Genomic DNA, 54353 nt, shown 5'->3' on the forward strand with positions numbered 1-54353 from the left:
CGTGTTCGGCCAGGTCGGCATCGACATGATCGCCGGCCCGTCGGAGATCCTGGTGGTCTGCGACGGTCAGACCGACCCGGACTGGATCGCCATGGACCTGTTCTCCCAGGCCGAGCACGACGAAGACGCCCAGGCGATCCTGGTCAGCCCGGATGCCGAGTTCCTGGATAAAGTCGCGGCAAGCATCGCCAAGCTGCTGCCAACGATGGAGCGCGCGGAAATCATCAACACCTCGATCAATGGCCGTGGAGCCCTGATCAAGGTCCGTGACATGCAGCAAGCCATTGAAGTGGCCAACCGCATTGCCCCCGAGCACCTGGAGCTGTCCGTGGCCGACCCGCAAGCCTGGCTGCCGCAGATCCGCCACGCCGGGGCGATCTTCATGGGCCGCCACACCAGCGAAGCGCTGGGGGATTACTGCGCCGGGCCGAACCACGTGCTGCCGACTTCCGGCACCGCGCGTTTCTCGTCGCCGCTGGGGGTGTATGACTTCCAGAAACGTTCGTCGATCATCTTCTGCTCCGAGCAGGGCGCCTCTGAACTGGGCCGCACCGCCTCGGTGCTGGCCCGTGGCGAGTCGCTGACCGCCCACGCCCGCAGCGCCGAATACCGCATCGTCGACGACCAAGATCAGGGGCAATGAACATGAGCAAATTCTGGAGTCCGTTCGTCAAGAACCTGGTGCCCTACGTGCCGGGCGAACAACCCAAGCTGACCAAGCTGGTCAAGCTCAACACCAATGAAAACCCCTATGGCCCGTCGCCCAGGGCCCTGGCGGCGATGCAGGCCGAACTCAACGACAACCTGCGTCTGTACCCGGACCCCAACAGTGACCTGCTCAAGCAGGCGGTAGCCAGTTACTACGGGGTGCAGGGTAACCAGGTGTTCCTCGGCAACGGTTCCGACGAAGTCCTGGCGCACATTTTTCACGGCCTGCTGCAGCAGGAAAAACCGCTGCTGTTCCCGGACATCAGCTACAGCTTCTACCCGGTGTATTGCGGCCTGTACGGCATCGAGCACGAAGCGGTGCCGCTGGACGAGCAGTTCCAGATCCGCGTGGCCGACTACGCCAGGCCCAACGGCGGGATCATCTTCCCCAACCCGAATGCGCCCACCGGCTGCCTGTTGGCCCTGGATGCGGTGGAGCAGATCCTCAAGGCCAGCCCGGATTCCGTGGTGGTGGTGGATGAGGCCTACATCGACTTCGGCGGCCAGACCGCCATCAGCCTGGTGGATCGCTACCCGAACCTGCTGGTGACCCAGACCCTGTCCAAGTCGCGCTCCCTGGCCGGCTTGCGAGTGGGCCTGGCGGTAGGGCACCCGGATCTGATCGAGGCCCTGGAGCGGGTCAAGAACAGCTTCAACTCCTACCCGCTGGATCGCCTGGCGATCGTCGGAGCGGCGGCGGCCTTCGAGGACCGCGAGTACTTTGCCAAGACCTGCCAGCAAGTGATCGACAGTCGCGAATGGGTGGTGGCGCAGTTGCAGGCCAAGGGCTTCGAAGTGCTGCCGTCGGCGGCCAACTTCATCTTTGCCCGCCACCCGCGGCACGACGCAGCCGGCCTGGCGGCCAAGCTGCGCGAGCAAGGGGTGATAGTGCGCCACTTCAAGCAGCAGCGGATCGCTCAGTTCCTGCGGATCAGCATCGGCACACAGGAACAGAACCAGGCGCTGATCGACGGCCTGGGCGAGCTGTAGTCCAGGCGCCTGGCTTCCGAGGCGGCCGTACCTTTATTCGTGGTGCGGCTCGCCGAGGAAGGTCAGGGAGCTGAACAGGCCGCGTGACGCCACATCCGGGTTGTCCTTGAGCGCTACCTCCAGCTCTGCGGCAATCACGTTCAGGCCTTCGTTCCTCACCAGCACTTGGGCACGTCCCTGGGCATCGGTCTCGGTGCTCAGGGTGCTCGGTGCATTGCGGTAATCGCCAATCAACTTCACCCCGGCCACGGGCTGCCCATCCAGCAGCACCCGCACCGGCAGGTTCTTGCCCGGGCCGACGGTCAGCGGGTCGACTTCCGGCAGGATCACCAGCTTGAGCTGTTCCAGCTTGGGCAGCTTCGCTCCCGGTTGATAGATCGCCAGGCTGTACTTGTAGGTGTGAGTCGAGGCGATGGCCCCCGGGACCTTGCTGCGACCCTGGTTGACCCAGCGCTTGTCCGCGGTTTGCGACCAGGGGCCGTTGTCCAGTGCCACGGCCAGCACCGCCGGCGGCTTGAGCGGTTGCAGGCGTGCGTGGTCCGCCAGGCGTTGCACGGTCACCGGAATCATTCTGGCCGCGCCGTCATAGGCCCAGGCACCGCTGATTTTCTTGGCCTTGAAGGCGTCGTCTTCGGCGCCGTGGCCGTAGATCACTTCGATATTGCCGCGTCGTTGTTCGGTCCACAGGCCGTGGGCCGAGGCCTGGGTGGCGCCCAGTGTGGCGAGCAGGCCCAGCAGGGCAATGGATTTGAGGCTGTGCATGGCGGCTCTCTTCTACAGGTTGAGTGTGAGGCTGAGGGTGAAATTGCGCGGTTCGCCGGGATTGACCCAGTAGTTGCTGTAGGAGCGTTCGTAGTACTTCTCGTCGAACAGGTTGTTCAGGTTCAGGCCCAGGGTCAGGTTGTCGCTGGCCTTGTAGTGGGCCAGCAGGTCCAGGGTGCGGTAGGCGGGCAGCTCGAAGCGGCCTCCGGCCTCGCCCGAGCGGTCGCCGACATAGGTCAGGGCTGCGCCGATGTCCGAGCCCTTGAGCCGGCCGTCCTGGAATTCATAGACCCCCAGCAGGCTGGCGCTGTGCTTGGCCACGCCGAGAATGCGGCTGCCGGCGGGGATTGCCGGGTCGCCCTTGGTGACTTGCGCATCAATCAGCGCATAGGCGCCTATCACGCGCACCGCGTCGGTCAACTGGCCGCTGAACTGCAGGTCGAAGCCCTGGCTGCGGGCCTTGCCCACGGCGCGGCTGGCGTCGGTGCCGGGGTCCAGGGCCAGGACGTTTTCCTTGTCGATATGGAAGGCGGCGAGGGTGGCGCTCAAGCGTTCGTCGAACAGCTCGCTCTTGATCCCCACTTCATAGCCGACGCCTTCCTCGGGCTTGAAGGTCTTGCCGCCCGCATCCAGCCCATTGTTGGGCTTGAACGAGGTGGAGGCGTTGGCGAACAGCCCCACCTGCGGGGTCAGTTGGTAGAGCAGGCCGGCGCGCTGGGTCAGGGCATCGTGGTTCTGGCGGCTGCGCTTGCCGGTGGTGTGGTCGTCGATCTTTTGCTCGAAGTGTTCAAAGCGGGCGCCGACCATGCCTCGCAGGCGGTCAGTGAAGATGATCTGGTCCTGCAGGTTGAGGGCCTGGCTTTCGACATGCTCGAAAAAGTCCGTGCCAGAGCGTTTGCCGTTGGGCTTGGCCTGACCGTAGATCGGGTCGTAGATATCGATGGCATAGGCGCCGCCGGCAATGCTGGTGACCCGCTCGTTCTTGCGGTAGTTCTCGTATTCGCTGCCGATCAGCAGTTCATGCTGCCAACTGCCGAGGTCGAACAGGCCGCGCAGTTCCAGCTGGGTGATGCTGTCATGCCAGTTGTTGTCCCGCTCGCGGTAGCGCCGGTTGACCGTGTGCCGGTCGGCGTTCAGCGGTCGGGTTTCGGAGGCGAAGCCCCAGAGCTTGCCTTCCTTGTAGTGGCTGGCCAGACGCAGTTTCCAGCTGTCATTGAGGTGGTGTTCCAGGGTGGCCTGAAGCATGTTGTTGTGGTTGTCGATGTTGCCGTCATCGGGTTCGCCGAGGAAGGTCGAGCGGGAGACGCCGCTCCAGCGATTGTTCGGGGCCACGATGCCGCGGTCGAAGGTCGAGCTGTGGCGCACCCATTCGCTTTCCAGCAGCAGGCTGGTGTCCGGGTTCAACTGCCAGCTGAAGGAAGGCGCGACGAACACCCGGCGGCTGTCCACGTGGTCGCGAAAGCTGTGGTTGTCCTCCACGGCCAGGTTGACCCGGGACAGCAGGTTACCCTGGGCATCCAGCGGGGTGTTGAGGTCCAGGGCGGTGCGGTAGCGGTCCCAGCTGCCAGCACTGGTCTGCAAGGTCGCGAAGGCTTCGGGCTGGGGTTTCTTGGTGACGATATTCACCGTGCCGCCGGGGTCGCCACGGCCGTAGAGGCTGGCGGCCGGCCCCTTGAGCACTTCGATGCGCTCGACAGTGGCGGCGTCCGGGGTACTGGGATAGCCGCGGTTGGCGCTGAAGCCGTCCTTGTAGAACTCCGAGGTGGTGAAGCCGCGCACGCTGTATTCATACAGGGTCAGCCCGCCGAAGTTGTTCTGCTTGGAAACCCCGCCGGCAAACTCCAGGGCGCGTTCGACGTTGTTGCTGCCCAGGTCCTTGAGCACGCTGGCGGGGATCACGCTGATGGATTGGGGAATGTCGCGGATCGCCGTATCGGTCTTCGTCGCGCTGGCCGAGCGTGTGGCCCGGTAGCCCTTGACCGGGCCCGTGGCGGATTCGTATTCGGTGCTGATACGGGTGGTTTCAAGTTCCAGCGGCTCAGGTTCTTTGGCCAGCAGCGGATCTGCCAGCAGGCCCAGGGTCAGGCCTGCCAAGGGGAGGATTCTTCGGGACGTCATGGGGCTGTTCCAATAGCGATATTGAAACAATATAACATGACTGATGAGAATGTATGCTGTTAGCCCGGCATGGCCGGGCCCAGCTTCACTCTTCTTCTTTGACGGGCGCGGGCGGTGGTCGCAGGCCGATTTCTGCCGTCAGCTTGAGTTCCTTGCCGTTGCGCATGACCAGGATCGAGACTTTGTCCGTCGGTTTGATCCGCGCCACCTGGTTCATCGAACGCCGGCCGTCGCCGGCAGGTTCGCCATCGATACTGAGGATCACGTCACCCAGTTGCATCCCGGCTTTCTGCGCCGGGCCGTCGCGGAAGATCCCCGCCACCACGATTCCCGGGCGCCCGGCCAGGCCGAAGGACTCTGCCAGCTCCTGGGTCAAGGGTTGCACTTCGATCCCCAGCCAGCCGCGGATGACCTGGCCGTGCTCGATGATCGACTTCATCACTTCCATGGCCAGCTTGATCGGGATCGCAAAACCGATGCCCTGTGAGCCACCGGACTTGGAGAAGATCGCAGTGTTGATCCCGGTCAGGTTGCCGTTGGCGTCCACCAGGGCGCCACCGGAGTTGCCCGGGTTAATCGCGGCGTCGGTCTGGATGAAGTCTTCGTAGTTGTTCAGGCCCAGCTGGTTGCGCCCGGTGGCACTGATGATGCCCATGGTCACGGTCTGGCCGACCCCGAACGGGTTGCCGATGGCCAGCGCGACGTCGCCGACGCGGACGTTTTCCGAACGGCCGACGGTGATCGAAGGCAGGTTCTTCAAGTCGATCTTGAGCACCGCCAGGTCGGTTTCCGGATCGCTGCCGATCACCCGGGCCAGGGTCTCGCGGCCGTCCTTGAGTGCCACCACGATCTGCTCGGCACCGGAGGTCACATGGTTGTTGGTCAGCAGGTAGCCCTCGGGGCTCATGATCACCCCCGAGCCCAGGCTCGATTCCATGCGCTGCTGCTTGGGCAGGTTGTCGCCGAAGAAGCGCCTGAACTGCGGGTCTTCAAAGAGCGGGTGAGCCGGCTTGTTGATGACCTTGGTGGTGTACAGGTTGACCACCGCGGGCGCGGCGATCACCACGGCGTCGGCGTAGGACACCGGCCCCTGTTGCGTGCTGGTGGTTTGCGGGGCTTGCTGCAGATTGACGTCGAGGCTGGGCAGGCCCACCCATTGCGGGTAGCGCTGGATAATCAACAACGCGATAAGCACGCCGGCCAGTAGCGGCCAGCCAAAAAAACGCAGAGCCTTGAGCATTGAGCAAGTCCTGGGTGGTTACGAAGGGCTGCGCACGGCCCATAATGTCGCGCATTATACGAGGCCGCGCGTGCCTCTGAACGGGATATTTAGGAGTCTTTTATGGCCGTTGCCCTGAGCACACTGGTGGAAGAAGCGGACCGCTACCTGGGCAGTTCACGTATTGCCGATTACTGCCCCAATGGCCTGCAGGTCGAAGGGCGCCCGCAGGTGATGCGCATCGTCAGTGGCGTGACCGCCAGCCAGGCGTTGCTGGACGCTGCGGTGGAGGCCAAGGCCGACCTGGTGCTGGTGCATCACGGCTACTTCTGGAAGGGCGAGAACCCCTGCATCACCGGCATGAAGCAGCGTAGGCTGAAAACCCTGCTCAAGCACGACATCAGCCTGCTGGCCTATCACCTGCCCCTGGACCTGCACCCGGAAGTGGGCAACAACGTGCAACTGGCCCGTCAGCTGGACATCACCGTGGAAGGCCCGCTGGACCCGGAAAACCCCAAGGTCGTCGGCCTGGTGGGTTCCCTCGGCGAGCCGATGACCGCGCGGGACTTTGCCCGCCGGGTGCAAGAGGCAATGGGGCGAGAGCCGCTGCTGATCGAAGGCAGCGAGATGATCCGTCGGGTCGGCTGGTGCACCGGTGGCGGCCAGGGCTACATCGACCAGGCGGTGCAGGCCGGCGTCGACCTGTACCTCAGTGGCGAAGCCTCGGAGCAGACCTTCCACAGTGCCCGGGAAAACGACATCAGCTTCATTGCCGCCGGCCATCACGCCACCGAGCGTTATGGCGTCCAGGCCCTGGGTGACTACCTGGCCCGGCGCTTTGCCCTGGAGCACCTGTTCATCGACTGCCCCAACCCCATCTGACCCCCGGCAGGAGCCGGCTTGCCGGTCAGCCCGAAGGTGCGCTTGAAAGCGCCTTCGCTGGCAAGCCAGCTCCTGCAGAGCGGCGCCTGGGGCTTAACGGAGCGGTATATTCATATACCGTTTCGTTCTAGTTGGCTCCCTGATTAGAAGCAGGCCGCTGTGCTAGCATGCCCCGCTCGAACACGGCCCGATGGCCGTCCATAAGAAAGCTTTCGTGAGTAGCCATGGTCGACAAACTGACGCATCTGAAACAGCTGGAGGCGGAAAGCATCCACATCATCCGCGAGGTGGCCGCCGAGTTCGACAACCCGGTGATGCTGTACTCCATCGGTAAAGACTCCGCCGTGATGTTGCATCTGGCTCGCAAGGCGTTCTTCCCCGGCAAGCTGCCGTTCCCGGTGATGCACGTCGATACCCAGTGGAAATTCCAGGAAATGTACAAGTTCCGCGACCGTATGGTCGAAGAGCTGGGCCTGGACCTGATCACCCACGTCAACCCGGATGGCGTGGCCCAGGGCATCAACCCTTTCACCCACGGCAGTGCCAAGCACACCGACATCATGAAGACCGAGGGCCTCAAGCAGGCTCTGGACAAACATGGTTTCGACGCCGCGTTCGGCGGTGCCCGCCGCGATGAAGAGAAGTCCCGCGCCAAGGAGCGCGTCTACTCGTTCCGCGACAGCAAGCACCGCTGGGACCCGAAGAACCAGCGCCCCGAGCTGTGGAACGTCTACAACGGCAAGGTCAACAAGGGCGAGTCGATCCGTGTGTTCCCGCTGTCCAACTGGACCGAGCTGGACATCTGGCAGTACATCTACCTCGAAGGCATCCCGATCGTGCCGCTGTACTTCGCCGCCGAGCGTGAAGTGATCGAGAAGAACGGCACCCTGATCATGATCGATGACGAGCGCATCCTCGAGCATCTGTCCGATGAAGAGAAAGCCCGCATCGTCAAAAAGAAAGTACGTTTCCGTACCCTTGGCTGCTACCCGTTGACGGGCGCGGTGGAGTCCGAGGCCGAGAGCCTGACGGACATCATCCAGGAAATGCTCCTGACGCGAACTTCCGAGCGCCAGGGCCGGGTCATCGACCACGATGGCGCCGGCTCAATGGAAGACAAGAAACGTCAAGGTTATTTCTAAGGGGCTGTCATGTCGCATCAATCTGATTTGATCAGCGAGGACATCCTCGCGTACCTGGGCCAGCACGAACGCAAGGAGCTGCTGCGCTTTTTGACCTGCGGTAACGTCGACGACGGCAAGAGCACCCTGATCGGGCGCCTGCTGCACGACTCGAAGATGATCTACGAAGACCATCTGGAAGCCATCACCCGGGACTCGAAGAAGGTCGGCACCACCGGTGACGACATCGACCTGGCGTTGCTGGTCGACGGCCTGCAGGCCGAGCGTGAGCAGGGCATCACCATCGATGTCGCCTACCGCTATTTCTCCACCGCCAAGCGCAAGTTCATCATCGCCGACACTCCCGGCCATGAGCAGTACACCCGCAACATGGCCACCGGTGCATCCACCTGTGACCTGGCGATCATCCTGGTGGACGCCCGCTACGGCGTGCAGACCCAGACCCGTCGCCACAGCTTCATCGCTTCCCTGCTGGGCATCAAGCACATCGTCGTGGCCATCAACAAGATGGACCTCAAGGACTTCGATGAAGGCGTGTTCGAATCGATCAAGGCCGACTACCTGAAGTTCGCCAAGGGCCTGAAGCTGCAGCCCACCAGCCTGCACTTCGTGCCAATGTCGGCGCTCAAGGGCGACAACGTGGTGAACAAGAGCGAGCGCTCGCCCTGGTACACCGGCCAGTCGCTGATGGAAATCCTCGAGACCGTGGAAGTGGCCGGCGACCGCAACTTCACCGACCTGCGTTTCCCGGTGCAGTATGTCAACCGTCCGAACCTGAACTTCCGTGGTTTTGCCGGCACCCTGGCCAGCGGCATCGTGCACAAGGGCGACGAGATCGTCGTATTGCCGTCGGGCAAGAGCAGCCGGGTCAAGTCCATTGTCACCTTCGAAGGTGAACTGGAGCAGGCCGGCCCGGGCCAGGCCGTGACCCTGACCATGGAAGATGAAATCGATATCTCCCGCGGCGACCTGCTGGTGCATGCCGACAACGTGCCGCCGGTCACCGACAGCTTCGAAGCCATGCTGGTATGGATGGCCGAAGAGCCGATGCTGCCGGGCAAGAAGTACGACATCAAGCGCGCCACCAGCTATGTGCCGGGCTCGATTGCCAGCATCCATCACAAGGTCGATGTGAACACCCTGGAAGAGGGCGCGGCCAGCGCGCTGCAACTGAACGAGATCGGCAAGGTCAAGATCAGCCTCGACGCGCCGATTGCCCTGGATGGTTACGAAAGCAATCGCACCACCGGTGCTTTCATCGTCATCGACCGCTTGACCAACGGCACCGTCGGCGCCGGCATGATCATCGCCCAGCCGGTGGCCCATGGCAGCGTCACCCAACACGGCAAGCTGGCTCATGTAGCCACCGAAGAGCGTGCCCAGCGTTTCGGCCAGCAACCGGCTACCGTGCTGTTCAGCGGCCTGTCGGGTGCGGGCAAGAGCACCCTGGCCTACGCGGTCGAGCGCAAGCTGTTCGACATGGGGCGCGCGGTGTATGTGCTCGATGGCCAGAACCTGCGACATGACCTGAACAAGGGCCTGCCCCAGGACCGTGCCGGGCGTACCGAGAACTGGCGGCGCGCGGCCCATGTGGCCCGTCAGTTCAACGAAGCCGGGCTGCTGACCCTGGCGGCGTTCGTGGCACCGAGTGCCGAAGGGCGCGAGCAGGCCAAGGACCTGATCGGCAAGGAGCGTCTGCTGACGGTCTACGTCCAGGCATCGCCTGCGGTGTGCGCCGAGCGTGATCCGCAGGGCCTGTACGCGGCCGGCGGGGATAACATCCCGGGCGAGTCCTTCCCCTATGACGTGCCGCTGAATGCCGATCTGGTGATCGACACCCAGTCGCTGTCGCTGGAAGAAAGCGTCAAGCAGGTGCTGGACCTGTTGCGCAGCCGCGGCGCGATCTAAGCCATAGCAAAAAGCCCGCAGCCGAGTGATCGGCTGCGGGCTTTTTTGTGCGCTTCAGATAGCGTTCGCCGGTAAGTAGGGTGCAGGACTGCAGGAGCTGGCTTGCCAGCGAAAAGGCCCTCAGGGTCTTGCCGGATACTCCCGATGCAGCGTTTCGAGCAGCGCATCCTTGTCCAGCCACTGCTGGTTGATCCAGCCCTGGAATTCCTGGCGATAGGCCGTGTCCTGCTCGTAGTTCTTGCCAAGGAACTGCGCCGGGATCTGCACCTCTTCGAAACGCACCACCACATCCTTGACCCTGCCGCACAGCAGGTCCCAGAAACCGGGGCGGCCCGCCGGGTAGTGGATGGTCACATCGATGATCGACTGCAGTTGCTCGCCCATTGCATCCAGGACAAAGGCGATGCCGCCGGCCTTGGGCTTGAGCAGGTAGCGGAACGGCGATTGCTGCTGGGCGTGCTTGGCGTCGGTAAAGCGCGTGCCCTCGACGAAGTTGAAGATGCCCACCGGGTTGTTGCGAAACTTCGCACAGGTCTTGCGCGTGGTTTCCAGGTCCTTGCCTTTCTTTTCCGGGTGCTTCTCCAGGTACGCCTTGGAGTAGCGCTTCATGAACGGAAAGCCCAGGGCCCACCAGGCCAGACCAATCACCGGCACCCAGATCAGCTCCTGCTTGAGGAAGAACTTCAGGGGGCGGATACGCCGGTTGAGCACGTACTGCAGGACCATGATGTCGACCCAGCTCTGGTGGTTGCTGGTGACCAGGTAGGAGTGCTGGTAATCAAGGCCTTCCAGGCCCTGCACGTGCCAACGGGTACGGCATACCAACTGCATCCAGGCCTTGTTGTTGCTGATCCAGGCTTCGTGGGTGTGGTTCATCAGCCACAGGCTCAAGCGCTGGGTGAGGGCGAACGGCAGGGCCTTGACCAACGCCACGCAGAACAGGAACGAGCACAGCAGGATGGTGTTCAGCGCCAACAGGAGCGAGGCGATGATTCCGCGCACCACGGCAGGTAGGAATTCCAGCATTTAGACATCCATAGGTCGGTTGGCGGCTTGAATCGCGGTAAGGGCGATGGTGTAGACGATGTCGTCCACCTGGGCGCCCCGGGGCAGGTCGTTCACCGGTTTGCGCAGGCCTTGCAGCATCGGCCCCAGGCTCACGCAATCGGCGCTGCGTTGCACCGCCTTGTGGGTGGTGTTGCCGGTGTTGAGGTCAGGGAACACGAAGACCGTGGCCTTGCCCGCGACCTGGCTGTTGGGGGCCAGTTGCCGGGCGACGTTTTCGTTGGCCGCGGCGTCGTATTGCAACGGCCCGTCGATCAGCAGCGAACGCTGGGCTTCGTGGGCCAGCAGAGTGGCTTCGCGAACTTTCTCCACTTCCTCGCCGCTGGCCGAGTCGCCGCTGGAGTAGCTGATCATCGCCACGCGCGGGGTGATACCGAAGGCGGCTGCCGAGTCGGCGCTCTGCAGGGCGATTTCCGCCAGCTCGCTGGCGCTGGGGTGCGGGTTCATCACGCAGTCGCCATACACCAGCACTTCCTCGGGGAACAGCATGAAGAACACCGAGGACACCAGGCTGCAGCCCGGCGCGGTCTTGATCAACTGCAGGGCCGGGCGGATGGTGTTGGCGGTGGAGTGGATGACCCCGGAAACCAGGCCATCGACTTCATCCAGGGCCAGCATCACCGTGCCGATCACCACCGGATCTTCCAGCTGCTGCTCGGCCATGGGAGCGTTGAGGCTCTTGCTCTTGCGCAGGGCCACCATGGGCTCCACGTAGCGTTGGCGAATCAGGTCCGGGTCGAGAATCTCCAGGCCTTCGGGCAGTTCGATGCCCTGGGCCCGGGCCACCGCGTGCACGTCCTCGGGCTTGGCCAGCAGCACGCAGCGGGCGATGCCTCGGGCCTGGCAGATGGCGGCGGCCTGCACGGTCAGCGGCTCGCTGCCTTCGGGCAGGACGATACGCTTGTTGGCCTGCTGGGCGCGCTGGATCAACTGGTAGCGGAACACCGCAGGTGACAGGCGCATTTCCCGTGGGGTGCCGCAGCGCTGGTGCAGCCAGTTGGCGTCCAGGTGACTGGCGACGAAGTCGGTGATGATTTCCGCGCGCTCGCGGTCATCGATGGGAATTTCCTTGTTCAGGCCATTGAGCTGGTTGGCGGTGTCGTAGGATCCGGTGCTCACCGAAAGCACTGGCAGGCCGGCGTTCAGGGCGCCCCGGCAGAGCTCCATGATCCGCGGGTCGGGCAGGGTGTCGCTGGTCAGCAGCAGGCCGGCCAGGGGCACACCGTTGATGGCCGCCAGGCTCACGGCGAGGATGATGTCGTCACGGTCGCCCGGGGTCACCACCAGCACGCCGGGCTTGAGCAGTTCCACGGTATTGCGCATGGTGCGGGCGCAAATGATGATCTTGGTCATGCGCCGGCTTTCGTAGTCGCCGGCGTTGAGCACCTGGGCGCCCATCAGGTCGGCCACGTCCCGGGTACGCGGGGCATTGAGCTCCGGCTGGAAGGGGATGCACCCCAGCAGGCGGAAGTCGCCGCTGCGCAGCAAGGGCGAATGTTCCTTCAAGCGCGCGGAAAACGCCTCCATGCTTTCGTCGGTGCGCACCTTGTTGAGGATCACCCCCAGCACTTTCGGGTCCCGCGGGCCGCCGAACAGCTGGGCTTGCAACTCGACCCGTCCGGACAGCTCGGTGAGCACTTCGTTTTCCGGGGCGGATACCAGGATCACCTCGGCATCCAGGCTTTTTGCCAGGTGCAGGTTGACCCGGGCGGCATAGCTGGCGCTGCGGGTCGGCACCATGCCTTCGACGATCAATACATCCTTGCCGATGGCCGCCTGCTGGTAGAGGGTGATGATTTCTTCCAGCAACTCATCCAGCTGGCCGTCGCCGAGCATCCGCTCCACATGGGCCAGGCCCAGGGGTTGTGGCGGTTTCAGGCCATGGGTGCGCGCCACCAGTTCGGTGGAACGCTCGGGGCCGGTGTCACCGGGGTGAGGTTGGGCTATGGGTTTGAAGAAGCCGACCTTGAGGCCAGCCCGTTCCAGGGTACGCACCAGCCCGAGGCTGATGGAGGTCAGACCCACTCCAAAATCGGTGGGCGCGATGAAAAAAGTTTGCATGCGAATTCTCAGAAGGTGCATGGCAAAGGCGACGGTCTTTGGCCGTCTGCCTGAAGTCAGGCGCTAAGGTTATCGTTATCCGGGGCTTGAGCACACCAGCCGCAGGCAAAGCGCTGGCCTATTTTTTTGGCTCGCAACTGCGGCTCCAGGACCCAGGCCCGGGACTGCCAGGGCGGTTGGTGGCGCAGGTGCTGGGTATGCCCGCAGGACAGTTCAGCCACCCAATGGCCTTCTTCATCCTGATGAAAACCGCAGATTGTCGAGTGATTTTTCACGTTCCGTTGGTCCGGGTTCCGTTCGCTTTCGAGCGATTGCTTCGCTAAACTTGGACGTTCTTCATTCTTATGCAAAAGGTCCCGCCCCATGCTGATCGCCGCCAATAAGGCTGTCTCCATCGACTATACCCTCACCAACGACGCTGGTGAGGTCATCGACAGCTCTGCCGGCGGCGCCCCGCTGGTTTACCTGCAAGGCGCAGGTAACATCATTCCTGGTCTGGAAAAGGCCCTGGAAGGCAAGCAAGTTGGTGACGAACTGAAAGTCTCCGTAGAACCTGAAGATGCCTACGGCGAATACGCTGCCGAATTGGTCAGCACCCTGAGCCGCAGCATGTTCGAAGGCGTCGACGAACTGGAAGTGGGCATGCAGTTCCACGCTTCCGCTCCGGACGGCCAGATGCAGATCGTGACCATCCGTGACCTGGACGGCGACGACGTTACCGTCGACGGCAACCACCCGCTGGCCGGTCAGCGCCTGAATTTCCAGGTCAAGATCGTTGCCATCCGTGACGCCAGCCAGGAAGAAATCGCTCATGGTCACGTCCATGGCGAAGGTGGCCATCACCACTGATTTTCTGCGCTAAGCTCAAGCTTACTGGAGAGGCGCCCGAGGGCGCCTTTTTAGTCCGCGGCTTTTGGCTGTACTGTCGAGAGGCTGTTTTCTGTAAGAACACAGGAATTTGGAGTTCGTCATGAGTGCTTTTCACGACCTTAAATTGAAAGCCCTGGATGGTCAGGAGCTGCCGCTCGCGCCCTTCAAGGGGCACGTCGTGCTGGTGGTCAACGTCGCCTCCAAATGTGGTCTGACACCACAATATGCGGCGCTGGAGAATCTCTACCAGCAATACAAGGCCCAGGGATTCAGCGTGCTGGGGTTGCCTTGCAACCAGTTCGCCGGGCAGGAACCGGGCACCGAGCAGGAGATCCAGGAATTTTGCAGCCTCAACTACGGGGTGACCTTTCCCTTGAGCAGCAAACTGGACGTGAACGGTCCCGAGCGCCATCAGCTGTACCGCCTGCTGGCGGGCGAAGGCGCCGAGTTTCCCGGGGACATCACCTGGAACTTCGAGAAATTCCTATTGGGCAAGGACGGCCGGGTACTGGCGCGTTTCTCGCCGCGTACCGCTCCCGATGATCCGACAGTGATCCAGGCGATTGAAAAAGCCTTGAGCTGAACCCGCGCCGGGCCCTTGTTTAACGCCGCTTCAATGCGGCGTTTTTGCATCTAAATCACTCAAATCAATAATGCTGTGCAGCGCATTGAGGGGGGAATATTATCCTCATCATAAGTGCGCCGGGGCCGGTACCCGGCGCAGTCTTGTGCGTCGAATATCGACTCAAGCCTTTTTCTCGGAGCGCAGCATGCCTGTTCAAGCCTTGTTCAAACCCTTTCAACTCGGCGCGCTGGAACTGCCGACCCGCGTGGTGATGGCACCAATGACCCGGTCGTTTTCCCCCGGTGGCGTGCCCAACTCCAAGGTCATCGAGTATTACCGCCGCCGCGCTGCTGCGGGTGTCGGCCTGATCATTACCGAGGGCACCACGGTGGGTCACCAGGCTGCCAATGGTTACCCCAATGTGCCGCAGTTCCATGGCGAGGCGGCCCTGGCCGGCTGGAAGAAGGTGGTGGATGCGGTCCACGCCGAAGGCGGCAAGATCGTCCCGCAACTCTGGCATGTGGGCAATGTGCGGCGCCTGGGCACCGAGCCGGACGCCAGCGTGCCCGGCTACGGCCCCACCGAGAAGCTCAAGGACGGCAAGGTGCTGGTGCACGGCATGACCCACCAGGACATCCAGGAGGTGATCGCAGCCTTCGCCCAGGCCGCCAAGGATGCCCAGAGCATCGGCATGGACGGCGTGGAGATCCATGGCGCCCATGGTTACCTGGTGGACCAGTTCTTCTGGGAAGGCACCAACCAGCGTACCGATGAATACGGTGGCGACCTGGCCCAGCGCTCGCGCTTCGCCATTGAGCTGATCCAGGCCGTGCGGGCTGCCGTCGGTCCGGATTTCCCGATCATCCTGCGTTTTTCCCAGTGGAAGCAGCAGGACTACAGCGCGCGCCTGGTGCAGACCCCGGAAGCTCTGGAGGCCTTCCTCAAGCCGCTGGCGGATGCCGGTGTGGATATCTTCCACTGCTCGACCCGCCGCTTCTGGGAGCCGGAGTTCGAAGGTTCCGACCTCAACCTGGCGGGCTGGACCCGCAAACTCACCGGCAAGCCCACCATCACCGTGGGCAGCGTCGGCCTGGACGGCGAGTTCCTGCAGTTCATGGTCAACACCGACAAGGTGGCGCAGCCGGCCAGCCTGGAAAACCTGCTGCAGCGTCTGAACAACGACGAGTTCGATCTGGTGGCCGTGGGCCGTGCACTGCTGGTGGATCCGGATTGGGCGCAGAAAGTCCGTGAAGGTCGCGAGCAGGACATCCTGCCGTTCAGCCGTGACGCGCTGACGACCCTGGTTTAACTGCCTGCTCCGGGCGGCGAGGGGGGCAGCCCCCTTGCCGTGCCGAGTGTCTCCACGGCGCTGCGGGGTTTGACCGTCGCTTCGATAAGCCCTTCGTAATCCTCGGCCTGCCCGTGCTCGCAGGCACTGCGCAGGCGATCTTCAAACTGCTCGATAACCGCGGCCCAGCCCTGGCGGCTGGCATGCTGGCGGGCGTTGAGGCGTACCCGGCGCAAGGTTTCCGGTTCTTCCAGCAGCCAGCTGGCAGCGTCGCAGAAGGCGCTTTCGTCGCCGGGCATGGCCAGCACGCCGTTGTAGCCATGGCGTATATGCTGGGCTGCGGCAGCCTGATCGTAGGCCACCACCGCGAGCCCCGAGGCCAGAGCCTCCAGCACCACGTTGCCGAAGGTTTCGGTGAGGCTGGGAAACAGGAACAGATCCCCGCAGGCGTAGTGGGCGGCCAGGGCTTCGCCCCGCTGGCTGCCACAGAACAGGGCCTCGGGCAGGCTTTTTTCCAGAGCCCCACGTTGCGGGCCGTCACCCACCACGATCAGCTTCATCCTGCGCTGTGGATAAGTCGCCTGCAGGCGTTCGAAGCAGCGCTTGAGCAGGCCCAGGTTCTTCTCCTGCGCCAGGCGCCCAACGTGGATCACCGCCAGGTCATCGGCGCCCAGGCCCCAGTCGGCCCGCAGCGTATCGAGCCGCTTGGCCGGGTGGAACAGTTGGCTGTCGACGCCCCGGGACAGCAGGGCCAGGCGTTCGAAATGCCGGCGCTCCAGCTCCAGGTGCTGGCTGGCGCTGGGTACCAGGGTCAGTTGCGAGCGGTTGTGGAACCAGCGCAGATAGTGGGTCAGCAGGCGGGTCAGCAAACCCAGGCCATATTGGCTGGAGTACTGCTGGAAGTTGGTGTGAAAGCCGCTGACCACGGAGATTCCCAGGCGCTTGGCGGCCCGCAGCGCAGACAGCCCCAGCGGCCCCTCGGTGGCGATATAGAGCACGTCCGGGCGCTGGCGTTTCCAGCGTCGCAGCAGCTTGTGCATCGACGACTGGCCCCATTGCAGCCCCGGGTAGCCCGGCAGCGGCCAGCCCCGGCACAGCAGCAGGGCTTCGTCGCTGGCCCGGCTCTGGTCGCAACCCTGGCGCGGGCGCACCAGCTCAACCTGATGCCCACGGGCGCGCAGGCCCTCGCAGAGGCGGCCAAGGGTATTGGCTACGCCATTGATTTCCGGTGGGAAGGTTTCAGTGATGAGGGTGATATGCAGAGCTGTCGTCATGGCCTCAGTGTCGGCTGAGGCCATGTCGCCATTGTGACCTTGCGATGATGGATTTATGACGCCCCGGCCTTATTTGGCCGGCAGGTTCTCCACCCCGCGTTCACGCACCCAGAACAGCGTGGCACCGGCCACGGCGGCCGGCATCATCAGGATATTGACCAGCGGGATCAGCAGCGCCAGGTAGACGATGCCGCCAAAGCCCAGGCTCTGCCAGCGCTTCTGGCGCAGCCAGGCGAGCATGTCCTGCCAGCTCATCTTGTGGTTGTCCGCCGGGTAGTCGATGTACTGGATAGCCATCATCCAGATACCGAACAGCAGCCACAGCGGCGCGGCAATCAGGTTGACCACCGGAATCAGCGAGAGGATGAACAGGCCGATGGCCCGGGGCAGGAAGTAGCCGAGCTTGCGCATTTCCCGCGCCAGGGTGCGGGGGATCATGGCAATCAGCTCACCCCAGCTGAAGGGCGGGAAATCATCGGTGCCGCGCACCACGGTTTCGACTTTTTCCGAGAGGAAGCCGTTGAAGGGTGCGGCGATGATGTTGGCCAGCATGGTGAAGCTGAAAAACACCATGAAGGCCACCAGCACCACGAACAGCGGCCAGATGACATAGCTGAGGAAACTCAGCCAACTGGGCAGGGACGGCATCAGCGCATCGACCCAGAGGCTGAATTGATGGCCGGCGAAATAGATCAATCCGACGAACAGCACCAGGTTGATTGCCAGGGGCAGGAGCACGAACAGGCGCAGGCCGGGGCTGAGGACCAGCTTCAGGCCTTCACGCAGGTATTGCGGGCCGGACAGGACAGGGGCGGGCATAGAGCGCTCCGAGCAGAATGAAAACGCGCCGACCTTACCGGCTTTGTCCTGGGGGCGAAAGCACGGCGAAGCGGTCGACATCAACGGTAACAAAGACCCTTTCAAATAGGCCTCCTGAGGATAGAGACCGCCTATGAGCTGGATTGTTAAACCGTATTTCCTTAATCTTCGCCCCCTCTATACGCTTCACCCATTATTTTTTGGACGGACGAGTTCAAGCCTTCCCCAAGGTTTCGCCGTCCTTTTTTATTCCAGCCGGCAATCCGGCGTTCCGCGCCAGGCTAGCCGGGCCGGTCGATAGGAGTGAGTCATGTCTGAAGTACGCCATTCGCGTGTGATTATTCTCGGTTCCGGCCCTGCCGGTTACAGCGCCGCCGTCTATGCCGCCCGTGCCAACCTGAAGCCGCTGCTGATCACCGGCATGCAGGCCGGTGGCCAGCTGACCACCACTACCGAAGTCGACAACTGGCCCGGTGACGTGCACGGCCTGACCGGCCCGGCCCTGATGGAGCGGATGCGCGAGCACGCCGAGCGTTTCGAGACTGAAATCGTCTTCGATCACATCAATGCCGTGGACTTCGCAGCCAAGCCCTACACCCTGACCGGTGACAGCGCGACCTACACCTGCGACGCCCTGATCATCGCCACCGGTGCCAGCGCTCGCTACCTGGGCCTGCCTTCGGAAGAAGCGTTCATGGGCAAGGGTGTTTCCGCCTGTGCCACCTGCGACGGCTTCTTCTATCGCAACAAGCCGGTGGCAGTGGTCGGTGGCGGTAACACCGCTGTTGAAGAAGCGCTGTACCTGGCCAACATCGCCAGCACCGTGACCCTGATCCACCGTCGCGAAACCTTCCGCGCCGAGAAGATCCTGATCGACAAGCTCAACGCCCGGGTGGCCGAAGGCAAGATCATCCTCAAGCTCAATGCCAACCTGGACGAAGTCCTGGGTGACAACATGGGCGTGACCGGTGCCCGCCTGAAGAACAACGACGGCAGCTTCGACGAGCTGAAGGTCGACGGCGTGTTCATCGCCATCGGCCACACCCCGAATACCTCGCTGTTCGAAGGCCAGCTGACCCTCAAGGACGGTTACCTGGTCGTGCAGGGCGGCCGTGACGGCAATGCCACCGCCACCAGCGTCGAGGGCATCTTTGCTGCCGGCGACGTGGCCGACCACGTTTACCGCCAGGCCATCACCTCGGCCGGCGCCGGTTGCATGGCGGCACTGGACACCGAGCGTTACCTGGACGGCCTGCAGAACGCTTCGTTCTGATTTGCCACCCATAAAAAAAACCGGCGCAAGCCGGTTTTTTTATGGGTGTTGCACGGTAGCAGCCGGCTTGCCGGCGAACAGGCCCTCGAGCCTTGCGCCGCTGTGCTGACGCCTTCGCCGGCGAGCCAGCTCCTACAGAATGCGGATCAGCGGCGGGTCAGCGGCTGGGCGGAGAACTTGACCCCGGCCAGGCCGTGAACGATCAGGGCGCGGATATTGCCGTGGTCAGTGCCTTCGGGGGTGGCCAGTACCGAGCGGTAGTGTTCGCCGAAGGCCAGCAGGGCCTCTTCGTCGCTCAGGCCTTCCAGCAGGGCCAGGCCCAAGGTCTTGCACGAACCTTCGTTCTGCCCGGCGGCGTTTTCCACGCCGCCGTTGTTGAAGGCTTGGGGCTGGTAGTCATAGCCGGCGGCGACAAAGGCCAGGGTGTCGGCAAAAGCGTGTTCACCGCTGTTCAGGCTGGCGCGCAGGGTGTTCAGGTCAGTCATTGGGGTTTTCCTTTGGCGAACGCCGCTTGCTGCTCGGCGCTGGCTTCTTTCTGGTAGAGATTTTTCCATTCGGCGTAGGGCATGCCATACACCACTTCACGAGCGTCATCGAGGCTGACCTCGATCTGGCGTTCGTCGGCCTCGGCCTTGTACCACTTGGACAGGCAGTTGCGGCAGAACCCGGCGAGGTTCATCAGGTCGATGTTCTGTACGTCCTTGCGGCTGTCCAGGTGGGCCACCAGGCGGCGAAAGGCCGCGGCTTCCAGTTCCAGGCGTTGTTGTTCAGTCATGGGGTTTCTCCGGGACAGGGGCAAGCGCCCAGGCGGGCGCTTGCCACTTGTGGCAGTTTTCTAGGCGCTGGCGCGGCTGGCCGCGAGGGTGATCGACACCGACTCGGCAAAACGCAGGGCGTGGGGTTTGTCGACTTCGACTTCGGCGTACTGCACCGAGGCGTTGCTCATCACCAGGTCCAGCAGCTCCTGGGTCAGGCGCTCCAGCAGGGCAAAGCGGTTGCCCTCGACATGGGCAATGATCGCCTTGGTGATGGTGCGGTAGTTCAGTGCGTGGTCGATGTCGTTGTCCCGCACCGCGTCCTGGGCCGCGTAGAGGATGGTCAGGTTGATCAGCACATCCTGCTTGTTGAGGATCTCTTCCTCGTTGATTCCGATGTAGGTCCGCAGGAGCAGGTCCTTGACTCGGATACGAGCCATTCCTGGCTGAAGTTGTGGCATTGCTACTTGCTCCGTCCAATCAATTGCAGGAATTCCTGGCGAGTGGTGCTCGAATCGCGGAAGGCGCCGAGCATCACCGAGGTGTGCATGGTGGAATTCTGTTTCTCGACGCCGCGCATCATCATGCACATGTGCTTGGCCTCGATCACCACCGCGACGCCGGCGGCCTGAGTCACGCTCTGTACCGCGTCGGCGATTTCCCGAGTGAGATTTTCCTGGATCTGCAGGCGCCTGGCGAACATGTCGACGATCCGCGCGATCTTCGACAGCCCCAGGACCTTGCCGGTAGGAATATAAGCCACATGGGCCTTGCCGATGAAGGGCAGCAGGTGATGTTCGCACAGGGAATACAGCTCGATGTCGGCGACTATCACCATTTCATCGCTGTCGGAAGCAAACAGCGCGCCGTTGACGATGTCCTCCAGCGACTGGCCGTAGCCGTGACACAGGTACTGCATGGCCTTGGCCGCGCGCTTGGGGGTATCGAGCAGGCCTTCGCGCTCGGGGTCTTCGCCCAGGTCCTTGAGGATCTCGCGATAGTGCTGGGGCAGGGAAAGGGTCATGCAAGGTCCTCACAGGGGCCGGCTTACTTGAGGTGCCGCCCGCCGTTGACGGTCAGGGTGGTGCCGGTGACATAGGGGTTGTCCAGCAGATAGCGCAGGCTCTGGTAAATCACTTCGCTGCCGGGTTCGATGCCCAGCGCGGATTTGGCCAGGGTCTTGGCGCGGTACGCCGCGTCGTCGTCGGGGTTGAACAATAGCAGGGCCGGGGCAATGCCGTTGACCTTGATTGTCGGGGCGTATTTCGCTGCGAAGGACAGGGTCAGGCTGTCCAGGCCGGCTTTGCTGGCGCAGTAGGCGATGTGCTTGCTGCTGCCCTTGCGAGTCACGTCGTCGCTGATGTGGATGATGTCTGCCGGGCTCGAGCGCTGCAGCAACTCGGCGCAATGCAGGTTGATCAGGTAGGGCGCCAGCATGTGCACGCCGAACATCCGGGCAAAGGCCGCTGCTTCGTCGCCAGGGCTCTCCTCCAGCCATTCCGAGGCGTTGTGGACGATGGCCCGCAGGCTCTGGGTACGGTTTTTCAGCTCGGTGATCAGGGCCAGGATCCCGGTTTCGCTGGATAGATCGGCGAACAGCAGGGTCGCGCCCTTTTCCCGCAGGGCCTCAAGGCCCGGGCGCTGGCTGCGGTAGGTGACGATCACCGGCTGCCCGTCTTGGAGCAGGCGCAGGGCGCAATGCAGGCCGACTCGCTGGCTGGCGCCGGTGATCAGGATCGGGGCAGGAGAGGTGTTCATGAAGGGCTCGCGTCGCGGGTAGTGGGAAAACTATACCAGCGAGGGAAGGCCCTGTGCCTGCAGGCAACGGGCTTGCCGGCGAATGCGATCTTGCGGGGTTTTTTCGTTGGCAAGCCAGCTCCTACGGTAGGCACGAATGTTGCGCGAGGTGTGGTAGGAGCCGGCTTGCCGGCGAATCACGGATTCTGCGTCGAGGGGGTGGCCGGTAGCGGTCGGGCCGGTGTGCTGTTGAGCCAGTTGGCCAGCAGCCGGGTGGACAGCGGAATGAAGAAATAGACCATCAGCGGGGTCAGGGCCAGGGTGCTGACAAATACCCGAGGCAGCAGGCTCAGGTCGCCGAGCAACGGGCCCAGGACAAAGTTGAACAGCAGCGACACCGGGAAGAATGCCAGCCAGATGGCCACGGCCTGCTTCCAGCGCGGCGGGCGATGGCCGGCGGCGCCGAACCAGCCGTCGATACCGCTGACCCGGTGCTCCGAAGGGTGGGCGAACAGGTCGCTGCCCCGGGCCAGCCAGGCCGTACGCGAGGCGGAGTGTTCCCAGGTATGCAGGGTGGATTCGTCGGCGAAGCGGAAGATGATCTGGAATTCGTCATCGTTGGGGGGCGGCGCAAGAACGCCGGAACCCAGGTAGCCGGGAAAGTCGGTAGCCAGTTGTTCGCCTTCGCGCAGCCAGGCGATCAGGTCCTGGTAACGGCCGTCGGCAACGCGCCGGGCAACCATCAGGGTGACGGGTGAGGTAGACATTATGTATCTCCGTAAAACCAATGCGCTGCCTGGGTAAGGCAGTCGCTTGACGAGGCACCGGGGTGGCGGGCCGCGCCTGAAGCAAGCAAGGATTATTCCTGATTGCTGCCCAGGCACCAATGACGGCGGTCGGTTTTTCTCGTGCTTGAAGCATCGCCACCTGAGGGGAGTAGAATGATCGCCACTTTGTTTCCCGGTGTTTTCTTCCCAGATGCCCGTCATGACTGAACTTGCCCCCGCCCCTCACGCCCCCGAAGCCGTTCGTCAGGACGAGTTGTTTCCGATCCGTGAGGTGGCGCGCCTGACCGGAATCAATCCGGTGACCCTGCGGGCCTGGGAACGACGCTACGGTCTGATTCAGCCGACACGCACCGAAAGTGGGCATCGCCTGTACTCCATGCACGATGTTGAGGCGGTGCGTGAGATTCTCGGGTGGATCGAACGCGGCGTGGCGGTGAGCAAAGTGGGCAAGATCCTGGCCAAGGGCCGGGCTGCCCAGGCCCAGCTCAAGGCTCCGGTGGATGGCGGCTTGCAGGGCGAATACGGCCAGTGGCGCGATCAATTGAAGCTGGCGGTCAGCGCGTTCGATGAGGAGCAGCTTGAGCGCCTCTACGGGCAGATCTTCTCCAGCTATGCCTTGCCGGTGGTGTTCCAGGACATCTTCCTGCCGTTCTGGAAGCAGTTGCTGCTGGCGCGCGAGGCTTTTGGCCAGACCAGCGAATGGCTGTTCCTGGATGGCTTCCTGCGGGCGCGGATTACCCAGCGCCTGCTGTTGCAACGCGCCACCCAGAGCCGCTATCTGCTGCTGACGGCGCTCAATGAGCAATGCCGCGAACTGGAGCTGTTGGTGGCGGCGCTGATGCTCGGGCAGGACCCGATCGGTGTGCGCCTTCTAGGCCCGGGTGTGCCGCTGGAGGAACTGACCCTGGTCTGCGAAAAGGTCGCGCCGGTAGCCCTGGTGGTGTTTTCCAATCACGCACCCTCGGCCGAGTTGCCCAAGCGCCTCAAGCGCCTGGCACTGACCCTGGATTGCCCATTGCTGCTGGCCGGGGACGCGGCGGACCTGGCCCAGGACAGCCTGGTCGGTTCGCCGGTGGCTTGCCTGGGTAACGAGGGGCGCTTGATGCAGCAGCGCCTGCGCGGGTTTCTTTGAGGCGCTAGCCTTCAGGCGTGCAGTGCCGGATGGCTGTGGCGGTGCTGCTGGAGGATGAACTGGCGCAGGCGCTCGGTTTCTTCCTGGTCGCTCTGATCCAGGCGGTAGGCGTAGAAACCGGCTTCGGTCTGGCGCTCGAAGCGCCCGTGCAGGGCAATCCGTTCATAGCCCGAGGGGCTGAACCACTGGGCGAACTGCCGCGGTGGCCGGGTACCGTTGCGGATCTCCACCAATATCCCCTTGAACGAGACCTCCCGAACCCACAGGCGGCCAGGCTGGCCCCTGGCATTTTCCAGGGCCACCGGCTGCTCCAGGGCCAGGCGCCAGGGGCGTACCATGGGCCCATCCTCGAAGATGCTCGGCACCCCCAGCCGCAGGTGCAGGGCATGGAATTCGTCTTCCACCAGCTGCAGCGGGAAGGTCATCTGCTGGTTGTCGAAACGGGCCTGGATGGTGACCTTTTCATTGGCCGCCAGGCGCGTCAGCAGGTCACGGATCTGCGCGCCGCCATTGACCATCAGGCTCGAGGTGGTATCACGCACATTGAGCTGCGGGTTGTGCTGCATGGTCTGGATGAAGTCCAGTTCATCCTGGGTGAGGAGGGCGTCACGCTGCATGATGTTGCTCGGAGGGTGGAGGACAAATCGGCGGGGAATATCCCTACGACCACGAATTCCGCGATTTATTAGTGGCCGCTGGTCGCCTTGAGGGCGGCCAGTTCAGCTTGCACTTCGGCCAGTTGCTGCTCCAGCTGGAGCAAGCGTTGCTGGGCCTTGACCTGGACGCTGACGTCTTTCTGCACGCCGATGAAATAGGTCAGCTGATCACTGTCATTGAATACCGGGGTGATCGACAGCTCATTCCAGAAGTGACTGCCGTCCTTGCGGTAGTTGCGCAGCACCTCGCGGCACGGGCGGCCTTGTCGCAGGGCCTGGCGGATCACTTCCAGGCCTGGCTGGTCACGGTCCCCGGATTGCAGGAAGCGGCAATCCTGGTACAGCACTTCGTCGGCGCTGTAGCCGGTCAGCCGCTCGAAGGCCGGGTTCACATAGATCACGATGTTGTCTTCGCCTTCCTGCTCGGCGACCACAATCCCGTCGTTGGAGGCGTTGATCATCCGTTGCAGCAGATGAGCGTTGATCATCCTGAAGTTCCGCTTTCGATCAGCAAGTGCTGGAGTGTAAGAGAGGCTGGCCCGCTGTCCACCAGCGCTTTGCAGCAGAGGTGGCGGCACAGGCGGGATTTTACTCCGTAGCTGTTAATATCCCAGCCTTTTAGTCAGCTTCAGGATCAGATTGATGAAAGTCGCCATCCTTTCCGGCTCGGTGTACGGCACGGCTGAAGAAGTCGCCCGGCATGCCGCCAAACTCCTCAACGCCGCAGGTTTCGAGGCCTGGCACAACCCGCGCGCCACTCTGGCCGAGCTTCAGGCCTTCGCCCCGCAGGCGTTTCTGGCCGTGACCTCCACCACCGGCATGGGCGAGTTGCCGGACAACCTGCTGCCGCTGTATTCGAGTATTCGCGATCAGTTGCCCGCCGCCTGGCGCGGGTTGCCCGGAGCGGTCATCGGCCTGGGAGATTCCAGCTACGGCGATACCTTCTGTGGCGGTGGCGAGCAGATGCGCGAGCTGTTCGCCGAGCTGGGCGTGCAGGAAGTGCTGCCCATGCTGCGCCTGGACGCCAGCGAGAGCGTGACCCCGGAAACCGACGCCGAGCCCTGGCTGGCCGAGCTGATCAGCGCCCTGCGGGGCTGACCGGCTGTTCCCGCAGCAGCGCCAGCCAGGCTTGCGCTGCCTTGGACAGATAAGCGCCCTGGCGCCAGATGAAGGCGATATCCCATCGCAGGTAGTCCGGCGCCTTCAAGGTCAGGCGCACCACCCCAGGCCGCACCAGGCCACGGGCCACCACACTGGGCAACAGCACCACGCCCTGGCCGGCGGCCACCAGCGCCGCCAGGAAATCCGCCTGGCCGCTGCGCCCGCCTTCCCTGGGGGTGAAGCCCACCTGCTGGCAGGCCTGCAACAGCCGGTCGTTGAGCACGAAACTGCGCTGGTACAGGAGGAACGGCGTGTCCGCCAGTTCTTCCAGGCGTACCTGGGCGTTCATCGCCAAGGGGTGATCGGCAGGCAGTAAGGCATCCAGCGGTTCATCGCAGAAGGGCTGGTAGGCGAACGCCGGGTCCTTGGGGGTCAGGCTGCCCCCCAGTTCCAGTTCGCCGTTGCGCACCGCCTGTTCGACATTCAGGCTGCCGCCTTCGAGCAACTGCACCTGGATATTCGGATAGCGCCGGCGGTATTCGGCAAAACGGCTGGCGAACAGCGCGTCACTGCCTAGCAGCGGCAGCCCCAGGCGCAGTTCCCCCCGTGCCAGCTGGCTGAGGTCGTCCAGTTCGCTGAGCAGTTCGTGGCGCAGGCGCAACATGCCTTCGGCCCGTTGCAGCACCACGTTGCCGGCGGCGGTGAGGTGGATATGCGAACCCTGGCGCTCCAGCAAGGGCGTGCCGAGGCTCTGTTCCAGCTGGGCGATCTGCTTGCTGACCGCCGACTGGCTGATGTGCAGGGTCCTGGCCGCCTGGGTGAAGCCGCCCTGGCGGATCACCTCGACAAAGCTGCGCAGTTGTTTGAAATCCATGGCGTTGATTCCAGATTGGAATGGCTTCCAGTCTAACAATTCGCTTCGGTAATGATGGGGCTTTTCATAAAATAAGCCCCTGAGAGGACCGAACCACCATGAACATTTCCACCTGCAAACGCCTGGGCCGCCTGATTCTTGAACTGGCGGTGCTGCTGGCCATCTATTTTCTCGGCTGCCAACTGGCCAGCTGGCTGCCCTGGCCGATTCCCGGTGGGGTCATGGGCCTTGCGCTGTTGCTGCTGGCCTTCGCCCTGGGCTGGGTCAAGCCGGCGGCCCTGCAGCTGGGGGCCGGCCTGTTGATGGCCGAGATGCTGCTGTTCTTCATTCCCGCACTGATGAGCCTGCTGGACTACGGCGGCCTGCTGCGCCAGGACGGCTGGCGGATACTGCTGGTAATAGGCGTCAGCACCCTGCTGGTGATGCTGGTGACAGCCTTGACCGTGGAACTGGTGTGCCGCTGGAGGATGCGCCATGAAGCTTGAAGCCATGCCGGTGTTCTGGCTGGCCCTGACCCTGGGCGCCTACCTGTTCAGCCGCTGGATCTACCGGCGCACCGGGCGCTACCTGCTGTCGCCGCTGATTCTGGTGCCGGCCCTGCTGCTGGCGGTCGCCGTGCCGCTGCACACCGCCTACGCCGAATACGCCGCCAACACCCACTGGCTGATGCTGGTACTGGGGCCGGTGACCGTGGCCTTCGCCATTCCCATCTGGCAGCAGCGGCAACTGCTGATGCGCCACTGGTCGGCATTGCTGCTGGGCATGCTGGCGGGCAGCGCGGCTTCCATTGGCAGCTCGTTCGGCCTGGCCAAGGCCCTGGCCCTGGACAGCTCGGTGACCCTGTCCCTGGTGCCGCGCTCCATCACCACGCCGTTCGCCATGCCCCTGGCCCATGACCTGGGCGGCGTACCCGAGCTGACCGCGGTATTCGTGATGTTCACCGGGGTGTTCGGGGCCATGCTCGGCGGTGTGCTGCTGCGCTGGCTGCCGCTGCGCAGCGCCCTGGCCCGCGGCGCCCTGTTTGGCGTCGGGGCCCATGGTGCAGGGGTCAGCCGGGCCCATGAAGTGGGGGGTGAAGAAGGTTCGGTGGCAGGGCTGGTGATGGTCCTGACCGGGCTTCTGAACCTGTTCGCCGCGCCTTTGCTGGCGTCGTTGCTTTGACGCGCAAGCCCCGGGCCAGGGCCTGATTCCCGGCTGACCCGCACGGCCATCAAGCTGGCTGCCAATGCAACTCCGCCAGCGGCGTGAGCTGTCTAGACTCTGGAGGTCCTCTTCCTATAAGAACCATCACCGAGGTCCTTGCCGTGAGCCTAGCCCCCGTTCAATCGACACCGAGTGTAAAAAACCAGGTCAGCGCCATCGAGTGGCAAACCCGCGTGGACCTGGCCGCCTGCTATCGCCTGGTGGCGATGCATGGCTGGGACGACCTGATTTTCACCCACATCTCCGCCAAGGTGCCGGGCACCGAAGATTTCCTGATCAACCCGTTTGGCCTGATGTTCCACGAGATCACCGCGTCGAGCCTGGTGAAGGTCGACCAGGCCGGCAACAAGCTGATGGACAGCCCCTACGAGATCAACCCGGCGGGCTACACCATTCACAGCGCGGTGCATGCGGTGCGTCACGATGTGGTTTGCGTGCTGCACACCCATACCGCGGCCGGGGTTGCGGTGTCGGCGCAGAAGCAGGGCGTGTTGCCCATCAGCCAGCAGTCGCTGTTCGTGTTGTCGAGCCTGGGTTACCACCCCTATGAAGGTGTGGCCCTGAACCCCGAGGAGAAGGTCCGGCTGCAGGCCGACCTGGGGGACAACAGTTTCCTGATGCTGCACAACCATGGCCTGCTCACCTGCGGCGCGACCATCGCCGACACCTTCCTGATGATGTTCACCTTCCAGCGCGCCTGCGAGATCCAGGTGCTGGCGCAGAACGGCGGCGCCGAGCTGATTGCCATCCCTGCGCCGATCCTGGCCGGGGCCAGGGCGATGATCGCTGGTGTCACCCGCAGCGCTCAGGGCATGGGCGGCGCTCTGGCCTGGCCGGCCCTGCTGCGCAAACTCGATCAACTCGACCCGGGTTACACACTCTGATGCCTATTGCCGAGATCCCGCTGTGCGTGTGGCGTACACGCGGACATGACCTGCTCTTTCGCGGCCAGCGCATCCGTTACTGGGTAGCCGGGCAGGGCGAGCCGCTGCTGCTGATCCATGGCTTTCCCACCGCCAGCTGGGACTGGCACTACCTGTGGCAGCCCCTGGCCCGGCATCATCAGGTGATCGCCTGCGACATGCTGGGCTTCGGTGATTCGGCCAAGCCCCTGGAGCATGTCTACAGCCTGCTGGAGCAGGCTGACCTGCAGCAGGCGCTGCTGGCCCATCTGGGTATCGCCGAGCCGGTGCATCTGCTGGCCCACGACTACGGCGACAGCGTTGCCCAGGAGTTGCTGGCCCGGCACTACGAAGAGCGGATCGATATCGCCAGTTGCGTGTTTCTCAACGGCGGCCTGTTCCCGGAAACCCATCGCCCGGTGCTGACCCAGAAGCTGCTGCTCAGCCCGCTGGGCTGGATGCTCGGGCGAACGTTCAGCCGCCAGGGCCTGGCCAAGAGTTTCCGGCAGATATTCGGCCCCCAGAACCGCCCCAGCGAGTCGGTGCTGGATGATTTCTGGAGCCTGGTGCAGAGCAACGATGGCCCGCGAATCCTGCACAAGCTGATCGGCTATATCCCTGAGCGCCGGGCCCGGCGTGAACGTTGGGTCAGTGCCATGCAGCGCGGCGAGGTGCCCCTGCGGGTGATCGATGGTGCCCTGGACCCGATTTCCGGGGCACACATGGTGGAGCGCTATCGGCAATTGATCCCACGGGCCGACACGGTGCTGCTGCCGAGCATCGGGCATTACCCGCAGATCGAAGCGCCCCTGGCGGTGCTCAAGCATTACCTGGAGTTTCGCGACAATCTGCTGTCGCCATCATCACGGTTGGCGTGTTCCTGAACCCCGCGGCCTTGAGCGGGCAAGGCGATTATCCCGCTGCCTTATTGCGCACCATTCAGGTCAAAACGTTTTTATTGTGACCAAAGGCTGGCTGCCTGACACTCGAAGCATTGTCCATTGGCCCTGCTGGAGTTCGGTATGAGTGAGTCTGTGCGCTTGGAAGATAAAGTGGTGATCGTCACCGGGGCCGGCGGTGGCCTGGGCCGGGCCCATGCACTGCTGTTCGCCCGGCACGGCGCCAAGGTGCTGGTCAACGACCTCGGCGGCTCGGCCCAGGGCGAAGGCGCCAGCGCTTCGGCCGCCGACCGCGTGGTGGCGCAGATCCGCGAGGCCGGCGGTATCGCCGAAGCCAGCCATGACTCGGTCACCGACGGTGAAAAGATCGTGCAGAACGCCCTGGATGTGTTTGGTCGGGTCGATGTGGTGGTCAACAACGCGGGGATCCTGCGGGACAAGACCTTCCACAAGATGGAGGACGCCGATTGGGACCTGGTGTATCGGGTGCATGTCGAGGGGGCCTACAAGGTCACCCGCGCCGCCTGGCCACACCTGCGCGACCAGGGGTATGGGCGGGTGATCTTCACCGCTTCCACCTCGGGCATCTATGGCAACTTCGGCCAGTCCAACTACGGCATGGCCAAGCTCGGCCTGTACGGCCTGACCCGGACCCTGGCCATCGAAGGGCGCAAGAACAACATCCTGGTCAACGCCATCGCGCCCACCGGCGGTACGCGGATGACCGAGGGGCTGATTCCGCCCCAGGTGTTCGAGCAGCTCAAGCCCGAACTGGTCAGCCCGCTGGTGGTGTACCTGGGCAGCGAGCAGTGCCAGGAAACCTCCGGCCTGTTCGAAGTGGGCGGCGGCTGGATCGGCAAGGTGCGCTGGGAGCGCAGCCTGGGCGCCGGCTTCGATCCTCGCCAGGGCTTTTCCCCGGAAGACGTGGCGGCCCACTGGCAGCAGATCTGCGACTTCGAGGGCGCGGCGCACCCCAAGGACAATATCGAGGCATTGAAGGAGATGATGCAGAATCTGCAAAAGTACGCCCTCTGAAGCGCCCCTTTGTCCATCCCCTATCGCCTGCGCCAGGATGATAGGGGCCGGCTTCTGGCCCTAAGTGCGCCGGGTTTTCAGCACTGGATGCATCACCCCGCCGGGCCCTGGCCCCGGCGGTTTTACTCCTGCAGCGTTCGTCACTATGCTCGACGGTCCGCGAACGAACAGGGAGTGCTGCATATGTATGAGTCAAAGGATCAGCCGGTATTGTCGCGGCTGCTGTTCATCCGCCGTTTATGCATGCATGGGCTGGTGGTGCTGGCGCTGATCATCTTCTCGGTGCTGCTGGGTATCAGCGGCCTGCTGTACTTCGAACAAGACATTTCCTTCCATGACGCCTTGTATGACGCGGCCATGATCCTCGGCGGCATCGGCCCCATCAACATGCCGCAAACCCCTGGTGGCAAACTGTTTTTTGCCAGCTACGGGCTTTATACCAACCTGGTCTTCGCTGCCACCCTGGGCTTGATCCTGTCCCCAGTGGCGCACCGTCTGCTGCACAAGTTTCATTACGACGAGAGCGAGGATGACGGGGCGTAGTTGCCACTTTCCTCTGGTGTTCCAGGCATAAAAAAGGCCGCTGCAAGAGCAGCGGCCGAAGCAAGACGTTAGATCAAGGAGCTACAAAATCAACGTCGGTGAACCAGGGGCAGCAGCTTGAATCACACGCCTTCAAGCGGCTGGAAATCATTCCCGGGAACAGTTCGTGCCCGGTACTTGCAAGGTCAGTGGCAAGCGGTTGTTTGCCGTGACTGCGAGTGAAGAATAAGCCCTGGCCGGGTACGGAAAAATAGCGATTCAGGACAAGGACTGTTACAGCCTGAGCAACAGTCTGAGCGTTTTTTCGCCCCGGTCATCCCCCTGCATCGACGCCCCTGATAAGCCTGCATCCAGCCGCTGGATAACCCCTTGAACGGCCCTGATGGCAAGGGCACTAATCCCTTCGAGTGACAGCGCGAATACCTCCTTGGTGCGCTTATCGACCGTGCTACCCCGGCAGTAGGGTGAGGCCTCCTGTCACTCACCGGGGAAGACGCATGACAAGAATAACAATGCGCGCCATCTTCAAACCGCAGGCGCTGGCCGTCGCGGTGGCGCTGGGCTGCTGCGCCCAGGCGCAGGCGGTGTCGTTCAACATCGGGGAAATCGAAGGGCAGTTCGACTCGTCGCTATCGGTTGGTGCCAGCTGGGGCATGCGCAATGCCGACCGCGCCTTCGTCGGAACGGTCAATGGCGGTACCGCCCAGTCGTCCACCGGCGACGATGGCCGCCTGAACTTCAAGAAGGGCGAAACCTTCTCGAAGATCTTCAAGGGCCTGCATGACCTGGAACTCAAGTACGGCGACACCGGGGTCTTCGTTCGCGGCAAGTACTGGTACGACTTCGAGCTCAAGGACGAAGACCGCGAGTTCAAGCCCATCAGCGACCACAACCGCAAGGAGGGCGCCAAGTCCTCGGGGGCGCAGATCCTCGATGCCTTCGTCTACCACAACTATTCCATTGCCGACCTGCCGGGTACCGTGCGTGCCGGCAAGCAGGTGGTCAGCTGGGGCGAGAGCACCTTCATCGGCAACTCCATCAACAGCATCAACCCTGTGGATGTCTCGGCCTTTCGCCGCCCCGGCGCCGAAATCAAGGAAGGCCTGGTACCGGTGAACATGCTGTTCGCCTCCCAGGGCCTGACCAACCAGCTGACCGTGGAAGGCTTCTATCAGCTGGAGTGGGACCAGACCGTGGTGGACAACTGCGGCACCTTCTTCGGCAACGACGTGGTGGCCGATGGCTGCACCACCGGCTACACCGTCGGCAGCCCGGCCATCGCGCCGTTGCAACCGGTGGCGGCGGCCTTCGGCCAGGGCTTCCAGGTGACCCGCGAAGGGGTGATCCTGCCCCGCGGCGGTGATCGTGATGCCCGCGACTCCGGGCAGTGGGGCGCCGCCCTGCGCTGGCTCGGCGATGACACCGAGTACGGCCTGTACTTCATGAACTACCACTCCCGCAGCCCGGTGGTGAGTACCACCACGGCCAATGTCAGCGCGACGACCCTGGGCGCCATTGCCGGCGTCGCCAACGGCATCGTTCCGGGTTCTGGCAGTGGCCTGGTGCAAAGCGTGATGCTTGGCCGTGGCCAGTACTACCTCGAATACCCGGAAGACATCCGCCTGTATGGCGCCAGTTTCTCCACCACCCTGCCCACCGGCACCGCCTGGACCGGCGAGATCAGCTATCGGCCCAACGCGCCGGTGCAGGTCAACACCAACGACCTGACCCTGGCCCTGCTCAACCCTATTTCCGGGGGCGCGGCGTCGCCGATCAAGACCGCCATGGGGGCTGACAACACCGGCTACCGGCGCAAGGAAATCACTCAGATCCAGAGTTCCATGACCCAGTTCTTCGATCAGGTGCTGGGGGCCGACCGCCTGACCCTGGTGGGCGAGGCGGCAGTGGTCCATGTCGGAGGCCTGGAAGACAAGAGCAAGCTGCGCTACGGCCGGGACTCGGTGTACGGCCAATACGGCTACGGGGGCGACACCGACGGTTTCGTCACGGCCACCTCCTGGGGCTATCGCGCCCGGGCCATCCTCGACTACAGCAACGTGATCGCCGGCATCAACTTCAAGCCCAACCTTTCCTGGTCCCATGACGTCAACGGCTACGGGCCCAACGGCCTGTTCAACCAGGGCGCCAAGGCCCTGAGCGTTGGAGTGGATGCCGACTACCGCAACACCTACACCGCCAGCCTCAGCTACACCGACTTTTTTGGCGGGCGCTACAACACCCTGACCGACCGGGACTTCCTCGCGTTGAGCTTTGGCGTGAACTTCTGAACCGGCACAAGAAGGAGCATTTGAATGCGCAAGATGATTCTGCAATGCAGCGCCCTGGCACTGGGGTTGTGGGCGGCCAACCTGATGGCCGCCGTGAGCCCGGAAGAAGCCGCCAAGCTGGGAACCAGCCTGACCCCGGTGGGTGCGGAAAAAGCCGGTAATGCCGACGGCTCGATCCCGGCCTGGACCGGAGGCATTCCCAAGAATGCCGGGGCGGTGGACAGCAAGGGCTTTCTCGCCGACCCGTTCGCCAATGAAAAACCGCTGTTCATCATCACCGCGGCGACGGTGGACAAATACAAGGACAAGCTTTCGGACGGCCAGGTGGCGATGTTCAAGCGCTACCCGGACAGCTACCGGATCCCGGTCTACCCCACTCACCGCAGCGTCGGCCTGCCACCCGAGATCTACGAGTCGGCCAAGCGCAGCGCCTTGAGCGTGACCACTACCAACGACGGCAACGGCCTGGCCAACTTTACCGGCAACCGCTACTACGCCTTCCCGATTCCGAAGAACGGCATCGAGGTGCTGTGGAACCACCTGACCCGTTATCACGGCGGCAACCAGAAGCGCATCGTCACCCAGGTCACCCCGCAGACCAACGGCAGCTACACCTCGATCCGTTTCGAGGAAGAGGTGGCGGCGCCGCAACTGATCCCGGACCTGGACCCGGCCAAGGCGGCCAACGTGCAGAACTTCTTCAAGCAGTCGGTGACCGCCCCGGCGCGGCTGGCGGGCAACGTGCTGCTGGTCCACGAGACCCTGGACCAGGTCAAGGAACCGCGTTCGGCATGGATCTACAACGCGGGCCAGCGTCGCGTGCGCCGCGCCCCGCAAGTGGCCTACGACGGCCCGGGCACCGCCGCCGACGGCCTGCGCACCTCGGACAACTTCGACATGTTCTCCGGTGCTCCCGACCGTTACGACTGGAAGCTGGTGGGCAAGAAGGAGATGTACATCCCCTACAACAGCTACAAGCTGGACTCCCCGAGCCTCAAGTACGACGACATCGTCAAGGCCGGGCACATCAACCAGGACCTGACCCGCTATGAACTGCACCGGGTGTGGGAAGTGGTGGGCACGGTCAAGCCCAACCAGCGGCACATCTACGCCACTCGGCACATGTACATCGACGAGGACAGCTGGCAGGTGGCCCTGGTGGACCACTATGACGGACGCGGCCAACTGTGGCGGGTAGCCGAAGGTCATGCGCAGTACTACTACGACCACCAGGTACCGGCCTACACCCTGGAGGCCCTGTATGACCTGAACGCCGGCCGTTACCTGGCCCTGGGCATGAAGAACGAAGAGAAGCACAGCCTGGAGTTCGGCTTTGCCGCCAAGGCGGCCGACTACACCCCGGCGGCCCTGCGCGCCAGCGGAGTGCGCTAGGCGCCTCTTGGGTTGCAGTGGAGCAATGGTCGAGCCGCACGCTCTTGGGGCGTGCGGCTTTTTATGGCGGCCAGTCCTGGCAAGCGAGCTTGCTCGCCACAGTCGCGGCAATACTGCGTTCCTCTTGACTGGCAGTTATCCGACTGCCTGGTCGGTTTTTTTATGGGGGCTGATCAGCCTGCTGAATACTTCTTCAACTGGCCGGGAGGTCGGGGCTAGGGTGGGGCTACGCTGGCTAAAACTATAAAAAGGCACGCCGCAATGACCGCCATGACTCGTTGTCCAGAGCGTCCCGGGTTCATGCCCCGTTTGTCCTCCCATCATTTTTCCCGCAGCCGCCTGAGCGCGCCGTTGCTGGCCTCCGGTGCGCGGGTCAAGCTGCTTTGCGCGCCTGCCGGCAGCGGCAAGACGGCGCTGCTGGCTGAGTGCCTGCAACAGGCACCAGAGACCTACCGGGTGAGCTGGTTGCCGTTGTCCGGCGGGCGGCATAGCCCGCAGGGGCTGTGCGCTGCCCTGGCCCAGGCCCTGGGGCTGGAGCGCGATGACGAAGCCACGGTGCTGCAGCACCTGGCGCACCTGCAGGCGCCGGCCTGGATCTTTATCGATGACTATTGCCGGGTCGCGGCTGCGGACCTGGACCTGCTGCTCGATCGCCTGCTGAGCCTGGACAACCCGCAGTTGACCTGGTGGCTGGGTTGCCGTCGCCGGCCCCTGTGCAACTGGCCACGCCTGCTGCTGGACGATCAGTTGTTCGAGCTGGACGGCCCGGCACTGGCATTCAGCCAGATCGAGATCGAGCAACTGCTGCAACGGCTGCCGCAACCCCTGTGTGCGCAGACCGCCAGTCGCATTCTGCAACGCAGTGGCGGCTGGTGCGCCGGGGTGCGCATTGCCTTGCTGGAAGGCAGCGAGCTGACGATTCAGCCCTGCAAGCCGGGGCGCCCCAATACCTTGCTGGAGTACCTGGAGCACGAGCTGTTCAGCGTGCTGCCGGCGGAGCTGGCGCAAGTCTGGCAAGTACTGGCGCACCTGCCACGTTTCAACGCCGAGCTGTGCGAGCATCTGTTCGGCGTCGGGGAGGGTGCCCAGTACCTGCGGACCCTGCAGGACATGGCCTGCTTCATCGAACCCTGGGACGGTGGCGGCGACTGGCTCCAGGTGTTTCCGCCGCTGGCCCTGCTGATGCGCGACGAAGCCTGGCCGGGGGGGCGCTCCTGGCATCGCCGGGCCTGCCAGTGGTTCATTGCTCAGGAGGATTGGCAGTCGGCCTTTGAGCAGGCGCTGCGGGCCCAAGAGTATGAAGTCGCGGTCAGCCTGCTGGAGCATTTCAGTTTCGAGTTCCTGTTCCAGCAGGACAATGCGCTGCTGTTGCTGCAACTGCATGAGCGCCACGGTGGCGAACTCTTGCTGGTGTCGCCGCACCTGGTGGGGCTGCTGGTTGCGGCCATGCTGTTTGCCGGGCGCTTCGAGCAGGCCGGGCAGTGCATGGCGCAGATGGCCCGGTTCGCCCCCCAGCCCTCGGCAGCGCAGCAGCGTCAGTTGCTGGCCCGCTGGCAGGCACAGCAGGGCTGGCTGCTGCACCTGAGCGGGCGGATGGCGGCGGCGCGGCAGCATTTTATCGAGGCCCTGGATGAGCTGGCGGACAGCGCCTGGACCACCCGCCTGCTGTGCCTGTCGGGGCTGACCCAGCAGGCCCTGCTGGGTGCGGAGCTGGATGTGGCCCAGGCCCTCAATCGTGAAGCCCTGTGCCTGGCCCGGGCCCAGGATGCCCAGCTGTTCGAAGGCCTGCTGGAACTGGACCATGCCCAGTTGCTGGAGCAAAGGGGCGCGCCGCATCGGGCCCAGAGCCTGCTGGAGCAGGTCTGTGAGCGCTTGTCGATGCAGGCGCTGCGGGCGACCCCGCTGCTCGGTCGCATCGCCCTGCGTCTCGGTCGCCTGGCCTTGCGCCAGGGGCATGCAGAGCAGGCGGCCGGCTACTTTCGCAGCGGCCTCGAGGATTGCCTGCTGAGCCACGACAAGCGTGCCTTGTATGGTTTCCTCGGCCAGGCCCAACTGGCGGCCAACCAGGGTGATTATGCCCAGGCCTTCGTACGCCTGCGGGATGCGGAGCGGCTGATGCAGCAGCGGCAGATTCCCGACACGGTGTACCGGGGCGTGCTGTTGCAGGTCAGCAGCCAGCTCTGGCTGCAACAGGGGCGACCGGAGCTGGCTCAGGAGGCCTTGAGCCGCTTGCTCCGGCACTTTCGCGGCCCCCAGGCGCTACAGGCGCCACCGGCCACCCTGGAGTTGATTCCGGGGATCGAATACCTGCTGGTGCTGGCCGAGGTACACCTGGGGCGGGCCCAGGCGCCGATCGCTACCTTGCAGGGGCTGCTGGCCCGGGCCCAACGCCACGGCATGCAGGGGTTGGAGGCCGAGGTGCAACTGGCCCTGGCCGAGGTCGCCCACCTGCAAGGCAGCCCGGCGCTGGCGCAGGAAGCATTGCAGGCCGGGCAGGCACTGGTGCAGCGATGCAACCTGCCGCAGGCACTGCACGAACTGCGCCTGCGGCAACCACTCTTGCTGGCTGCGGGGGAAACGCTGCAGACGCCGTCATCGGCAGGCCCCCTGGAAAACCGCGAAAGCCTGCTCAGCCTGCGGGAATTGCAAGTGCTGCAACTGATCGCCCAGGGCTGTTCAAACCAGCAGATCGCCGAGCAATTGTTCATTTCCCTGCATACCGTGAAGACCCACGGGCGCCGGATTCACAGCAAACTGGGGGTGGAGCGGCGTACCCAGGCGGTAGCCAAGGCCCAGGCCCTGGGGCTGATGAGTTGAGCGCTAGCGGTTATTGCGGCTGATAACCCATGCGCCAGCTCACTGCAGAGCTGGCCGCCAGCAGACGTTGGGCTGCGGGCCCATGTTCATCGGCGTGGAACAGCGACGTCGGCCCTACCACGGTCAGCACCGCGGCGATTTTGCCGGTGGCATCGAACACCGGCGCCGACAGGGCATCGACACCGGGCATCAGCAAACCGTGGACATGGTGCAGCCCGCGCTGGCGAATCTGCTCGGCCAGGGCATCGTGCACCTGCTTGTCGGCCAGGGCGTGGGGGCTGCCGGTTGCCAGTTCCTGCTGGCGCAGGTCGAGGGTTTCGCGCTGTGGCAGGTAGGCGTTGAACACCAGCCCGGTGGATGAACTGAGCAATGGCAGCACCGAGCCCAGTTGAGTGACCACGGTCACCGCCCGCACCGCCGGTTCGATATGCACCACCGTCGCGCCCTGGTTGCCCCACACCGCGAGGAAGCAGGTTTCGTTCAATTCGTCCCGCAGTTCCGCCAGGGGCAGGGTCGCGACTTTCAGTACGTCCATGCTGCCCAGGGCGGCCAGGCCTACCCGCAGGGCTTCGCGGCCCAGGCCGTAGTGATTGGTGGCGCTGTTCTGTTCGGCAAAGCCGCTGGCAATCAAGGCCTGCAGGTAGCGATGCACCTTGCTTGCCGGCATCTGCACATGTTCGGCCAGGCGCGAAAGGGAAGTGGCCGGCGACAGTTCGGCCAGGGCCTTGAGGATGTCGGTACCGACCTCGGCCGAGCGGACTTTCTGTTTACCGGTGCTGTCGCTGATGCTGCGCGGCTTTTCCATGGAGGCATTGGGGTCCCGTGACAAGTGGCGGTCTTTATAGCTTGACGCTCCTGGGCAATCAAATTACGTTATGCGTAATTGGATTACGATAAAAATAACCCAGGCGTGCCGATAGCTCTTGTGAGGGAGTGGTGGGCCCCTGCCTATTCCAACTTCCAGGAGGCTCCATGAACCTCGATTCTTCGGCGTCGGCCCTCAGCTACCAATCGGGCTTCGGCAACGAATTTGCCAGCGAGGCCCTGCCAGGGGCGCTGCCCGTCGGCCAGAACTCCCCGCAAAAAGCCCCTTATGGCCTGTACGCCGAACTGTTTTCCGGCACCGCCTTCACCATGACCCGCAGCGAAGCCCGGCGTACCTGGATGTACCGCATCCAGCCCTCGGCCAAGCACCCGGCTTTCGCCAAGCTTGCGCGCCAGCTGGCAGGCGGCCCCCTGGGTGAGGTCACCCCCAACCGCCTGCGCTGGAGCCCCCTGCAGATTCCAAGCGAGCCCACCGATTTCATCGACGGCCTGGTGGCGATGGTGGCCAACTCGGCTGCGCAGAAGCCGGCGGGTATCAGCGTCTATCACTACCGTGCCAACCGCTCGATGGAGCGGGTGTTCTTCAATGCCGATGGCGAGCTGCTGCTGGTGCCGGAGCTGGGCCGCCTGCGCATCGTCACCGAACTGGGCATGCTGGACCTGGAGCCATTGGAAATCGCCGTGCTGCCTCGCGGGCTTAAATTCCGCATTGAACTGCTGGACCCGCAAGCCCGTGGCTACGTCGCCGAGAACCACGGTGCGCCGCTGCGCCTGCCGGACCTTGGGCCGATTGGCAGCAACGGCCTGGCCAACCCTCGGGACTTCCTGGCCCCCGTGGCTCATTACGAAGACCTGCGCCAGCCCACCACGCTCGTCCAGAAGTACCTCGGCGAGCTCTGGGGCTGCGAGCTCGACCACTCGCCACTGAACGTGGTGGCCTGGCACGGCAACAACGTGCCGTACAAATACGACCTGCGTCGTTTCAACACCATTGGCACCGTCAGCTTCGACCACCCGGACCCGTCGATCTTCACCGTATTGACCTCGCCCACCAGCGTGCCGGGCCTGGCCAACCTGGACTTCGTGATCTTTCCGCCACGCTGGATGGTGGCCGAGAACACCTTCCGTCCACCGTGGTTCCACCGCAACCTGATGAACGAGTTCATGGGCCTGATCCAGGGCGCCTACGATGCCAAGGCCGAAGGCTTCCTGCCCGGCGGCGCGTCGCTGCACAGTTGCATGAGCGCCCACGGCCCGGACGGCGAGACCTGCACCAAGGCGATCAACGCCCAGTTGCAGCCGGCCAAGATCGACAACACCATGGCCTTCATGTTCGAGACCAGCCAGGTGCTGCGCCCGAGCCAGTTCGCCCTGGAGTGCCCAGAGCTGCAGAACGACTACGATGCTTGCTGGGCCTCGCTGCCCGTCACCTTCAACCCGAATCGGAGATAACCCATGACCTTGCCCACCATCACCCGTAGCTGGGTCGAGTCCGCCAACGGTCACCCCGACTTCCCGTTGCAGAACCTGCCCCTGGGCGTCTTCAGCACCCAGGGTTCGGCGCCCCGCAGCGGGGTCGCCATTGGCGAACAGATTTTCGACCTGGAAGCGGCGCTGGATGCCGGGCTGTTCGAAGGCCAGGCTCAGGCTGCGGTGCAGGCGTCCCGTGGCGGCCAGCTGAATGCGTTCTTCGAACTCGGCCGCCCGGCCCGGGTCGCCTTGCGCGAACGCCTGCTGGAACTGCTCGGCGAAGGCAGCAGCCTGCGCGGCAAGATCGAGGCCCAGGGGGCGAAACTGCTGCCCCTGGCCGCGGACTGCCAGATGCACCTGCCGGCCAAGATCAACGATTACACCGACTTCTATGTGGGCATCGAACACGCGCAGAACGTCGGCAAGCTGTTCCGCCCCGACAACCCGCTGCTGCCCAACTACAAGTACGTGCCGATCGGCTACCACGGTCGCGCCTCCACTATCCGTACTTCCGGTGCCGACGTGCGCCGGCCCAAGGGCCAGACCCTACCGGCCGGGCAGTCCGAACCGACTTTCGGCCCCTGCGCGCGCCTGGACTACGAACTGGAGCTGGGCATCTGGATCGGCCAGGGCAACGAGATGGGCGAGCCCATCGCCATTGGCGACGCCGCCGAACACATCGCCGGGTTCTGCCTGCTCAACGACTGGTCGGCGCGGGATATCCAGGCCTGGGAATACCAGCCGCTGGGCCCGTTCCTGTCGAAAAGCTTCATCACCAGTATTTCGCCCTGGGTGGTGACCGCCGAGGCCCTGGAGCCGTTCCGCCAGGCCCAAGCCCCGCGCCCTGAAGGCGACCCGCAACCGCTGCCGTACCTGCTGGACAAGCGCGACCAGGCCGGCGGTGGCTTCGACATCGAACTGGAAGTGCTGCTGACCACCCGCACCATGCGCGAGCAGGGCCTGCCGGCACACCGCCTGACCCTGAGCAACACCCGGTACATGTACTGGACCGTGGCGCAGATGGTTGCGCACCACAGCGTCAACGGCTGCCAGTTGCAGGCCGGCGACCTGTTCGGTTCGGGCACCTTGTCCGGCCCAGAGAGCGGCCAGTTCGGCAGCCTGCTGGAGATCACCGAAGGCGGCAAGAAACCCATCGAACTGGCGTCCGGCGAGGTGCGCAAGTTCCTCGAGGACGGCGATGAAATCATCCTGCGCGGGCGTTGCAGCCGTGAGGGTTTCGCCTCCATCGGCTTCGGCGAATGCCGCGGCACGGTCCAGCCGGCACGTTAAGGGAGAGCCCTCATGCAGCTCTATACCTACTACCGCTCTACTGCGTCCTACCGGGTGCGCATCGCTCTGGCCCTCAAGGGCCTGGAGTTCCAGGCCATACCGGTCAATCTGCTGGTGCCCAAGGGCGGTGCGAATCGCCAGCCGGAGTACCTGGAGATCAACCCGCAGGGCCGGGTGCCGGCCCTGCGGACCGATGAAGGCGACCTGCTGATCCAGTCGCTGGCAATCATCGAGTACCTGGAGGAGCGTTATCCACAGGTGCCGCTGCTGTCCACGGACCTGGTCAGCCGCGCCCGGGAACGGGCGGTTGCCGCGATCATCGGCTGCGACATTCATCCGCTGCACAACTCCAGCACCCAGAACCTGCTACGGGAATGGGGTCATGAGGAAGCGCAACTGCTGGTGTGGATCGACCACTGGATCAGCCAGGGGCTGGCGGCCCTGGAGCAACTGATCGGCGACCAGGGCTTCTGTTTTGGCGATGAGCCGGGGCTGGCCGATGTGTTCCTGATTCCCCAGCTGTATGCGGCCGAGCGTTTCAAGGTGTCCCTGGACGCCTATCCGCGGATCCTCCGGGTCGCGGCCCTGGCCGCCGAGCACCCGGCGTTCCAGGCCGCGCACCCGGCCAACCAGCCGGATACGCCAGCCTGAACCCGCACGCTGCCCGGTATCCGGTGCGGCGTGGCATCCGCATCACCCAGGCCCCGCAACGGGGCCTGAGCGGTCACCGCCTGTGACCTGCGCAACATTGCTGCCCATAACCATAAAAAACCGAACAGGTACCTTGCGATGCAAAATCAGATTGCCAGCTTTCGTGCTGCGCTCGACGCCCGCCCGGTGTCCCGCTACCAGTGGTTGCTCTTGTTGCTTCTCGCCTTGCTGCTGGTCACTGATGGCTACGACGCCCAGGTCCTGGGCTATGTGGTGCCGGCCCTGGCCCAGGACTGGGGGCTGGAGAAGGCCGCCTTCGGCCCGGTGTTCAGCGCCAACCTGCTGGGCCTGACCCTGGGGTCTCTGGCGGTGACGCCCCTGGCCGACCGTTTTGGCGTGCGCCGGATCCTGCTCTGTTGCGTGCTGATCTACGCCAGCCTGACGGTGCTGATGGTGTTCGCCAATTCCCTTGAAAGCCTGATGGCCGCCCGTTTTATCTGTGGCATCGGCATGGGCGGGGCGATGCCCAGCGCGATGGCGCTGATGTCCGAATATTCGCCGCCGCGCCTGCGCACCCTGATGGTGACCCTGGCCGCCTGCGGTTTCTCCTTTGGCGGCGCGGCGGGTGGTTTCGTTGCCGCCGGCTTCATCGATCGCTTTGGCTGGGAAGCGGTGTTCCTCGCCGGCGGCATCACGCCGCTGCTGCTGTTTCCTTTCCTGCTCTGGCGCCTGCCCGAATCGCTGCCGCGCCTGCTGCGGGACGCGCCGCCCTATGCGCGGCTGCGCAAGGTCACCGCACAGATGCTCCCGGACTGGCAACCGCCGGCCGCAGTGCTCAACAGCGGTGAGCAGGCGGACAGCAAGCTCACGGTGCTGGAGCTGTTCCGCCACGGCTATGCACGGCCGACCTTGCTGATCTGGGCGACCTTTTTCGTCAGCCTGATCCTGCTGTATTTCATGATCAGCTGGTTGCCGACGCTGTTGCTGGAGAGTGGCCTGGCCTTGAAGCAGGCCAACCTGGTGACTTCGATGTTCCTCTTCGCCGGCACCCTCGGCGCGGTCTGCATGGCCTGGTTCGCCGACCGCCTGAAACGCAAGGTGCGCCTGCTGGCCGCGGTGCTCAGCGCCGCCGCACTGTGCACCGTGCTACTGGGGTTGAACCACGACAACCCGCGCTACCTGGTGGTGTTCGTGTTTGCCGCGGGCTTCTGCATTATCGGTGGCCAGTTGACCCTGAATGCCTTCGCCAGCAACTTCTACCCGGCCCAGGTGCGCGCCACCGGCACCGGCTGGGCTTTGGGCGTGGGGCGTTTCGGTTCGATCCTCGGTCCGCTGTTCGGCAGCATGCTGCTGGCGATGCATATTCCGGTGCAGCAGATTTTCTTCTTCTGTGCGATTCCGGCCCTGTTTGCGGCGTTGTTGATCATCCAGGTGCGTTCGCCCCTGGCGTCGGCCTCGGGTGAGGCGGGGCCGGCCGCGCAACGGCAGGCCCCGCTCAAGTCCTGAGGGGCAGAGTGGTTCAGCGCGCCAGGTGCTTGATCATCGGCACGCAGGCCAGGGTCAGGCCCCGGGGCGACTGGTACTGGGCGATGCGCTCACCGACGAAGCCGCAGCGGCGATAGAAGTCGGCGGCGTTGAGGGTGGAATCCAGGATCAGGTGGGGCAACTCGGCTTCCAGCGCCCGTTCTTCGAGGTACTCCATCATCTTGCGGCCGATGCCGCGTCCCATGTAGGCCGGGTCGACGAACACCGCGTCGACCTGCCCGGTCTCCAGGTCGAGCATGCCGCTGGCGGTCACCTGATTGTCGATGACCGCGACATGGCCGGTGTTTTCCACCACTTCGATGAAGTAGTCGCTCAGTTCGCCAGCCGTCCAGACCTGGAGGTCCGCTTCGGGGTAGTGGCCGGCGCACTGCTGGTTGATGGCCTGGTTGCGAATGTCGAAGACCCGTTGTGCGTCGGCGCCGTGGGCTTTTCTGATGAGCATGCTGTGTCCGTTCCCTGGGGTTAGCCGCCCATCCTGCCAGAGCCCGGGCGCTGCTGTCATGCGGCCCTGGCCTGGATCAGCAACAGCCCCCAGCCGTTGGCGTGGTGCCGGGGTGGCGCGGGTGGAAATCCTGGAGGAAGCGTTCGGCGCTGTTCATGCTTTTTCATCCTTGCAGCAGGCAGAAGGGCGGCGGGCCTTGTTGCACGGCAGGCGCGAAACAGCGGGGGATTCAGTGCACGATGGTGTTGGGCGGCAGGTGCCCCAGGCGTTCGGTCAGGCGCAGGCGCTGGATCGGGTCGTCGCTGAGCAGCAGGGCGTGCTCCAGGTCGAAGCGTTCGGCATTCGGGCATTCCAGGCGCTGGTAGAGGCTGGCCCGGGCCAGGTAGTCGGCGGCGCTGCCGTTGCCGATTTCCAGGACCCGTTCGGCATTGATCAGGGCCCCCAGGTGGTCGTCGTAGGACAGGTGCAACTGGCGCAGGTTGCGTGACAGGCGCTGGAACATCTGCAGCGGTTCGGCGCTGGCCAGATGCTCGGCGCTGAGCTTGATATGGGCGCCGTACTGGCGCTGCAGCAGTTCCCGGCAATCGTTGGGGTACAGCCGGCGCCCGCCGCACGGGTCCAGCAGGTGGTCGGCACCGGGCACCCGCAGCAGGAAGTGCCCGGGAAAGTTCACCCCCGCCAGCGGCACCTGCAGCCGCTGCGCCAGTTCCAGGGCGATCAGGGCCAGGGCCAGGGGCTGGCCGCGCCGACGCTCCAGGACCTTGTCCATCAGCGCAGCCTGGGGCCGCAGGGGCAGGTGTTCGTCCTGCTGGAAACCCAGGTCGTTGAGCCGGCGCAACAGCGGTTGGCCAAGCTCGTTCGCCGGCAGCGTCGGCAGGCTGCTGCCCACTTGCTGCTGCAGTTGCTTGAACTCCTCTAGCAACAGGCCGGGCACCACCTGGGGATCATGCTCGGCGGCAATCCACAGGGCAGCTTCCAGCAGGGCGGGTGGCGAGCGGTGCAGACAGGCGAAAAAAGCTTGGCGCGGGTTCATCTCGATCTCCGACGGATGCCTCGTTTTAGCCTCGTGACGAAGCTTCGTCCAGTGTTGAAATGCGTGGTAGCAGGTTATTTCCCAAAGCCTGCAAAACCCCGGGGCTTATTCCTGCGCGGCGCAGCAAATTCCAGGCGCAAGCCTATACTGGCGTCTACAAGAAGTGATTCGGGAGCCCGTCGATGTTCGCTCTCATGCACAGCACCCGCCTTGAATCGCTGCACCTCAGCGTCGACCCCTGTACCGGGTTGAAGGCAGTGATCGCCATCCACGACAGCCGCCTGGGGCCCGCCCTGGGCGGCTGTCGTTACCTCGCCTACCCCGACGACAGCAGTGCCGTGACGGATGCCGCGCGCCTGGCCCAGGGCATGAGCTACAAGGCCGCCCTGGCCGGCCTGCCCCAGGGGGGCGGTACCGCCGTGATCATCCGCCCCGCCCATGTGGAAAGCCGCGCCGCCCTGTTCGAAGCCTTTGGCCGATGCGTCGAGCAACTGGACGGGCGCTACATCACCGCCATCGACAGCGGCACCTCGGTGGCCGACATGGACTGCATCGCCCAGCAGACCCGTTACGTCACCAGCACCAGTGCCGCGGGCGACCCGGCCCCCCATGCCGCCATGGGAGTGTTCGCCGGCATTCGCAGCACCGCCATGGCGCGCCTGGGCAGCGACAACCTGGAAGGCCTGCGGGTGGCGATCCAGGGGCTGGGCAACGTCGGCTATGCCCTGGCCGAGCAGTTGCACGCTGCCGGGGCAGAGTTGCTGGTCAGTGATATCGATGCCGGCAAGGTGCAACTGGCCATGGAGCAACTGGGCGCCCATCCCATCGCCAACGATTCTCTGCTCAGCACCCCTTGCGACATTCTCGCACCCTGCGGCCTGGGGGCGGTGCTCAACAGCCTCAGCGTGGCGCAACTGCGCTGCTCGGCGGTGGCGGGTTCGGCCAACAATCAACTGACCAACCTGCAGGTGGCCGATCAACTGGAGCGCCGCGGGATTCTCTATGCGCCGGACTACGTGATCAATTCCGGGGGGCTGATCTATGTGTCCCTCAAGCACCGCAACACGGAACTGCCGGTCATCACCGCCCACCTGTCGAAGATCAGCCAGCGGCTGACGGAAATCTTCGCCCACGCCCAGGCCGAAAAGCGCTCCCCGGCGCGAGTGGCCGATGAACTGGCGGAACGGGTGCTGTACCGCTAGGCATTCTTGCCTTAACCCTTGGCCAGGCTCTGTGTACCATCCGGCTGCGAAGTGCCCACTGACAAGGAATGTATCGACGATGCGTGAAGCGCTGGAGACCGGGCTGGATGAGCAGTTGTCCTGCCTGTTGCGGGCGGGGGCGGACTTTCAGGCGGTTCGTGATGTTCTTGTGGCATACCGGGACAAGGGCTTTTGCGCAGAGGCCGTATACAAGCATCTGGCATCACTCCGCCCTGGCGCATCAGAAGAGCTGGAGGACCGAATTCTGGAAGCCATGGATATCGCATCAGGTTTTTGTTCCGCAGGCTCCAGGGTCTGGGACGTCGCGCAATGACAGCGCCAGATATGGTCCCACCATTGACTGGCTGCTCCATCAGGCAACTGCAGTTGTACGCAGCGGCATGCCTGGCGGTTTACTGCGAACGAAAAGGCATTGCTCACCCGTCCATCGATGAGTTGATAAAGCACCTTGAGGGCTACCCGCCAAAGGGCGATCTACTGGCGTGGGAGAGAGCCGGGGCGCTGCTGGCACTCAATGGTCGCGGAGATGATTGGCCCCAGGAGCTTGTCGCCTTGATAGCGCCTGAAGAGGTCGAGGCGTTCTCCTGCATCGTTGACAGCGCAGTTGAGGTGGGAATGGTTGACCTGTATGGCGACTCGACTGAGATGCCCCTGGCCTTCCTGGGCAAGATCACTTCCCTGCTGCATCGCAACGCTATCGAATTGCCTGATCCGCCAGGGGCGAGAGCGCTTCAACCGGCCATCGCACAAGTGCCACTCTTGCCTTCGCAGGCATGAAAAAAGCCCTGTGCCAGGGGCACAGGGCTTATTCAATTCGCGTAAAGCCTATTTTGCGGCCTTGGCCGCTTTCGCCGGTTTGGCTGGCGCCTCGGCTTCAACAGGTTGCGGCTCTGCCACAGCCTCCACTACGGGAGCGGGGGCACTGAGCAACTCGGACAACGCGTCCGGCTGGCTCTTGAACGCCTTGGCGAACACATCGCGGTTCTTCGCCATGTAGATCCCGGCTTCTTCCACCTGCTGTTCGCTCAGCGACGGCACGGCTTTGTGCAACACTTCAGCGAGCAATTCAGCCAGTTCGAGCATTTTGTCATGACGGTCAGCTTCGGCTTTATCCATGAACAAGCGCTCCAGATCTCGGCTGCTGCGGTATACCACTTCGACGGCCATTCACCACCTCACATGCCTTCACGATAATGGGTCTGTATAAACACTGTATCTATATACAGGTCGAGAGAATAGGCGAAACCTTTTCCCTTGGATAGTGGCTTTTTAATGTAGACGCAATTTTTTTCCCGGGCCGATTGTTACCAGGCCGTGCCTCGTTGCCGGCGGCCACCATCTCATTGAAGGCTCCTGGCCTTTTTTCTGCATGCAGAACAACCGTCACGTCCAATCCGCATCATCCGGTCGAAACGACCTAAGGAAAAACCATCGTGAAAATCAATTGGGCCGAGAACCTGCGGCAGAACGTCCACCAGCTGGCCGAATCCCTGGGCAACCTGTTCGTCGAGTCGTTCCACTACCTGGCGCTTTTCGCCATCGGTGCGGTGACCGCCTGGGCGGCGGTGATGGAATTTTTGCAGATGATCGAGGTGGGCCACATCAAGATCGATGACATCCTGCTGCTGTTCATCTATCTGGAATTGGGGGCGATGGTCGGCATCTACTTCAAGACCAACCACATGCCGGTGCGTTTCCTGATCTACGTGGCGATCACCGCGCTGACCCGGTTGCTGATCTCCAACGTCTCGCACCACAACCCGCCGGACCTGGGCATCATCTACCTGTGCGGCGGCATCCTGTTGCTGGCCTTCGCCATCCTGGTGGTGCGCTACGCCTCGTCGCAGTTCCCTTCGGTGAAGATCGAGCATCCACAGCGCAAGATCGGCGCGGGCTCCGGCGAACACCCGGAAGTGGAGAAGGGCGAGCTCTAGAACCTCAGGGCCGGCGGCGCCAGCTTCTGGCCGGTGGGCGGCGGCAGGCCCAGGCTGTCGCCGTTGGTCATGGCTTCGAGAATGGCCACGGCACTGTGGCCCTGCTCGATGGCGATACCAAACTGAATGCTTTGCACCAGGCGCTTGATGCGCTGCGGGTCATTGCGCTGGGCCGCGCTGATCATGCGCTTGGCCACCACCCGGCCACCTTCGGACAAGGTCAGCATGATGCTGCCGTCCAGGCCCTGGATGCTCAGGTTGACCTGGTATTGCGGGGTGAAGGTGTCGGTAATCAGTTGAAAAGGGTTGTCCATGATGCGTCACCGCCTGATTGGATCGTGCAGTCATTGACCGGCAGGGCGCGGAATTAGTTCGCGATTCCGGACCACTGGCCAGTCGTTCGCCGAGGGTGGCCAACGTCCGTATTCCTCCCCCGGGACAAAGCAAGGGACATGCCGGGAAACGCGCCGGGCAATGAATACGGGGACAAAAAAGCGGACCACGAGGTCCGCTTTTTTTATCCCGGCCCGATTCAGGGCACGACCGAATAAATGATCGCAGACAGTGCGACCAGCCCGATCAGCACCACGAACAGGTTCGACAACTGGCCCGAATACTGGCGCAGTGAAGGCACCCGCCGGATCGCATACATCGGCATCAGGAACAGCAGGCAGGCGATTACCGGTCCGCCCATGGTCTCGATGATGCGCAGGATGCTCGGGTTGAAGGTGGCCACGGCCCAGCACGTGAGGATCATGAACAGCGCGGTGATCTTTTCCAGGCTGCTGGAGGACAGCGAGCGCCCCCGCAGGTTTTTCACGATCAGGCCCTGGAAGCCTTCGCTGGCGCCGATGTAGTGGCCCAGGAACGACTTGGTAATGGCCACCAGGGCGATCAGCGGGGCGGCATAGGCAATCACCGGGGTCTGGAAGTGGTTGGCCAGGTAGGACAGGATCGAGATGTTCTGTTCCTTGGCCGCTACCAGGTCCGCCGGCGACAGGGCCAGCACGCAACTGAAGCAGAAGAACATCACTGTCAGCACCATCATGCCGTGGGCCGTGGCCAGGATACCGCTGCTCTTGGCTTCGGCCTGCGGGCCGTAATGGCGCTTCTGATCCAGGGCGAAGGCCGAGATGATCGGCGAATGGTTGAAGGAAAACACCATCACCGGGATCGCCAGCCACAGGGTCTTGAAGAACAGCGGCAGGGGCATGCCTTCGCCGGCCGAGGCGAAGAACGCGCCGTTCCAGTTGGGGATCAGGCTCAGGGCCAGTAGCAGCAACGCGGCGACGAACGGGTAGACCAGCAGGCTCATGGCCCGCACGATCACGCCCTGGCCGCAACGCACAATGGCCATCAGGCCGAGGATCAGCAGCAGGGACAGCAGCGCCCGCGGCGGTGGAGTCATGTGCAGCTGGTGTTCCATGAAACTGCTCAGGGTGTTGGTCAGCGCCACGCTGTACACCAGCAGGATCGGGAAGATGGCAAAGAAGTAGAGCAGGGTGATCAGCTTGCCGGCGCCGACCCCGAAATGCTCCTCGACCACTTCGGTGATGTCTCCGGAGCGCCCGGAAAGAACGAAGCGGGTCAGGCCGCGGTGGGCGAAGAAGGTCATGGGGAAGGCCAGCAGCGCCAGCACGATCAGCGGCCAGAAGCCGCCAACCCCGGCGTTGATCGGCAGGAACAGGGTGCCGGCGCCGATGGCGGTGCCATACAGGCCGAGCATCCAGGTGGTGTCGTGCTTGCTCCAGCCCTGGCGGGCGCTGGTGGTGTCGCGGGGTGTGGCTACAGCAGGGTTTTGGGCAGCAGGTGTCGGTACATCGGTCATCGTTATCGCCTCGTTATTATTTTTGCTCGGGCTCACGTAGTGCGGACGGTCAGGGAAGGCTCCTCAGCATTCCACCCAGCTCACCGCCAGGCCGCCCCGTGAAGTCTCTTTGTATTTGTCATGCATGTCGGCGCCGGTATCGCGCATGGTGCGGATCACCCGGTCCAGGGAGATGAAGTGCTTGCCGTCGCCGCGCAGGGCCATCTGGGTGGCGTTGATCGCCTTCACCGCGGCAATCGCGTTGCGTTCGATGCAGGGCACCTGCACCAGCCCGCCTACGGGGTCGCAGGTCAGGCCGAGGTTGTGCTCCAGGCCGATTTCCGCGGCATTGCACAGTTGCTCCGGGGTCGCCCCGAGGATCTCCGCCAGCCCGGCGGCAGCCATGGCGCAGGCCGAGCCCACTTCGCCCTGGCAGCCGACTTCGGCGCCGGAGATGGAGGCGTTCTTCTTGCACAGGATGCCCACGGCGGCGGCACCGAGGAAAAAGTTGAGGATGTCGTCGTCACAGGCCTGCGGGTTGAACTTCATGTAGTAGTGCAGCACCGCCGGGATGATCCCCGCCGCGCCGTTGGTGGGCGCGGTGACCATGCGCCCGCCGGCGGCGTTTTCCTCGTTCACGGCCAGGGCATAGAGGTTGACCCACTCCATGGCCGAGAGGGTCGAGGTGATGACATTCGGCTTGCCGATTTCCAGCAGGCTGCGGTGCAGCTTGGCGGCGCGGCGGGGTACGTCGAGGCCGCCGGGCAGGATGCCTTCGTGGCGCAGGCCCTGTTCCACGCATTCGCGCATCACCGACCAGATGTGCAGCAGGCCGCTGCGGATCTCGGCGTCGCTGCGCCAGGCCCGTTCATTGGCCAGCATCAGTTCGCCGACCCGCAGCTTATGGGTCTTGCACAGGGCCAGCAGTTCAGCGGCACTGTTGAAGTCGTAGGGCAGTTGGACGCCGGTGGTGGTTTCGGCACCGGCCTCGACCTGGGCCGCTTCGATGATGAAGCCGCCACCCACCGAGTAGTAGGTCTGCTCCAGCAGCGTGCCCTGCTCGCCAAAGGCGGTCAGGGACATGGCGTTGGGGTGGTAGGGCAGGCTTTCGTCCAGCAGGAGCAGGTCCTGCTGCCAGTCAAAGGCAATGGGGCTGTGCCCGCCCAGCAGCAGTTGGCCGCTGTCGCGCAACTGCTGGATGCGCGGGTTGATGCTGGTGGGGTCGATGCTGTCGGGCCATTCACCCATCAGCCCCATGACACTGGCGCGGTCGGTGGCATGGCCGACGCCGGTGGCGGACAGCGAACCATAGAGACGGATCTGTACCCGCTGCACCTGGTCTTGCAGGCCCTGCTCGAACAGCGCCTGGGCGAAGGTCGCGGCGGCGCGCATCGGGCCCACGGTGTGGGAGCTGGAGGGACCGATACCGACTTTGAAGAGATCGAAAACACTGATAGCCATGCTAAAGCCTTACAAGCAATGGAAGGTGGATCGCTGCCATTTTTTGTAGGCCAAGCGCAATGTCGGCGATACTGCCCGCCTCGGTCAGCACTGACCAACGAAACTTCCTAAGAGATCCTTTAGCAGGGCTAAACGATGAGCCGACAATTTCATGCCCAGACCTATGTCTGGCTGCATGTGTTTTCCTGTGCCGCGCGGCACCTGTCTTTCACCCGGTGTGCAGAAGAGCTGCACATCACCCCGGGGGCGGTCAGCCAACAGATCCGCCAGTTGGAGGAGCGCCTGGGTTTTCGCCTGTTTCACCGGCGGCCCCGGGGGGTGGAGCTGAGTGCCGAAGGCCAGCGGCTGGCGCTGACGGTGAGCGAGGCCTACGGCAGCATCGACGCGGAACTGCGCCGCCTGGATGCGGGGATGATCGGGGGGACCTTGCGCTTGCGCTCGATCCCGTCGTTTCTCGGCAAGTGGCTGACTCCGCGCCTGCCGCGCCTGCAGCAGCGTTATCCGGAGATCCAGCTGCGGCTGGTGGCCGAAGACAGCAGCGTGGCCCTGCACGAGGGCGACTTCGACCTGGCCATCGACCTGAACGACGGCAGCTACCCCGGCTTGCAGTCCACCGCGTTGCTGGACGAGCAGATCTTCCCGGTGTGCGCCCCGAGCCTGCTGCGTGGGCGCCCGCCGCTGCACGGTCCGGCGGACCTGGCGCACTTTGCGCTGTTGCACGACATCACCGCCTGGCGCGGCAGCTATGAATACGCCGAGTGGGAGTTCTACCTCAATGCCATCGGCTTCGAGGGCGCGGACGTGCGTCGTGGCCATACCTTCAATCGCAACCACCTGACCATCGAGGCGGCGATTGCCGGCATGGGCGTGGCGATTGCCCGGCGCACCCTGCTCAATGACGAACTGGAGCGTGGCACCCTGATCGTGCCTTTCGGCCTGGCGGTGCCCAACCACAAACGCTACGTGCTGCTCTATGCGCCGGGCGCACTGAGCCATCCGGGCGTACGCGCGGTGCATGACTGGCTGGTGGAGGAAGCGGAGATCTTTCGCGGCTTGCACCCTTTGGGCGAGGGGCAGCTGTGAGCGGTTTTGACTGATGCGTGGGGCGGGCTAACTCCCGACCTTAACAGCGCCTTTGCGGTTTGTCCGGCTTTATTTGCGTATGAATATTTATCTTTTTTAAGGGGTTGAAATGTTCGCCGCCGTGCCTAATTGTGTAATCAAGAGGTCACGAAATGCAGGTTCCAACACACTGCCTTGACCCTCTTACGAGCAAGCTGAAATAAGGGAAGAACTATGCAAATCCAAGTCCATAGCGATAACCATATTCAAAGCAGCCTTCGGATGGAGGAGTGGGTGCGCAGCACCGTTGAAAGCACGCTCGAACGCTACGAAGAAGACCTGACCCGGGTAGTGGTCCACTTGCGGGACGAGAACGGCGGCAAGTCGGGTCCGGACGATATGCGCTGCCAGCTGGAAGCCCGTCCGAAAGGTCACCAACCGATTTCCGTGACCCACAAGGCCGACACCCTGGAGCAGGCCCTCGACGGCGCCACCGTCAAGTTGGAAAGTGCCCTGGAGCACATGTTCGGCAAATTGCGCGGCAAACGTGCGGCAGCGGTGCCCACAGCCGATGGCAGCGAGGCAGATGCCCTGCTCGAAGAAGAATTCCTGGAGAACCAACAGGCCGCGCTCAATAGCTGACGGCCGAGTTTCACCCCCCAACCGGACGGGCCTGCATTGCAGGCCCGTTTTGCTTTGTGGGGAAAATTAATCAGAACGCCACGGAGGTCTGCACATAGAGCGTGCGGGGCTCGCCTACGTACTTGCCCTTGTTGTTGTCGTCGAAGGAACGGGTGAAGTACTGGTGGTTGAAGATGTTCTTCACCCCCACCGCCACGTTCAGGTCCGACAGTTGCGGGCCGAAGTCATACCCGGCGCGGGTGCTGAACAGCATGTAGCCGGGGATGCGCCCGGTGCTGCCATCGGCGCTTTCGGCACGGGTGTTGGCATTGTCGGCAAACTGGCTGCTCTGGTAGCTGCTGTCGAGGTTGAGCTTCCACGGGCCTTCGGTGTAGCTCACCCCCAGGGTGCCCTTGTGCTTGGAAGAGAAGGGCACGCGGTTGCCCTTGTTCGGGCCGTCTTCACGAATGGTGGCATCGACATAGGCGTAGGTGGCGTAGACATCGAAGCCCGCCAGCGCCGGGGCCAGGTCATCCAGGGCGTAGCTGACGCTGCTCTCGATACCCTGGTGGCGAGTCTCGCCCCGGGCGATCACCGTGTCGTTGGTCTGGTTGCTGTCGTACTGGTTGTCGAAGTTGATCAGGAAAGCGCCGATCTCCGCCCGCAGGGTGCCGTCGTCATAGCGGGTGCCCAGTTCCCAGGTGCGGGCTTTCTCCGGCTTGACCTCGCCACTGGCCACGCGGTTGGGCATCTGGCTGTACTGCACGCTGCCGAAGGAGCCTTCGGTGTTGGCGTAGAGGTTCCAGCTCTCGTTGAGGTGGTACATCACATTCAGCGCCGGCAGCGCGGTGTTGTAGTCACCCTTGTATTTGACGTGGGTGAGGTTGTTGCTCTGCTGCGACTCGATCATCTCGTAGCGGATGCCCGGGGTCAGGGTCCACTTGCCGATATCGATCCGGTCATCGACGAAGAACGCATGGGCTTCGGTGCCGCCACGGGTGTCGCGGTCATTGCGGCTGTTGCTGGTGGGCAGTTGCTGGTTGGCGGTCAGCGGCGTGCGATAGCGCAGTTCATGACCGGCCTCGTTGATGTAGCGGTAGCCGACGCCCACTTCGTGGCTGCTCTCCCCCAGGTCGAAGCCTTGGGCGAAACGGGTTTCCAGGCCGCGTACCCAGTATTCGCGAGGCGACAGGGAGAGGAAGCTGCCCTGGTCCAGGTAACCGCTGCGCAGGGTCTTGGTGAAGAAGCTGTTGACGGTGAATTCGCGGCGATCTTCCTGGTAGCGGTAGCCGACGTTGAACATCGTGCGCCGGCCCCAGAACTTGTCGTAGGGGCGGGTCGACTGGTACGGGTCGGCCTTGTAGTCCGCCACGTTCAGGCCGCCGGGCATGTCCGCCTCACCTTCGTAGTACTGGGCCATGGCATTGAAACTGTTGGCTTCATCGAGCTGGTACTTGCCCTTGAGGATCAGGTCGTCGATCTGCGTGTCGCTGTGTTCGCGCCAGTCGCCGCCGCGGGTGCCGGAGTACAGCAGGGCGCCGCCCAGGCCGTTGTCGGCGGTGCCACCGGCCAGCAGGTTGCCGGTGGTCTTGAAACCGTCATGGCTGGAGGAGGGGCTGGTTTCGGTCTGGAAGCCGCCCTTGACCGTCGGCGCGTCGGGAATTGCCCGGGTCACGAAGTTGACGATGCCGCCGACGTTCTGCGGGCCATAGCGCACCGCGCCACCACCGCGCACCACGTCCACTGCATCCATGTTGCCCATGCTGATGGGGGCAAACGACAGTTGCGGCTGACCGTAGGGGGCGAAGGGTACCGGGATGCCGTCCATCAGCACCGTGGAGCGCGAGGCCAGGCGCGGATTGAGGCCGCGGATGCCGAAGTTCAGCGCCATGTCGTGGCTGCCGGTGCCGTTGTTGTCCGGTG

General features: G+C 63.7%; 54 protein-coding genes and 1 pseudogene (2 of these 55 running past the window's edge). 30 read left to right on the plus strand and 25 right to left on the minus strand.

The window, feature by feature from the left end; genetic code table 11:
- Positions 1-643 carry the final stretch of a histidinol dehydrogenase gene (hisD, locus tag AC1RMG_RS07725; RefSeq protein ID WP_011059283.1) on the plus strand. 686 nt of this gene lie to the left of the window's left edge, so the window shows 643 of its 1329 coding nt (coding positions 687-1329); the start codon falls outside the window, past its left edge; it ends in the stop codon at positions 641-643.
- A 2-nt stretch (positions 644-645) separates the two neighbouring features.
- Positions 646-1698, plus strand: coding sequence for a histidinol-phosphate transaminase (gene hisC / locus AC1RMG_RS07730; protein ID WP_011059284.1), 1053 nt, complete (start codon positions 646-648; stop codon positions 1696-1698).
- A 33-nt stretch (positions 1699-1731) separates the two neighbouring features.
- Here the strand turns inward: hisC and AC1RMG_RS07735 are convergent, their stop codons facing one another.
- The 3 genes from AC1RMG_RS07735 to algW form a co-directional block, all read right to left on the minus strand.
- Positions 1732-2460, minus strand: coding sequence for a DUF4198 domain-containing protein (locus AC1RMG_RS07735; protein WP_011059285.1), 729 nt, complete (start codon positions 2458-2460; stop codon positions 1732-1734).
- 12 nt (positions 2461-2472) lie between these two features.
- Positions 2473-4578 carry a TonB-dependent siderophore receptor gene (locus AC1RMG_RS07740; RefSeq protein WP_262212877.1) on the minus strand — a complete coding sequence of 702 codons (2106 nt, stop codon included), beginning with the start codon at positions 4576-4578 and terminating at the stop codon, positions 2473-2475.
- Positions 4579-4663: 85 nt separating this feature from the next.
- Positions 4664-5818, minus strand: coding sequence for a Do family serine endopeptidase AlgW (gene algW / locus AC1RMG_RS07745; RefSeq protein WP_011059287.1), 1155 nt, complete (start codon positions 5816-5818; stop codon positions 4664-4666).
- Between the two features lie 102 nt (positions 5819-5920).
- Here algW and AC1RMG_RS07750 point away from each other — a divergent pair, with 102 nt between their 5' ends.
- The 3 genes from AC1RMG_RS07750 to cysN all read left to right on the plus strand — a co-directional run bounded on the left by AC1RMG_RS07750 (position 5921) and on the right by cysN (position 9729).
- Entirely contained in the window at positions 5921-6679 is a 759-nt protein-coding gene (locus tag AC1RMG_RS07750) for a Nif3-like dinuclear metal center hexameric protein (protein ID WP_019093347.1), read from the plus strand.
- 224 nt (positions 6680-6903) lie between these two features.
- Positions 6904-7821 (plus strand): sulfate adenylyltransferase subunit CysD, encoded by a 918-nt coding sequence (gene cysD, locus AC1RMG_RS07755; RefSeq protein WP_011059289.1) that lies wholly within the window; start codon positions 6904-6906, stop codon positions 7819-7821.
- A gap of 9 nt (positions 7822-7830) precedes the next feature.
- A complete protein-coding gene (cysN, locus tag AC1RMG_RS07760; RefSeq protein WP_011059290.1) occupies positions 7831-9729 on the plus strand; it encodes a sulfate adenylyltransferase subunit CysN in 1899 nt (632 codons plus the stop codon).
- A gap of 120 nt (positions 9730-9849) precedes the next feature.
- Here the strand turns inward: cysN and yihG are convergent, their stop codons facing one another.
- From yihG to AC1RMG_RS07775, 3 genes are read right to left on the minus strand one after another with little or no spacing between them, the layout of a single operon-like run.
- A complete protein-coding gene (gene yihG / locus AC1RMG_RS07765; protein WP_015634172.1) occupies positions 9850-10755 on the minus strand; it encodes a 1-acylglycerol-3-phosphate O-acyltransferase, YihG family in 906 nt (301 codons plus the stop codon).
- Positions 10756-12855: a phosphate acetyltransferase gene (pta, locus tag AC1RMG_RS07770; protein ID WP_019096051.1), complete on the minus strand. Its 2100-nt coding sequence runs from the start codon at positions 12853-12855 to the stop codon at positions 10756-10758.
- Between the two features lie 56 nt (positions 12856-12911).
- Complete coding sequence (locus tag AC1RMG_RS07775; protein ID WP_011059293.1) at positions 12912-13250, minus strand: DUF3565 domain-containing protein; 339 nt, start codon at positions 13248-13250, stop codon at positions 12912-12914.
- Between AC1RMG_RS07775 and AC1RMG_RS07780 the strand changes: the two genes are divergently transcribed.
- The 3 genes from AC1RMG_RS07780 (at position 13219) to AC1RMG_RS07790 (ending at position 15599) form a co-directional block, all read left to right on the plus strand.
- Positions 13219-13704 carry an FKBP-type peptidyl-prolyl cis-trans isomerase gene (locus AC1RMG_RS07780; RefSeq protein ID WP_011059294.1) on the plus strand — a complete coding sequence of 162 codons (486 nt, stop codon included), beginning with the start codon at positions 13219-13221 and terminating at the stop codon, positions 13702-13704. The genes AC1RMG_RS07775 and AC1RMG_RS07780 overlap by 32 nt on opposite strands.
- A 121-nt stretch (positions 13705-13825) precedes the next feature.
- On the plus strand, positions 13826-14308 hold the full coding sequence (locus AC1RMG_RS07785) for a glutathione peroxidase (RefSeq protein ID WP_015634175.1): 483 nt from the start codon (positions 13826-13828) through the stop codon (positions 14306-14308).
- Positions 14309-14495: 187 nt separating this feature from the next.
- Positions 14496-15599: an NADH:flavin oxidoreductase gene (locus tag AC1RMG_RS07790; RefSeq protein ID WP_011059296.1), complete on the plus strand. Its 1104-nt coding sequence runs from the start codon at positions 14496-14498 to the stop codon at positions 15597-15599.
- Here the strand turns inward: AC1RMG_RS07790 and AC1RMG_RS07795 are convergent.
- Together AC1RMG_RS07795 and cysZ are read right to left on the minus strand one after the other, a co-directional pair.
- Complete coding sequence (locus AC1RMG_RS07795) at positions 15596-16876, minus strand: glycosyltransferase family 4 protein (RefSeq protein ID WP_493168877.1); 1281 nt, start codon at positions 16874-16876, stop codon at positions 15596-15598. The genes AC1RMG_RS07790 and AC1RMG_RS07795 overlap by 4 nt on opposite strands.
- Before the next feature lie 45 nt (positions 16877-16921).
- Positions 16922-17671, minus strand: coding sequence for a sulfate transporter CysZ (gene cysZ, locus AC1RMG_RS07800; RefSeq protein WP_011059298.1), 750 nt, complete (start codon positions 17669-17671; stop codon positions 16922-16924).
- A 310-nt stretch (positions 17672-17981) separates the two neighbouring features.
- Here cysZ and trxB point away from each other — a divergent pair, with 310 nt between their 5' ends.
- Entirely contained in the window at positions 17982-18944 is a 963-nt protein-coding gene (gene trxB / locus AC1RMG_RS07805) for a thioredoxin-disulfide reductase (RefSeq protein ID WP_011059299.1), read from the plus strand.
- 146 nt (positions 18945-19090) lie between these two features.
- Here the strand turns inward: trxB and AC1RMG_RS07810 are convergent, their stop codons facing one another.
- The 6 genes from AC1RMG_RS07810 to AC1RMG_RS07835 all read right to left on the minus strand — a co-directional run bounded on the left by AC1RMG_RS07810 (position 19091) and on the right by AC1RMG_RS07835 (position 22203).
- Positions 19091-19429 carry a HopJ type III effector protein gene (locus AC1RMG_RS07810; protein ID WP_019093350.1) on the minus strand — a complete coding sequence of 113 codons (339 nt, stop codon included), beginning with the start codon at positions 19427-19429 and terminating at the stop codon, positions 19091-19093.
- The gene (locus AC1RMG_RS07815; protein ID WP_011059301.1) at positions 19426-19719 is read right to left on the minus strand and encodes a DUF1244 domain-containing protein; all 294 of its coding nucleotides are present in this window, start codon (positions 19717-19719) and stop codon (positions 19426-19428) included. The genes AC1RMG_RS07810 and AC1RMG_RS07815 overlap by 4 nt, the downstream gene beginning before the upstream one ends.
- 60 nt (positions 19720-19779) lie before the next feature.
- The gene (gene folX / locus AC1RMG_RS07820; protein ID WP_011059302.1) at positions 19780-20160 is read right to left on the minus strand and encodes a dihydroneopterin triphosphate 2'-epimerase; all 381 of its coding nucleotides are present in this window, start codon (positions 20158-20160) and stop codon (positions 19780-19782) included.
- Between the two features lie 2 nt (positions 20161-20162).
- Positions 20163-20723 (minus strand): GTP cyclohydrolase I FolE, encoded by a 561-nt coding sequence (folE, locus tag AC1RMG_RS07825; RefSeq protein ID WP_011059303.1) that lies wholly within the window; start codon positions 20721-20723, stop codon positions 20163-20165.
- 23 nt (positions 20724-20746) lie between these two features.
- Positions 20747-21457, minus strand: coding sequence for a dihydromonapterin reductase (folM, locus tag AC1RMG_RS07830; protein ID WP_072443025.1), 711 nt, complete (start codon positions 21455-21457; stop codon positions 20747-20749).
- A 176-nt stretch (positions 21458-21633) separates the two neighbouring features.
- The gene (locus tag AC1RMG_RS07835) at positions 21634-22203 is read right to left on the minus strand and encodes an antibiotic biosynthesis monooxygenase (protein ID WP_011059305.1); all 570 of its coding nucleotides are present in this window, start codon (positions 22201-22203) and stop codon (positions 21634-21636) included.
- A gap of 211 nt (positions 22204-22414) precedes the next feature.
- Here AC1RMG_RS07835 and AC1RMG_RS07840 point away from each other — a divergent pair, with 211 nt between their 5' ends.
- On the plus strand, positions 22415-23356 hold the full coding sequence (locus AC1RMG_RS07840) for a MerR family transcriptional regulator (RefSeq protein WP_011059306.1): 942 nt from the start codon (positions 22415-22417) through the stop codon (positions 23354-23356).
- An 11-nt stretch (positions 23357-23367) separates the two neighbouring features.
- Here the strand turns inward: AC1RMG_RS07840 and AC1RMG_RS07845 are convergent, their stop codons facing one another.
- Both AC1RMG_RS07845 and AC1RMG_RS07850 read right to left on the minus strand, forming a co-directional pair.
- Positions 23368-23973 carry a hypothetical protein gene (locus AC1RMG_RS07845; RefSeq protein WP_093404705.1) on the minus strand — a complete coding sequence of 202 codons (606 nt, stop codon included), beginning with the start codon at positions 23971-23973 and terminating at the stop codon, positions 23368-23370.
- 68 nt (positions 23974-24041) lie between these two features.
- Entirely contained in the window at positions 24042-24500 is a 459-nt protein-coding gene (locus tag AC1RMG_RS07850; protein ID WP_011059308.1) for a PAS domain-containing protein, read from the minus strand.
- Positions 24501-24654: 154 nt separating this feature from the next.
- Between AC1RMG_RS07850 and AC1RMG_RS07855 the strand changes: the two genes are divergently transcribed.
- Positions 24655-25110 (plus strand): flavodoxin, encoded by a 456-nt coding sequence (locus AC1RMG_RS07855; protein WP_015634186.1) that lies wholly within the window; start codon positions 24655-24657, stop codon positions 25108-25110.
- Here AC1RMG_RS07855 and AC1RMG_RS07860 read toward each other — a convergent pair.
- A complete protein-coding gene (locus AC1RMG_RS07860; protein ID WP_011059310.1) occupies positions 25091-25987 on the minus strand; it encodes a LysR family transcriptional regulator in 897 nt (298 codons plus the stop codon). The two genes, AC1RMG_RS07855 and AC1RMG_RS07860, sit on opposite strands and share 20 nt — an antisense overlap.
- 98 nt (positions 25988-26085) lie before the next feature.
- On the opposite strand from AC1RMG_RS07860, the gene AC1RMG_RS07865 reads away from it, so the two are divergent.
- The 9 genes from AC1RMG_RS07865 to AC1RMG_RS07905 all read left to right on the plus strand — a co-directional run bounded on the left by AC1RMG_RS07865 (position 26086) and on the right by AC1RMG_RS07905 (position 37066).
- Positions 26086-26472, plus strand: coding sequence for a CidA/LrgA family protein (locus AC1RMG_RS07865; RefSeq protein WP_011059311.1), 387 nt, complete (start codon positions 26086-26088; stop codon positions 26470-26472).
- Positions 26462-27148, plus strand: coding sequence for an LrgB family protein (locus AC1RMG_RS07870; protein ID WP_011059312.1), 687 nt, complete (start codon positions 26462-26464; stop codon positions 27146-27148). Before AC1RMG_RS07865 ends, AC1RMG_RS07870 begins: the two co-directional genes overlap by 11 nt.
- Before the next feature lie 143 nt (positions 27149-27291).
- On the plus strand, positions 27292-28074 hold the full coding sequence (locus AC1RMG_RS07875; RefSeq protein ID WP_011059313.1) for a class II aldolase/adducin family protein: 783 nt from the start codon (positions 27292-27294) through the stop codon (positions 28072-28074).
- Positions 28074-28976, plus strand: coding sequence for an alpha/beta fold hydrolase (locus AC1RMG_RS07880; RefSeq protein ID WP_493168881.1), 903 nt, complete (start codon positions 28074-28076; stop codon positions 28974-28976). Before AC1RMG_RS07875 ends, AC1RMG_RS07880 begins: the two co-directional genes overlap by 1 nt.
- 138 nt (positions 28977-29114) lie before the next feature.
- Positions 29115-30026 (plus strand): SDR family oxidoreductase, encoded by a 912-nt coding sequence (locus AC1RMG_RS07885; protein ID WP_011059315.1) that lies wholly within the window; start codon positions 29115-29117, stop codon positions 30024-30026.
- A gap of 183 nt (positions 30027-30209) precedes the next feature.
- Complete coding sequence (locus tag AC1RMG_RS07890) at positions 30210-30569, plus strand: hypothetical protein (protein WP_011059316.1); 360 nt, start codon at positions 30210-30212, stop codon at positions 30567-30569.
- Between the two features lie 497 nt (positions 30570-31066).
- A complete protein-coding gene (locus AC1RMG_RS07895) occupies positions 31067-32857 on the plus strand; it encodes a DUF1302 domain-containing protein (RefSeq protein ID WP_053156403.1) in 1791 nt (596 codons plus the stop codon).
- Between the two features lie 24 nt (positions 32858-32881).
- Complete coding sequence (locus AC1RMG_RS07900; protein ID WP_015634191.1) at positions 32882-34249, plus strand: DUF1329 domain-containing protein; 1368 nt, start codon at positions 32882-32884, stop codon at positions 34247-34249.
- A gap of 261 nt (positions 34250-34510) precedes the next feature.
- On the plus strand, positions 34511-37066 hold the full coding sequence (locus AC1RMG_RS07905; protein WP_493168884.1) for a LuxR C-terminal-related transcriptional regulator: 2556 nt from the start codon (positions 34511-34513) through the stop codon (positions 37064-37066).
- Between the two features lie 10 nt (positions 37067-37076).
- Here AC1RMG_RS07905 and AC1RMG_RS07910 read toward each other — a convergent pair whose 3' ends face one another.
- Positions 37077-37871 (minus strand): IclR family transcriptional regulator, encoded by a 795-nt coding sequence (locus tag AC1RMG_RS07910; protein ID WP_011059320.1) that lies wholly within the window; start codon positions 37869-37871, stop codon positions 37077-37079.
- A gap of 167 nt (positions 37872-38038) precedes the next feature.
- Here AC1RMG_RS07910 and hmgA point away from each other — a divergent pair, with 167 nt between their 5' ends.
- From hmgA to AC1RMG_RS07930, 4 genes are all read left to right on the plus strand, one after another.
- On the plus strand, positions 38039-39343 hold the full coding sequence (gene hmgA / locus AC1RMG_RS07915; RefSeq protein WP_011059321.1) for a homogentisate 1,2-dioxygenase: 1305 nt from the start codon (positions 38039-38041) through the stop codon (positions 39341-39343).
- A gap of 3 nt (positions 39344-39346) precedes the next feature.
- Complete coding sequence (fahA, locus tag AC1RMG_RS07920; protein WP_401155859.1) at positions 39347-40651, plus strand: fumarylacetoacetase; 1305 nt, start codon at positions 39347-39349, stop codon at positions 40649-40651.
- 12 nt (positions 40652-40663) lie between these two features.
- Complete coding sequence (maiA, locus tag AC1RMG_RS07925; RefSeq protein WP_015634196.1) at positions 40664-41302, plus strand: maleylacetoacetate isomerase; 639 nt, start codon at positions 40664-40666, stop codon at positions 41300-41302.
- Positions 41303-41440: 138 nt separating this feature from the next.
- Entirely contained in the window at positions 41441-42808 is a 1368-nt protein-coding gene (locus tag AC1RMG_RS07930) for an MFS transporter (RefSeq protein WP_493168887.1), read from the plus strand.
- A gap of 13 nt (positions 42809-42821) precedes the next feature.
- On the opposite strand, the gene AC1RMG_RS07935 is transcribed toward AC1RMG_RS07930, so the two are convergent.
- Both AC1RMG_RS07935 and AC1RMG_RS07940 read right to left on the minus strand, forming a co-directional pair.
- Positions 42822-43289, minus strand: coding sequence for a GNAT family N-acetyltransferase (locus AC1RMG_RS07935; protein WP_015634198.1), 468 nt, complete (start codon positions 43287-43289; stop codon positions 42822-42824).
- A 229-nt stretch (positions 43290-43518) separates the two neighbouring features.
- On the minus strand, positions 43519-44322 hold the full coding sequence (locus tag AC1RMG_RS07940; protein ID WP_011059326.1) for a SirB1 family protein: 804 nt from the start codon (positions 44320-44322) through the stop codon (positions 43519-43521).
- A 182-nt stretch (positions 44323-44504) separates the two neighbouring features.
- Between AC1RMG_RS07940 and AC1RMG_RS07945 the strand changes: the two genes are divergently transcribed.
- From AC1RMG_RS07945 to AC1RMG_RS07955, 3 genes are all read left to right on the plus strand, one after another.
- A complete protein-coding gene (locus AC1RMG_RS07945; RefSeq protein WP_011059327.1) occupies positions 44505-45524 on the plus strand; it encodes a Leu/Phe/Val dehydrogenase in 1020 nt (339 codons plus the stop codon).
- A 79-nt stretch (positions 45525-45603) separates the two neighbouring features.
- The gene (locus AC1RMG_RS07950; RefSeq protein ID WP_041774068.1) at positions 45604-45858 is read left to right on the plus strand and encodes a hypothetical protein; all 255 of its coding nucleotides are present in this window, start codon (positions 45604-45606) and stop codon (positions 45856-45858) included.
- Positions 45855-46322 (plus strand): hypothetical protein, encoded by a 468-nt coding sequence (locus AC1RMG_RS07955; RefSeq protein ID WP_493168890.1) that lies wholly within the window; start codon positions 45855-45857, stop codon positions 46320-46322. The genes AC1RMG_RS07950 and AC1RMG_RS07955 overlap by 4 nt, the downstream gene beginning before the upstream one ends.
- Positions 46323-46457: 135 nt before the next feature.
- Here AC1RMG_RS07955 and AC1RMG_RS07960 read toward each other — a convergent pair.
- Positions 46458-46712: pseudogene (locus AC1RMG_RS07960) on the minus strand (YebG family protein); the annotation flags it as partial.
- Positions 46713-46978: 266 nt separating this feature from the next.
- Here AC1RMG_RS07960 and AC1RMG_RS07965 point away from each other — a divergent pair.
- A complete protein-coding gene (locus AC1RMG_RS07965) occupies positions 46979-47479 on the plus strand; it encodes a phosphate-starvation-inducible protein PsiE (protein ID WP_011059330.1) in 501 nt (166 codons plus the stop codon).
- On the opposite strand, the gene AC1RMG_RS07970 is transcribed toward AC1RMG_RS07965, so the two are convergent.
- The 3 genes from AC1RMG_RS07970 to AC1RMG_RS07980 form a co-directional block, all read right to left on the minus strand.
- Positions 47476-47793, minus strand: a complete 318-nt coding sequence (locus tag AC1RMG_RS07970; protein WP_011059331.1) for a DUF3509 domain-containing protein — start codon at positions 47791-47793, stop codon at positions 47476-47478. The genes AC1RMG_RS07965 and AC1RMG_RS07970 overlap by 4 nt on opposite strands.
- 218 nt (positions 47794-48011) lie before the next feature.
- On the minus strand, positions 48012-49307 hold the full coding sequence (locus AC1RMG_RS07975) for a serine/threonine transporter (RefSeq protein WP_123577460.1): 1296 nt from the start codon (positions 49305-49307) through the stop codon (positions 48012-48014).
- A 63-nt stretch (positions 49308-49370) separates the two neighbouring features.
- A complete protein-coding gene (locus AC1RMG_RS07980; protein WP_093404674.1) occupies positions 49371-50747 on the minus strand; it encodes an L-serine ammonia-lyase in 1377 nt (458 codons plus the stop codon).
- A gap of 135 nt (positions 50748-50882) precedes the next feature.
- Here AC1RMG_RS07980 and AC1RMG_RS07985 point away from each other — a divergent pair, with 135 nt between their 5' ends.
- Positions 50883-51830, plus strand: coding sequence for a LysR substrate-binding domain-containing protein (locus AC1RMG_RS07985; protein WP_011059334.1), 948 nt, complete (start codon positions 50883-50885; stop codon positions 51828-51830).
- 213 nt (positions 51831-52043) lie between these two features.
- Entirely contained in the window at positions 52044-52451 is a 408-nt protein-coding gene (locus tag AC1RMG_RS07990) for an HPF/RaiA family ribosome-associated protein (protein WP_493168892.1), read from the plus strand.
- 70 nt (positions 52452-52521) lie between these two features.
- Here the strand turns inward: AC1RMG_RS07990 and fecA are convergent, their stop codons facing one another.
- On the minus strand, positions 52522-54353 hold the 3' portion of the coding sequence (gene fecA, locus AC1RMG_RS07995) for a TonB-dependent Fe(3+) dicitrate receptor FecA (RefSeq protein WP_493168894.1). The gene runs 529 nt beyond the window's last position; the window shows 1832 of its 2361 coding nt (coding positions 530-2361); its start codon lies off the right edge, out of view; it ends in the stop codon at positions 52522-52524.

The organism is Pseudomonas sp. GW822-FHT04H02, assembly GCF_058800645.1.

What these genes read in the sequence shown, in the direction of transcription:
- AC1RMG_RS07985 (WP_011059334.1), top strand. Translation starts at nt 50,883, where the DNA reads ATGAGCCGACAATTTCATGCCCAGACCTATGTCTGGCTGCATGTGTTT.
- AC1RMG_RS07955 (WP_493168890.1), top strand. Translation starts at nt 45,855, where the DNA reads ATGACAGCGCCAGATATGGTCCCACCATTGACTGGCTGCTCCATCAGG.
- fahA (WP_401155859.1), top strand. Translation starts at nt 39,347, where the DNA reads ATGACCTTGCCCACCATCACCCGTAGCTGGGTCGAGTCCGCCAACGGT.
- AC1RMG_RS07970 (WP_011059331.1), bottom strand. Translation starts at nt 47,793, where the DNA reads ATGGACAACCCTTTTCAACTGATTACCGACACCTTCACCCCGCAATAC.
- AC1RMG_RS07740 (WP_262212877.1), bottom strand. Translation starts at nt 4,578, where the DNA reads ATGACGTCCCGAAGAATCCTCCCCTTGGCAGGCCTGACCCTGGGCCTG.
- AC1RMG_RS07840 (WP_011059306.1), top strand. Translation starts at nt 22,415, where the DNA reads ATGCCCGTCATGACTGAACTTGCCCCCGCCCCTCACGCCCCCGAAGCC.
- AC1RMG_RS07980 (WP_093404674.1), bottom strand. Translation starts at nt 50,747, where the DNA reads ATGGCTATCAGTGTTTTCGATCTCTTCAAAGTCGGTATCGGTCCCTCC.
- cysD (WP_011059289.1), top strand. Translation starts at nt 6,904, where the DNA reads ATGGTCGACAAACTGACGCATCTGAAACAGCTGGAGGCGGAAAGCATC.
- AC1RMG_RS07910 (WP_011059320.1), bottom strand. Translation starts at nt 37,871, where the DNA reads ATGGAAAAGCCGCGCAGCATCAGCGACAGCACCGGTAAACAGAAAGTC.
- AC1RMG_RS07845 (WP_093404705.1), bottom strand. Translation starts at nt 23,973, where the DNA reads ATGCAGCGTGACGCCCTCCTCACCCAGGATGAACTGGACTTCATCCAG.
- AC1RMG_RS07735 (WP_011059285.1), bottom strand. Translation starts at nt 2,460, where the DNA reads ATGCACAGCCTCAAATCCATTGCCCTGCTGGGCCTGCTCGCCACACTG.
- AC1RMG_RS07880 (WP_493168881.1), top strand. Translation starts at nt 28,074, where the DNA reads ATGCCTATTGCCGAGATCCCGCTGTGCGTGTGGCGTACACGCGGACAT.
- AC1RMG_RS07950 (WP_041774068.1), top strand. Translation starts at nt 45,604, where the DNA reads ATGCGTGAAGCGCTGGAGACCGGGCTGGATGAGCAGTTGTCCTGCCTG.
- AC1RMG_RS07815 (WP_011059301.1), bottom strand. Translation starts at nt 19,719, where the DNA reads ATGACTGAACAACAACGCCTGGAACTGGAAGCCGCGGCCTTTCGCCGC.
- hisC (WP_011059284.1), top strand. Translation starts at nt 646, where the DNA reads ATGAGCAAATTCTGGAGTCCGTTCGTCAAGAACCTGGTGCCCTACGTG.
- AC1RMG_RS07855 (WP_015634186.1), top strand. Translation starts at nt 24,655, where the DNA reads ATGAAAGTCGCCATCCTTTCCGGCTCGGTGTACGGCACGGCTGAAGAA.
- trxB (WP_011059299.1), top strand. Translation starts at nt 17,982, where the DNA reads ATGTCTGAAGTACGCCATTCGCGTGTGATTATTCTCGGTTCCGGCCCT.
- AC1RMG_RS07900 (WP_015634191.1), top strand. Translation starts at nt 32,882, where the DNA reads ATGCGCAAGATGATTCTGCAATGCAGCGCCCTGGCACTGGGGTTGTGG.
- cysZ (WP_011059298.1), bottom strand. Translation starts at nt 17,671, where the DNA reads ATGCCCGCCCCTGTCCTGTCCGGCCCGCAATACCTGCGTGAAGGCCTG.
- cysN (WP_011059290.1), top strand. Translation starts at nt 7,831, where the DNA reads ATGTCGCATCAATCTGATTTGATCAGCGAGGACATCCTCGCGTACCTG.
- folE (WP_011059303.1), bottom strand. Translation starts at nt 20,723, where the DNA reads ATGACCCTTTCCCTGCCCCAGCACTATCGCGAGATCCTCAAGGACCTG.
- AC1RMG_RS07860 (WP_011059310.1), bottom strand. Translation starts at nt 25,987, where the DNA reads ATGGATTTCAAACAACTGCGCAGCTTTGTCGAGGTGATCCGCCAGGGC.
- AC1RMG_RS07795 (WP_493168877.1), bottom strand. Translation starts at nt 16,876, where the DNA reads ATGGCCTCAGCCGACACTGAGGCCATGACGACAGCTCTGCATATCACC.
- AC1RMG_RS07775 (WP_011059293.1), bottom strand. Translation starts at nt 13,250, where the DNA reads ATGGAGACAGCCTTATTGGCGGCGATCAGCATGGGGCGGGACCTTTTG.
- AC1RMG_RS07895 (WP_053156403.1), top strand. Translation starts at nt 31,067, where the DNA reads ATGACAAGAATAACAATGCGCGCCATCTTCAAACCGCAGGCGCTGGCC.
- AC1RMG_RS07835 (WP_011059305.1), bottom strand. Translation starts at nt 22,203, where the DNA reads ATGTCTACCTCACCCGTCACCCTGATGGTTGCCCGGCGCGTTGCCGAC.
- AC1RMG_RS07975 (WP_123577460.1), bottom strand. Translation starts at nt 49,307, where the DNA reads ATGACCGATGTACCGACACCTGCTGCCCAAAACCCTGCTGTAGCCACA.
- AC1RMG_RS07945 (WP_011059327.1), top strand. Translation starts at nt 44,505, where the DNA reads ATGTTCGCTCTCATGCACAGCACCCGCCTTGAATCGCTGCACCTCAGC.
- AC1RMG_RS07870 (WP_011059312.1), top strand. Translation starts at nt 26,462, where the DNA reads ATGAAGCTTGAAGCCATGCCGGTGTTCTGGCTGGCCCTGACCCTGGGC.
- AC1RMG_RS07890 (WP_011059316.1), top strand. Translation starts at nt 30,210, where the DNA reads ATGTATGAGTCAAAGGATCAGCCGGTATTGTCGCGGCTGCTGTTCATC.
- AC1RMG_RS07905 (WP_493168884.1), top strand. Translation starts at nt 34,511, where the DNA reads ATGACCGCCATGACTCGTTGTCCAGAGCGTCCCGGGTTCATGCCCCGT.
- hmgA (WP_011059321.1), top strand. Translation starts at nt 38,039, where the DNA reads ATGAACCTCGATTCTTCGGCGTCGGCCCTCAGCTACCAATCGGGCTTC.
- AC1RMG_RS07940 (WP_011059326.1), bottom strand. Translation starts at nt 44,322, where the DNA reads ATGAACCCGCGCCAAGCTTTTTTCGCCTGTCTGCACCGCTCGCCACCC.
- AC1RMG_RS07935 (WP_015634198.1), bottom strand. Translation starts at nt 43,289, where the DNA reads ATGCTCATCAGAAAAGCCCACGGCGCCGACGCACAACGGGTCTTCGAC.
- maiA (WP_015634196.1), top strand. Translation starts at nt 40,664, where the DNA reads ATGCAGCTCTATACCTACTACCGCTCTACTGCGTCCTACCGGGTGCGC.
- AC1RMG_RS07990 (WP_493168892.1), top strand. Translation starts at nt 52,044, where the DNA reads ATGCAAATCCAAGTCCATAGCGATAACCATATTCAAAGCAGCCTTCGG.
- AC1RMG_RS07790 (WP_011059296.1), top strand. Translation starts at nt 14,496, where the DNA reads ATGCCTGTTCAAGCCTTGTTCAAACCCTTTCAACTCGGCGCGCTGGAA.
- AC1RMG_RS07865 (WP_011059311.1), top strand. Translation starts at nt 26,086, where the DNA reads ATGAACATTTCCACCTGCAAACGCCTGGGCCGCCTGATTCTTGAACTG.
- AC1RMG_RS07930 (WP_493168887.1), top strand. Translation starts at nt 41,441, where the DNA reads ATGCAAAATCAGATTGCCAGCTTTCGTGCTGCGCTCGACGCCCGCCCG.
- AC1RMG_RS07750 (WP_019093347.1), top strand. Translation starts at nt 5,921, where the DNA reads ATGGCCGTTGCCCTGAGCACACTGGTGGAAGAAGCGGACCGCTACCTG.
- folX (WP_011059302.1), bottom strand. Translation starts at nt 20,160, where the DNA reads ATGCCACAACTTCAGCCAGGAATGGCTCGTATCCGAGTCAAGGACCTG.
- AC1RMG_RS07850 (WP_011059308.1), bottom strand. Translation starts at nt 24,500, where the DNA reads ATGATCAACGCTCATCTGCTGCAACGGATGATCAACGCCTCCAACGAC.
- yihG (WP_015634172.1), bottom strand. Translation starts at nt 10,755, where the DNA reads ATGCTGGAATTCCTACCTGCCGTGGTGCGCGGAATCATCGCCTCGCTC.
- AC1RMG_RS07780 (WP_011059294.1), top strand. Translation starts at nt 13,219, where the DNA reads ATGCTGATCGCCGCCAATAAGGCTGTCTCCATCGACTATACCCTCACC.
- AC1RMG_RS07785 (WP_015634175.1), top strand. Translation starts at nt 13,826, where the DNA reads ATGAGTGCTTTTCACGACCTTAAATTGAAAGCCCTGGATGGTCAGGAG.
- AC1RMG_RS07885 (WP_011059315.1), top strand. Translation starts at nt 29,115, where the DNA reads ATGAGTGAGTCTGTGCGCTTGGAAGATAAAGTGGTGATCGTCACCGGG.
- AC1RMG_RS07810 (WP_019093350.1), bottom strand. Translation starts at nt 19,429, where the DNA reads ATGACTGACCTGAACACCCTGCGCGCCAGCCTGAACAGCGGTGAACAC.
- pta (WP_019096051.1), bottom strand. Translation starts at nt 12,855, where the DNA reads ATGCAAACTTTTTTCATCGCGCCCACCGATTTTGGAGTGGGTCTGACC.
- algW (WP_011059287.1), bottom strand. Translation starts at nt 5,818, where the DNA reads ATGCTCAAGGCTCTGCGTTTTTTTGGCTGGCCGCTACTGGCCGGCGTG.
- folM (WP_072443025.1), bottom strand. Translation starts at nt 21,457, where the DNA reads ATGAACACCTCTCCTGCCCCGATCCTGATCACCGGCGCCAGCCAGCGA.